The 57,671-nt window shown below is 41.9% G+C and carries 61 protein-coding genes and 1 riboswitch (1 of these 62 cut by a window edge); of the genes, 7 read left to right on the top strand and 54 right to left on the bottom strand.

Features of this window, described 5'->3' with window-relative positions; all coding sequences use genetic code 11:
* The 4 genes from MKY14_RS30395 to MKY14_RS30380 all read right to left on the bottom strand — a co-directional run.
* Positions 1-485: the 5' end (the start) of an alpha-amylase family glycosyl hydrolase gene (locus tag MKY14_RS30395; protein ID WP_340011413.1), read on the bottom strand. Its footprint begins 3,061 nt before the window's first position; 485 of the gene's 3,546 nt are visible here — the first part of the coding sequence; its start codon is at positions 483-485; its stop codon lies beyond the left edge, outside the window.
* 253 nt (positions 486-738) lie between these two features.
* On the bottom strand, positions 739-1,725 hold the full coding sequence (locus tag MKY14_RS30390) for a phosphotransferase (protein ID WP_076308995.1): 987 nt from the start codon (positions 1,723-1,725) through the stop codon (positions 739-741).
* Between the two features lie 85 nt (positions 1,726-1,810).
* Positions 1,811-3,553, bottom strand: a complete 1,743-nt coding sequence (gene thiC / locus MKY14_RS30385; RefSeq protein WP_076308996.1) for a phosphomethylpyrimidine synthase ThiC — start codon at positions 3,551-3,553, stop codon at positions 1,811-1,813.
* A gap of 103 nt (positions 3,554-3,656) precedes the next feature.
* Positions 3,657-3,766, bottom strand: a riboswitch (TPP riboswitch).
* 71 nt (positions 3,767-3,837) lie between these two features.
* A complete protein-coding gene (locus MKY14_RS30380) occupies positions 3,838-5,889 on the bottom strand; it encodes a beta-galactosidase (RefSeq protein WP_076310320.1) in 2,052 nt (683 codons plus the stop codon).
* Positions 5,890-6,059: 170 nt separating this feature from the next.
* Here MKY14_RS30380 and MKY14_RS30375 point away from each other — a divergent pair, with 170 nt between their 5' ends.
* Positions 6,060-6,893: a helix-turn-helix transcriptional regulator gene (locus MKY14_RS30375; protein ID WP_076308998.1), complete on the top strand. Its 834-nt coding sequence runs from the start codon at positions 6,060-6,062 to the stop codon at positions 6,891-6,893.
* Positions 6,894-6,948: 55 nt separating this feature from the next.
* Here the strand turns inward: MKY14_RS30375 and MKY14_RS30370 are convergent, their stop codons facing one another.
* The 6 genes from MKY14_RS30370 to MKY14_RS30345 all read right to left on the bottom strand — a co-directional run bounded on the left by MKY14_RS30370 (position 6,949) and on the right by MKY14_RS30345 (position 10,480).
* The gene (locus MKY14_RS30370) at positions 6,949-7,473 is read right to left on the bottom strand and encodes a hypothetical protein (protein WP_076308999.1); all 525 of its coding nucleotides are present in this window, start codon (positions 7,471-7,473) and stop codon (positions 6,949-6,951) included.
* Positions 7,474-7,503: 30 nt separating this feature from the next.
* A complete protein-coding gene (locus tag MKY14_RS30365; RefSeq protein WP_339188590.1) occupies positions 7,504-8,004 on the bottom strand; it encodes a hypothetical protein in 501 nt (166 codons plus the stop codon).
* Between the two features lie 41 nt (positions 8,005-8,045).
* Positions 8,046-8,909, bottom strand: a complete 864-nt coding sequence (locus MKY14_RS30360; protein WP_339188593.1) for a hypothetical protein — start codon at positions 8,907-8,909, stop codon at positions 8,046-8,048.
* A gap of 24 nt (positions 8,910-8,933) precedes the next feature.
* Complete coding sequence (locus tag MKY14_RS30355; protein ID WP_076186542.1) at positions 8,934-9,455, bottom strand: AAA family ATPase; 522 nt, start codon at positions 9,453-9,455, stop codon at positions 8,934-8,936.
* Between the two features lie 457 nt (positions 9,456-9,912).
* Positions 9,913-10,101 (bottom strand): hypothetical protein, encoded by a 189-nt coding sequence (locus MKY14_RS30350; protein ID WP_076219833.1) that lies wholly within the window; start codon positions 10,099-10,101, stop codon positions 9,913-9,915.
* A gap of 13 nt (positions 10,102-10,114) precedes the next feature.
* Entirely contained in the window at positions 10,115-10,480 is a 366-nt protein-coding gene (locus MKY14_RS30345; protein ID WP_076277820.1) for a hypothetical protein, read from the bottom strand.
* Positions 10,481-10,952: 472 nt separating this feature from the next.
* On the opposite strand from MKY14_RS30345, the gene MKY14_RS30340 reads away from it, so the two are divergent.
* On the top strand, positions 10,953-11,456 hold the full coding sequence (locus tag MKY14_RS30340; RefSeq protein WP_076220913.1) for a hypothetical protein: 504 nt from the start codon (positions 10,953-10,955) through the stop codon (positions 11,454-11,456).
* 72 nt (positions 11,457-11,528) lie between these two features.
* On the opposite strand, the gene MKY14_RS30335 is transcribed toward MKY14_RS30340, so the two are convergent.
* The 8 genes from MKY14_RS30335 to MKY14_RS30300 form a co-directional block, all read right to left on the bottom strand.
* Positions 11,529-11,888, bottom strand: a complete 360-nt coding sequence (locus MKY14_RS30335; RefSeq protein WP_076282697.1) for a hypothetical protein — start codon at positions 11,886-11,888, stop codon at positions 11,529-11,531.
* 828 nt (positions 11,889-12,716) lie between these two features.
* Entirely contained in the window at positions 12,717-12,911 is a 195-nt protein-coding gene (locus tag MKY14_RS30330; RefSeq protein ID WP_179086848.1) for a hypothetical protein, read from the bottom strand.
* 192 nt (positions 12,912-13,103) lie between these two features.
* Positions 13,104-13,475: an iron chaperone gene (locus tag MKY14_RS30325; protein ID WP_076309004.1), complete on the bottom strand. Its 372-nt coding sequence runs from the start codon at positions 13,473-13,475 to the stop codon at positions 13,104-13,106.
* 58 nt (positions 13,476-13,533) lie between these two features.
* Complete coding sequence (locus MKY14_RS30320) at positions 13,534-13,968, bottom strand: hypothetical protein (RefSeq protein WP_076129794.1); 435 nt, start codon at positions 13,966-13,968, stop codon at positions 13,534-13,536.
* Positions 13,952-14,170, bottom strand: coding sequence for a helix-turn-helix transcriptional regulator (locus MKY14_RS30315; RefSeq protein WP_036681352.1), 219 nt, complete (start codon positions 14,168-14,170; stop codon positions 13,952-13,954). The genes MKY14_RS30320 and MKY14_RS30315 overlap by 17 nt, the downstream gene beginning before the upstream one ends.
* 500 nt (positions 14,171-14,670) lie before the next feature.
* Complete coding sequence (locus MKY14_RS30310) at positions 14,671-15,159, bottom strand: DUF2199 domain-containing protein (RefSeq protein ID WP_340978030.1); 489 nt, start codon at positions 15,157-15,159, stop codon at positions 14,671-14,673.
* Positions 15,160-15,351: 192 nt separating this feature from the next.
* Positions 15,352-15,756, bottom strand: coding sequence for a GNAT family N-acetyltransferase (locus MKY14_RS30305; protein ID WP_038573410.1), 405 nt, complete (start codon positions 15,754-15,756; stop codon positions 15,352-15,354).
* A 475-nt stretch (positions 15,757-16,231) separates the two neighbouring features.
* Positions 16,232-17,026 carry a MerR family transcriptional regulator gene (locus MKY14_RS30300; RefSeq protein ID WP_076303164.1) on the bottom strand — a complete coding sequence of 265 codons (795 nt, stop codon included), beginning with the start codon at positions 17,024-17,026 and terminating at the stop codon, positions 16,232-16,234.
* Between the two features lie 255 nt (positions 17,027-17,281).
* Here MKY14_RS30300 and MKY14_RS30295 point away from each other — a divergent pair, with 255 nt between their 5' ends.
* A complete protein-coding gene (locus tag MKY14_RS30295) occupies positions 17,282-17,956 on the top strand; it encodes a DUF4097 family beta strand repeat-containing protein (protein WP_340978028.1) in 675 nt (224 codons plus the stop codon).
* A 400-nt stretch (positions 17,957-18,356) separates the two neighbouring features.
* On the opposite strand, the gene MKY14_RS30290 is transcribed toward MKY14_RS30295, so the two are convergent.
* The 12 genes from MKY14_RS30290 to MKY14_RS30240 all read right to left on the bottom strand — a co-directional run bounded on the left by MKY14_RS30290 (position 18,357) and on the right by MKY14_RS30240 (position 35,822).
* A complete protein-coding gene (locus MKY14_RS30290; protein ID WP_076282704.1) occupies positions 18,357-18,830 on the bottom strand; it encodes a hypothetical protein in 474 nt (157 codons plus the stop codon).
* Between the two features lie 934 nt (positions 18,831-19,764).
* On the bottom strand, positions 19,765-19,890 hold the full coding sequence (locus tag MKY14_RS30910) for a helix-turn-helix domain-containing protein (protein ID WP_081383471.1): 126 nt from the start codon (positions 19,888-19,890) through the stop codon (positions 19,765-19,767).
* Between the two features lie 838 nt (positions 19,891-20,728).
* A complete protein-coding gene (locus MKY14_RS30285) occupies positions 20,729-22,216 on the bottom strand; it encodes a hypothetical protein (RefSeq protein ID WP_218642822.1) in 1,488 nt (495 codons plus the stop codon).
* Positions 22,217-22,465: 249 nt separating this feature from the next.
* Positions 22,466-23,161, bottom strand: a complete 696-nt coding sequence (locus MKY14_RS30280) for a hypothetical protein (protein WP_076303161.1) — start codon at positions 23,159-23,161, stop codon at positions 22,466-22,468.
* 524 nt (positions 23,162-23,685) lie between these two features.
* The gene (gene glmS / locus MKY14_RS30275; RefSeq protein ID WP_076309009.1) at positions 23,686-25,518 is read right to left on the bottom strand and encodes a glutamine--fructose-6-phosphate transaminase (isomerizing); all 1,833 of its coding nucleotides are present in this window, start codon (positions 25,516-25,518) and stop codon (positions 23,686-23,688) included.
* A 640-nt stretch (positions 25,519-26,158) separates the two neighbouring features.
* A complete protein-coding gene (gene glmM, locus MKY14_RS30270; protein ID WP_076208470.1) occupies positions 26,159-27,499 on the bottom strand; it encodes a phosphoglucosamine mutase in 1,341 nt (446 codons plus the stop codon).
* Positions 27,500-27,587: 88 nt separating this feature from the next.
* Positions 27,588-29,048 carry a CdaR family protein gene (locus MKY14_RS30265; protein WP_081388384.1) on the bottom strand — a complete coding sequence of 487 codons (1,461 nt, stop codon included), beginning with the start codon at positions 29,046-29,048 and terminating at the stop codon, positions 27,588-27,590.
* Positions 29,041-29,871, bottom strand: a complete 831-nt coding sequence (cdaA, locus tag MKY14_RS30260) for a diadenylate cyclase CdaA (RefSeq protein WP_036681290.1) — start codon at positions 29,869-29,871, stop codon at positions 29,041-29,043. The genes MKY14_RS30265 and cdaA overlap by 8 nt, the downstream gene beginning before the upstream one ends.
* 214 nt (positions 29,872-30,085) lie before the next feature.
* Positions 30,086-30,700, bottom strand: coding sequence for a zf-HC2 domain-containing protein (locus tag MKY14_RS30255; RefSeq protein ID WP_036681404.1), 615 nt, complete (start codon positions 30,698-30,700; stop codon positions 30,086-30,088).
* Positions 30,701-30,821: 121 nt separating this feature from the next.
* Entirely contained in the window at positions 30,822-31,388 is a 567-nt protein-coding gene (sigW, locus tag MKY14_RS30250; RefSeq protein ID WP_036681288.1) for an RNA polymerase sigma factor SigW, read from the bottom strand.
* Positions 31,389-31,901: 513 nt separating this feature from the next.
* Positions 31,902-34,694: a phosphoenolpyruvate carboxylase gene (gene ppc / locus MKY14_RS30245; protein WP_038573414.1), complete on the bottom strand. Its 2,793-nt coding sequence runs from the start codon at positions 34,692-34,694 to the stop codon at positions 31,902-31,904.
* A gap of 234 nt (positions 34,695-34,928) precedes the next feature.
* A complete protein-coding gene (locus tag MKY14_RS30240; RefSeq protein WP_076129777.1) occupies positions 34,929-35,822 on the bottom strand; it encodes a LysR family transcriptional regulator in 894 nt (297 codons plus the stop codon).
* 165 nt (positions 35,823-35,987) lie between these two features.
* Between MKY14_RS30240 and MKY14_RS30235 the strand changes: the two genes are divergently transcribed.
* The 4 genes from MKY14_RS30235 to MKY14_RS30220 all read left to right on the top strand — a co-directional run bounded on the left by MKY14_RS30235 (position 35,988) and on the right by MKY14_RS30220 (position 41,118).
* Complete coding sequence (locus MKY14_RS30235; RefSeq protein WP_076282707.1) at positions 35,988-36,956, top strand: ABC transporter ATP-binding protein; 969 nt, start codon at positions 35,988-35,990, stop codon at positions 36,954-36,956.
* A 90-nt stretch (positions 36,957-37,046) separates the two neighbouring features.
* Positions 37,047-38,126: an ABC transporter substrate-binding protein gene (locus tag MKY14_RS30230; RefSeq protein WP_076307214.1), complete on the top strand. Its 1,080-nt coding sequence runs from the start codon at positions 37,047-37,049 to the stop codon at positions 38,124-38,126.
* Between the two features lie 5 nt (positions 38,127-38,131).
* Positions 38,132-39,811, top strand: coding sequence for an ABC transporter permease (locus MKY14_RS30225; protein WP_076193939.1), 1,680 nt, complete (start codon positions 38,132-38,134; stop codon positions 39,809-39,811).
* A complete protein-coding gene (locus tag MKY14_RS30220; protein ID WP_076307203.1) occupies positions 39,808-41,118 on the top strand; it encodes an MBL fold metallo-hydrolase in 1,311 nt (436 codons plus the stop codon). The genes MKY14_RS30225 and MKY14_RS30220 overlap by 4 nt, the downstream gene beginning before the upstream one ends.
* 103 nt (positions 41,119-41,221) lie before the next feature.
* Here the strand turns inward: MKY14_RS30220 and MKY14_RS30215 are convergent, their stop codons facing one another.
* From MKY14_RS30215 to MKY14_RS30100, 24 genes are all read right to left on the bottom strand, one after another.
* Entirely contained in the window at positions 41,222-41,503 is a 282-nt protein-coding gene (locus MKY14_RS30215) for a holin (protein WP_076280160.1), read from the bottom strand.
* Between the two features lie 12 nt (positions 41,504-41,515).
* Entirely contained in the window at positions 41,516-42,208 is a 693-nt protein-coding gene (locus MKY14_RS30210; RefSeq protein WP_076280159.1) for a M15 family metallopeptidase, read from the bottom strand.
* Positions 42,180-42,569: a hypothetical protein gene (locus tag MKY14_RS30205; protein ID WP_076304943.1), complete on the bottom strand. Its 390-nt coding sequence runs from the start codon at positions 42,567-42,569 to the stop codon at positions 42,180-42,182. Before MKY14_RS30205 ends, MKY14_RS30210 begins: the two co-directional genes overlap by 29 nt.
* The gene (locus MKY14_RS30200; protein ID WP_036681274.1) at positions 42,562-42,762 is read right to left on the bottom strand and encodes a hypothetical protein; all 201 of its coding nucleotides are present in this window, start codon (positions 42,760-42,762) and stop codon (positions 42,562-42,564) included. Before MKY14_RS30200 ends, MKY14_RS30205 begins: the two co-directional genes overlap by 8 nt.
* Before the next feature lie 2 nt (positions 42,763-42,764).
* Complete coding sequence (locus MKY14_RS30195) at positions 42,765-43,046, bottom strand: hypothetical protein (protein WP_036681272.1); 282 nt, start codon at positions 43,044-43,046, stop codon at positions 42,765-42,767.
* 94 nt (positions 43,047-43,140) lie between these two features.
* Complete coding sequence (locus tag MKY14_RS30190) at positions 43,141-43,359, bottom strand: hypothetical protein (protein ID WP_340978025.1); 219 nt, start codon at positions 43,357-43,359, stop codon at positions 43,141-43,143.
* 25 nt (positions 43,360-43,384) lie between these two features.
* Complete coding sequence (locus tag MKY14_RS30185) at positions 43,385-43,825, bottom strand: XkdW family protein (protein ID WP_340978024.1); 441 nt, start codon at positions 43,823-43,825, stop codon at positions 43,385-43,387.
* A gap of 21 nt (positions 43,826-43,846) precedes the next feature.
* Complete coding sequence (locus tag MKY14_RS30180; protein ID WP_076186579.1) at positions 43,847-45,370, bottom strand: hypothetical protein; 1,524 nt, start codon at positions 45,368-45,370, stop codon at positions 43,847-43,849.
* A gap of 11 nt (positions 45,371-45,381) precedes the next feature.
* Positions 45,382-45,993, bottom strand: coding sequence for a putative phage tail protein (locus MKY14_RS30175; protein ID WP_076129769.1), 612 nt, complete (start codon positions 45,991-45,993; stop codon positions 45,382-45,384).
* 3 nt (positions 45,994-45,996) lie between these two features.
* A complete protein-coding gene (locus MKY14_RS30170) occupies positions 45,997-46,332 on the bottom strand; it encodes a hyaluronate lyase N-terminal domain-containing protein (RefSeq protein ID WP_076129768.1) in 336 nt (111 codons plus the stop codon).
* An 11-nt stretch (positions 46,333-46,343) separates the two neighbouring features.
* Positions 46,344-47,366 (bottom strand): DUF2793 domain-containing protein, encoded by a 1,023-nt coding sequence (locus MKY14_RS30165; protein WP_340978022.1) that lies wholly within the window; start codon positions 47,364-47,366, stop codon positions 46,344-46,346.
* Between the two features lies 1 nt (position 47,367).
* Positions 47,368-47,781, bottom strand: a complete 414-nt coding sequence (locus MKY14_RS30160) for a phosphoglucomutase (RefSeq protein ID WP_076282712.1) — start codon at positions 47,779-47,781, stop codon at positions 47,368-47,370.
* A gap of 1 nt (position 47,782) precedes the next feature.
* Complete coding sequence (locus tag MKY14_RS30155) at positions 47,783-48,841, bottom strand: baseplate J/gp47 family protein (RefSeq protein ID WP_036681258.1); 1,059 nt, start codon at positions 48,839-48,841, stop codon at positions 47,783-47,785.
* On the bottom strand, positions 48,834-49,265 hold the full coding sequence (locus MKY14_RS30150; RefSeq protein ID WP_076186586.1) for a DUF2634 domain-containing protein: 432 nt from the start codon (positions 49,263-49,265) through the stop codon (positions 48,834-48,836). Before MKY14_RS30150 ends, MKY14_RS30155 begins: the two co-directional genes overlap by 8 nt.
* Positions 49,262-49,558, bottom strand: coding sequence for a DUF2577 domain-containing protein (locus tag MKY14_RS30145; RefSeq protein WP_076282718.1), 297 nt, complete (start codon positions 49,556-49,558; stop codon positions 49,262-49,264). Before MKY14_RS30145 ends, MKY14_RS30150 begins: the two co-directional genes overlap by 4 nt.
* 5 nt (positions 49,559-49,563) lie before the next feature.
* Entirely contained in the window at positions 49,564-50,526 is a 963-nt protein-coding gene (locus MKY14_RS30140; protein WP_076129764.1) for an XkdQ/YqbQ family protein, read from the bottom strand.
* Positions 50,527-50,535: 9 nt separating this feature from the next.
* Complete coding sequence (locus MKY14_RS30135) at positions 50,536-51,288, bottom strand: LysM peptidoglycan-binding domain-containing protein (protein ID WP_076304950.1); 753 nt, start codon at positions 51,286-51,288, stop codon at positions 50,536-50,538.
* A 1-nt stretch (position 51,289) separates the two neighbouring features.
* Entirely contained in the window at positions 51,290-53,233 is a 1,944-nt protein-coding gene (locus MKY14_RS30130; protein WP_340978020.1) for a hypothetical protein, read from the bottom strand.
* Between the two features lie 194 nt (positions 53,234-53,427).
* Positions 53,428-53,850, bottom strand: a complete 423-nt coding sequence (locus MKY14_RS30125; protein ID WP_076129761.1) for a phage tail assembly chaperone — start codon at positions 53,848-53,850, stop codon at positions 53,428-53,430.
* Positions 53,851-53,976: 126 nt separating this feature from the next.
* The gene (locus MKY14_RS30120) at positions 53,977-54,447 is read right to left on the bottom strand and encodes a phage tail tube protein (RefSeq protein WP_036681245.1); all 471 of its coding nucleotides are present in this window, start codon (positions 54,445-54,447) and stop codon (positions 53,977-53,979) included.
* 1 nt (position 54,448) lies between these two features.
* The gene (locus tag MKY14_RS30115; protein ID WP_076193913.1) at positions 54,449-55,771 is read right to left on the bottom strand and encodes a phage tail sheath family protein; all 1,323 of its coding nucleotides are present in this window, start codon (positions 55,769-55,771) and stop codon (positions 54,449-54,451) included.
* Complete coding sequence (locus tag MKY14_RS30110) at positions 55,771-55,950, bottom strand: hypothetical protein (RefSeq protein WP_036681241.1); 180 nt, start codon at positions 55,948-55,950, stop codon at positions 55,771-55,773. Before MKY14_RS30110 ends, MKY14_RS30115 begins: the two co-directional genes overlap by 1 nt.
* Entirely contained in the window at positions 55,947-56,360 is a 414-nt protein-coding gene (locus MKY14_RS30105; protein WP_038573440.1) for a phage tail terminator family protein, read from the bottom strand. Before MKY14_RS30105 ends, MKY14_RS30110 begins: the two co-directional genes overlap by 4 nt.
* A gap of 531 nt (positions 56,361-56,891) precedes the next feature.
* Positions 56,892-57,389, bottom strand: coding sequence for an ArpU family phage packaging/lysis transcriptional regulator (locus MKY14_RS30100; RefSeq protein ID WP_038574900.1), 498 nt, complete (start codon positions 57,387-57,389; stop codon positions 56,892-56,894).
* Positions 57,390-57,671: the final 282 nt, after the last annotated feature.

Raw genomic sequence — 57,671 nt, 5'->3', positions numbered from 1 at the left:
GACCCTGCTGCGGAAGCCTGGACGTTAAAAGTGGTGGCTGCTCCTGTAGTTGTATATCCATCAACAAAACCAGTGCCCGAATATCCGGTGTGATTCGTATTTACTTTTGCACCACCAGACAGGGATGCACTCTCTGCTTCGTATTTCCCGGCGACCGGAATAACAACCGTCCAGTTCTTCCCGCCGTTATTGTCCCAACTATCCGTTGGAGCCGTGATGTGATAACAATAAATTAGGGTGGCGCCTTCCTGAACATTGAGGTTGGCGATGAACGTGGTTCCATTTTTGGTCATCACCGTGTCCGTAGTATTAGCCCAGTTATTCGTAGTCCAATGTAAGGTCACAGCTGCCGCTGTAGGATTGGTATAGGTGACTGTATGATCCGTATTGCTGGCCGATGCTCCACCCGATAAACCAAATAAACTAAAAATGAGTGAAAAAATAATTAACCACGAAATATAACGCCTGGATTGTTTGGATACCAAGTAAATAACCTCCTCATAATTTTAAGTGCAGCTTACGATTTTAAGCCCATCGTGATGTGCAAACGTTTGCAAAAATGAGAAAAAAAGAAATACTTAATAGTTTTAATCTCCTCCTTCAATGAATAATAAGGAAAAAACTCATTGTATGCGTTTACAAACGGTTCAATATCTGATGAATTTTCCTTGTTAAGATTATAGGCGCCAAACTTTTGCTGGTCAATGCATCTTTTAGGCTATAATTCAATCGTTTTCACTATAAGTTCCCTAAGATAGCAGGTAAATTGTTCAGGTTCTTAGCCAGCCAATTCATTTCTTTTGCAAAACGTTTTGGAGGTACACTATGTTTGTCCATCGCGGCATTAATCCACCACGGGCTTTCCATATACCACAACAACTGCAATGATTTTGTTAAATACCCCTGCTCCACCGTTCGTTCCTCACGATATCCGTCAATAAATGCTGAAGCTAGTGCTCCATCTAAATCTTCATCTAAAGCACATGACATCACTGCTCGCGCTACATCAAGCTGCGGATAATCATATTTGAACCGATCAAAATCTAGAATTGCAGACAATTGGCTATCTTGAAATAAAAGATTATCAACCCATAAATCACGATGTGCCCATCCAGCTACAAGTCCTTCGAATATTTCCGGATCTATTTCTTCAGTCGCTCTCAGTTGTATCTCTAGGTCAGTGATGAGTGAAGTTTTGCCCATTTCCTTTGATTGTTGTAGGAGTACATTCCAATGTTCTAAACGTTCCTCAGGGCTTTGGGGAATAAATTGTGGGGTTCTTTTCAAACTAAGGGTCCCATCATTTAATAAACGATGCATTTTACCTGTGGCACGACCCAAATCAAACATTTGAAGGATGTTAATTTTGCCCGGCTCTATGACACGCCCTTCACAATATTCCATAACCATAAACGTCTCTCCCATATCTGATTCCAGTAAAACTTTATGGTTATAAGCCAACAATTCGGGACATGGGAGTCCCTGTAGATACAATCTTTTCTGTTGAGAAAAGGCGAAGCTCAGCTCTTCTGGGTTATACAATTTATATCTTTTTTTGTTGTATTGTTTAAGTAGAAATGGTCCTGAATCCGTTATGATTTTCCATTTAAGATTTAACCAGCCACGTTTTATTGGGGTAGCATGAAGGACTTTCAATCCAAAAAAATGATAGAAACTATTACTTAAATCCTCTAAAATGGCTTCCTCTGAACGAATCGCTTCCAATTCATCAACTCCTATCTATTCAAAGTATAAAAGAAGAAGCCGCCAATGACGACTTCTTTTAGATATTTCTTTTTAGCAGAAAAAGTTATCTATAAATAAGGCTCCCGCCTTGGAGAAACTCTTGCGCCTTCTCTTGCATTCCTGATTCAATTCTCGTCGTATTCCGGATATTATGAGAGATCTTCATACTGCAAAATTTCGGCCCGCACATGGAACAGAAATGAGCTGTTTTAGCGCCTTCCGCAGGCAATGTCTCATCATGATATTCGAGCGCTCGCTCAGGATCTAACGATAAATGAAATTGATCACGCCAACGAAATTCAAAACGGGCTTTCGAAAGAGCATTATCCCGGTCTTGTGCTCCTTTATGCCCTTTCGCCAAATCTGCGGCATGAGCCGCTATTTTATAAGTAATGACCCCTATACGTACATCTTCCTTATTAGGCAGGCCAAGATGTTCCTTCGGAGTTACGTAACATAACATAGCTGTACCGAACCAACCAATCATCGCTGCACCTATAGCAGAGGTAATATGATCATAACCAGGCGCAATATCTGTAGTCAGTGGACCTAATGTATAAAAAGGGGCTTCGTTACAAGTTTCAAGTTGCTTATCCATATTCTCTTTAATCAAGTGCATCGGCACATGTCCTGGACCCTCTACCATCACCTGTACATCATGACTCCAAGCTATAGCTGTTAATTCACCTAACGTCTCTAACTCGGCAAATTGTGCTTCATCATTCGCATCAGCAATCGAACCCGGACGTAATCCATCGCCTAGGGAAAAAGAAACATCGTACAGCTTCATGATTTCACATATCTCTTCAAAATGTGTATATAAAAAGTTCTCTTGATGATGCGCAAGACACCATGCCGCCATGATGGAGCCACCTCTTGAAACAATGCCTGTCATACGTTGTGCAGTCAACGGGATATAACGAAGCAGAACCCCCGCATGAATGGTAAAATAATCAACCCCTTGCTCCGCTTGCTCAATGAGCGTATCACGGTATACTTCCCACGTTAAATCTTCCGCTTTCCCATTCACTTTTTCCAACGCTTGATAGATAGGCACCGTTCCAATAGGAACAGGAGAATTACGGATGATCCACTCGCGTGTCGTATGAATGTTTTTACCTGTTGAGAGATCCATTATATTATCTGCACCCCAGCGGGTGGCCCATCTCATCTTCTCTACCTCTTCCTCTATGGATGAGGATACTGCGGAATTTCCTATATTGGCATTGATCTTCACTAAAAAATTGCGTCCAATAATCATTGGTTCACTCTCTGGATGATTGATATTCGCTGGAATGATGGCGCGGCCGCGGGCTACTTCATCTCTTACAAATTCCGGTGCCACATTCTCACGAATCGCAACGTATTCCATTTCCGAAGTAATAATCCCTTTGCGTGCATAATGCATTTGAGAGACATTACGCCCCTTTTTCGCTCGCAAAGGTTTTCTATGGAGCGCTGGAAACACTTCCGCCACAGCTTTTCCCGTTGCATTCCCGTTATCTTCAGGCTTCATGGTTCTTCCTTCGTACGCTTCCGCATCCCCTCGTTCCTCAATCCAGCTTAGACGATTGGGCTCTAACCCCTGACGAATATCAGTATGAATATTAGCATCCGTGTAAGCCCCGCTTGTGTCATAGACATGAATTGGGGCATTCTCCTCTTCGCCGTCTATGCCCGCAGTTGGACTAAGTGAGATCTCCCGCATAGGCACCTGAATATCAGGCCGTGAACCCTTTACATACACTTTTTGACTTGCTGGAAAAGCTGATAGATTGATTGGATCGTTGTTCAATTCGCTTGTCATCTCAATTCCTCCTATAAGGTGATTTGATCAAGCGGAGACGGTCTACTCCCCCACAAATAGAAAAGGCCACATCTGTATAAGATGCGGCCTTAGAGTAGACAAATAGAAATAGAACTCCATTTCCTCCGCTGGCATTATCCAGATCAGGTTTGACGGTCGATAGTTATAACTATCCTCTCAGCCTGGTCCCACCAAGCTCCCGTGACTATATAATTGCTACTTCAAAGTATAACCGAAAAGAGAAAATTATCCAAATCTACTCAAATGTGAGATCAATGTATACGTTAGTTTAACACCAATACCCCAAATCCTTCCAGAAGCACCTCGCCCGACAATGTTGTGCCGCTCAGTAAATCTGTTTTGGTCTCATGAAGATGGATCGTGACAGGAGTCTCACTATAATTAAGCAAAAAAGCATAACTGGAAGAAGCTCCGGTACGGACTTGCAGTTCTACCTCTTCTGGGAGCTCCAGCCAATCTGCTGGTGATTGTAGATCAATTAAATTTATGATCTCAGCCGCTGCCTGTTCATTAAATACGGCTCCGTAATACCAAACCTCACCCTTGCCGCGACGATTTCTAGTTACCGCCGGTTTTCCCGCATAATAATCAGAGGCGTAGACCGCCATCACTTCAACCGAAGCTTCCTCTATTTTGAGAATATCATTAAAGTCATCTGCTCCTGTAACGACTTCGGTCACGCCCGACCAGCTAATTGTTGTTGGCTGACGACTGCCCTTAACCATTGTGAATTCTTCAACTGTGATCCCGCATAGATCCTTAGCAGCACCTGGGAAAGGACGCATATAACATTGTCCGCGCTCATCCTTATAGCCGGTTCTACAGCCGAAGATCAGTTTGCCGCCTTGCTGAACATATTCATCCAGCAGTGCTGCTGTCTCATCTGTCATAATCGCTGGGTGAGGATAGATAAGCACGTCGTACCTTGCAAGCTCCTCCAGCGTTGTTTTTTTGCGTAAATAGAGTACGTCATTCGGGATATGCTTCCGCTGAAGCGCCTTGTACCACTCCTTATTGCTCTTCCACATAAACGGGCCATGCCAAACATCGTATTCTCCATCCCACTCATTGTCATAATCACGAACAATAGCAATGTTAGCCTGATTACGAGTACCGACAAACGCATGACCTGCTGCTGCCAGCTCCTGACCGATCTGCCCCGCTTCCCGCACTCTCCGGTTAGGCTGATTATGATAGTCATTGATTCCATGCCAATAAATTTCATTGCCCATCGTAGCTGTCCGCCAGCGGAAATATAACACCATATCTGCTCCATGAGCGATCGACTGATAGGTCCATAACCGCATCTGCCCGGGCTTTGGAGAAGGCATATCCATCCGGTTCACCCAGCCACCCGGGCCCGACTGCTGCTCCATAATGCAGAAATTCGGGGATATCGAACGAACAACAGATAACGACAGTCCCCAGCCTCTATCATTCAGCGGATTCCGCTCATTCGGGTCATAAAAAATAGTAGAGAACTGAGGATAGGAATCATAGCTGAAGAAATCCAACAGTTCATCCGTCATTTCATGGCTATCGAGATGCCCGAACAGACCGTTCGTGGTTACCCACTGCTTAGGGGCAAGTTTACGGATGATATCCGCTTGGTTTTTGGCAAAAGAATTTGTATTGTCCGAAATAAACCGTTTTTCATCCAATGCCTGATGAGGATTGGGTTGCTTCGGTACTGGAGTCGGACGTGGAAGATAGACCTGAGACCAGTCACTATAGCTTTGATTCCAAAAAACAGCTCCCCAAGCCTCGTTCAAATGCTCAAGTGTAACATATTTCTGCTGTAGCCATTCCCGGAAAGCCTTATGGTCACTCTCCGAATAAAATTCACTGATCTCACAGTTGAGCTCATTATCAATTTGCCAGCCAACTACACCCGGATGATTGCCGTAATGTTCAGCCATTTGTTCTGCAATACGTGCACACAGTTCCCGGTATTTAGGACTGCTGTAATTATAATGACGGCGCATGCCATGCTGAAGTGTAACACCTTCGTAGGTAACATTTAAAACTTCGGGATACTTATCAGTCAACCAAGCTGGAGGCGTCGCCGTCGGAGTACCAAGTACAACCTGAAGACCATATTTATGTGCTAGATCAATCGCCCGATCAAAGAGCCCGAACTGAAACTGCCCTTCTGCCGGTTCAAAAATAGACCAAGCAAACTCCCCCATCCGAATGATCGTAAAGCCGAGTTCACGCATCCGGCGATAATCGTCCTCCCACATGTTTTCTGGCCAGTGCTCCGGATAATAACAGACGCCAAGCTCGAATTTTTCAGTTGCGACAGGTTTCTTCATCATTACCTCCAAAGTATTAAAAATATGCTTTCAATATTTTATAATTCTATTGTAGTATCAATGATAAGAGGTCTTATATAACAAAATATTGCTATCATATAACAATCTTGCGTTCATTGCCTTAATCCAACTTGCGCTCTGTTGCGCTACAGAAACGGGTGCTGCCAAACATGAAGAAACAATGGTATTTGCCGACACCGGCTTTTTCGAAATATGTCTGTTATCCTGAATTTTTGGGACATTACACTCACTTTCCACAACATACAGAGAGAAGAAGCGAAGGTTTTCTGGGGAGTTATAACCTGCATTTGATCTTTGATGGGGAGGGTTATGTATTCCATGAGGGCGAACGTATTCCGATGAGTAGAGGACGAGGTTTTCTGTACCCTAAAGGGGCTTATCAGCAATACGGCTCTGACCCAGGCGAGCCTTGGGATGTCCGCTGGGTTCATTTTAACACTGAAATTGTCCTTCCCTTATTAGAAGAAGTGGACCAGTCTCGTGCATACCTGTTCACTTTTGATTTGGATGCTAAGCTGGACGAGCTATTCGAGGAAATGTACCTACTGAGTGCTTCCTACGTGACCCGTAGCGAGCCAAGACTATCTGCTCTGCTGTATGAGCTTCTAGTAAACTTGCTGCAGAACTCCGAGCCGCTTCACGGCTCAGTACCGCACGAGGTTAGGCAGTCCATCCGCAGTGCTGCAGATATCATTCATGTCGAATGTGCCAGCCCTTGGTCTCTTGAATCGATGGCAAGATTGACCGGTTACAGCAGCTATCATTTTCTAAGGCTGTTCCGGGTGGTTATGGGTAAAACTCCAAACCGTTATTTAACCGATTGTCGGCTGGCTAAAGCCAAGCTTTTACTGGTTTCCACAGGACTCTCCATTGCTCAGGTTGCGACTCAGTCCGGTTTTGCCCAGTCCAGCTATTTCATTAAAGTGTTCAGAAGGTTTGAAGGCATGTCTCCTGTGAAGTACCGGCAGGCTTTTGGGGCGTAGAGGATCTTCCTTCAGTCCGTAGAGATTCAATCTTAGTCTCTTGGATTTATCACTCTTAAAGATCATCCTTAAGAGAAATTTCACTCTCAATATCTAAACTTATTGTTTCGGAATGAAGCTCCCCTTCATTATCATTCCATGTAATAGATAAAGTGGTGTTTTCATAATTTTGTCTATTTTTATTTAATTCGTCATATAAATATGGACCAGTTATAGACCCGATATCAGTGTTACTTAATATTGAAACGGGTCCATCCGTTGACCTAGCTTCATTTACAAGAACTGTTTCATCCTTATTATTATTGTTTTTTTCATTAACTTCATACTTATAATAGCTACTATTCACTAAAGCGCTTGGGTCTCCCTTGAACACTAACTTCCCATGTCCCCGTAAAATTTTGCTAGATGAAATTATTATTTTGTAATCTAAAACATCCCATGTATCCCCTGTACCCATAAGCGTATATACTTGAACACCAGTGTTTAAATTTGTTTCGACCTCTTTATTGAAATATAAATAACTCCATATCGCATTCGAAATAATAACCACAGCTACAAGTACTAGGATTAGTTTTTTCATATCTGCTCCTTTATAAATACTCCCCAGCCATTATTTATATCTTAAATTCCACTCCTTAGACCATTTCGGGAAAGCTTCTCCGGTCAATTCTTCGAGTGTTTTTCCATCAATGGTGTAAACCCAGCCCATATGTAATTCATCGAAATCAGGAAAACTATAGCCTCCTATCACTTGATCGTCTGCTTCTAGCAGAAAAATCAGGGTTTGTTTTTTTGTATTATCCTTCTCATTATCTAAGGGGTGGTTTTTAACGATGAACTTACTTGTAGTTATTTCCTTGCCTATATAATCGATTGGATCAACACTTTGAACACTCCAATATTGTATGTATGGCATTTCCGTCAGCAGTTTTTTATCTAATAAATATTCAGAAACAATTCCTTCATTACTAATGATCAGATAGCCCATATCGGTAATAAATTGTTCAGCTTTGCTATATTCTTTTTTTGAATTATCGCTAATTTGCTCCTTACTACATCCCAATAAAAAGATTAAGAATAACGGAACTATGATTGCCCTTAATTTGTTCATAGGTTCCTCTCCTTGGAGTGTTTATTATCTCCTTAATAGTCTCATAGATTAATCTTATTGTATGAATTTAGTATCATCAAACTCTTTAGCGTCTTATAGGCTCTCCATTCCAACCTCGCTGTTTCACCGGGAGGCTCCCATGTTATCTGCCATCCTCCATCATCCTCCTGTTGGTGTTCTAATACTTTTAAGTGATCAAGAATGGTTTCATCAGAAAATATGCTGCTACAGTAAGAAGTGGGTGATGGCGAAAATTCTAGAGGAGAGAGTCCATAACTGTGGGATGCGGCATCCATACAAAAGAAGTTGGCAGTAATAAGCTCCTTAGATAATTTTTGAAATAATCCTTTGATATAATCCGATTGAGGTAGGCTTTCCAATAAATAAAATGCAGTCAAAATTGTATGCGCATCGTCATATGCTTGTGCGTGAATATCTTCCAAACAAATTTCTGTCGCTTTATCAAGCCAGGAATGTTCTATCCCTTGCCACTTAAGAAGCCCGACAAGACCAGTAAGTCTGCTAAATGATGGCTCTGTAGAAAGAGGGTTACTCCAATGTTCTGCTCTTGGATAGTTTGCTGATGAAGGAAATATTGTTGGAATCCCTTTTTTTAAATCAGCATGCTTTGAAATATAATCACATGCTTTTTGAGAAAGTTCTTCGTCTTTTATGTTACAGTCATATAAAAAACGTAGTGCAAATTCCATGAAAAGTGGCTGACTACCGGGTACCCGTAAATCCGGCTCTATTGCATTTCCAAACCCACCATCTTCGTTTTGGTAGGCTGTTAGTGAAGTCATAACATTGCTCATTGATCCACCGTGGAAAATATATTCAAAAACCCTTCTTTCTAATAATCTGCCATGTGTCCAAATGAAATGGGCTGCTTTCTCAAAATCCATCTGTTCCCCTCCTCAAAATTTAGGCTAAGTATTTAAGTATTCAATGACACTTTTAATATAGGATTCAATCGGTTCCTTTGTATTAACAATATGTATTCTGACATTAGATGGCTTTTTAGCATTTTCAATAGTTTTTAGCAATGTCTCTTCAGAAGGCACTCTTTCAATCTGGCTAATCATTCTTTTTCTATTTCGCAGTCTATTATTGAGCTCATCATAGTCATTTAATAGACATTCTACATATTTATATTCCACATTATATTTCCGGGTCAGATTCAATCCTCTCTCTATCATTTCAGAGTATAAACAAGGGCTATCGAGTATAACATTATGACCTTGAGATAAGTGGAAATCTATCAAAGCCCATTCAATGTCATACGAAATTTTTCCAACTTCCTTGAACCCAATGTTTGCTCCAAGTGATTCCATAAGAGAAGACTTTACAATGTCGTGATCAAGAATAACAGCAGAAGTATGCTGCGCTATTACTCTGGCTAATGAAGACTTCCCTGATCCGGGGTATCCAGACATCTGAAGAAAAAACAACGAGGGCCACTTCCTTCAGCATTAATGAATCTGCTAAGTATTTGATATATGTTGTCGGGATTCATTTTCTAAAATATTAGCTATTTGCTCCCTTAACATACGAACGTATGTTTGTTATAATGAACAAACTGGTTATGATTACATATAATAAACTAGAAAGGGGTTTAGTATCTTATGCTAATTTATGAGAACTTACGTCAACAGTTCCCGTTTACTTTCCTTGAACCACTAATTCCTGCGCATGTTCACGAGCATATCATAAGAATTATGAATGCAAGCTCAACATCTGAATTTTCTTGTAAGATTGAAGATACGACTCCAAATATCTACATTTATTTAATTGAGAGTAGTCTAAAAGAATCCTATAAAATAGGACACTTTTTTTTCTGTGATAGAATCGGAATTGATTACACCTATCAAAGTATGCCTTTAGAACAGATAGTGACTTTTGGCCAGTTTATTTCCCAACTATCGAATTTGTAGACGATGAATTTTTTTCTTTCTTAATACGTTCATACTCTTCTTCTATTGATCTTGATAGTAGTTCTGTTGCTGTCATTCCCATCTGTTTAGCCGCTTCTGCCAACTGTTGTTTAATGTAAGCTGGTACATCATAATGAAATTTCACCTTATTACCATAGGCCATTTTTGTATCTCTCCTATCCAATAATTTCTTGATATTTTTTTTCAATAATACGAATCAATAGTTGAGTAGCAGACATTTCTTGCAAGGAAGCAGCCTCGATTAGTTTTTCCTTGATTTCGGGTTGAAACTCATAAGGTAGCTTTAATTTAGGCTCGGCCATACGGCCCTCTAGCGTTTTTTCCGCATCTAAGGCAAGCTCCAGCAGTGTTTGTAATGAAGAAGCGCTAGAAACCTCTCTCCCATACTTAGGCAACACTCGAATTAGATATTGCTTCAAAGCCCGCTGATCATCTTCAAGAATGTTAATATGCAATCCTTCATTTCCCACGGTTAATTGACAATCAACGTTATAACCAAATAGATTTATGGTATATTTCATGGTTAACCTCCTTATTTATTTTGATCATTATATAGCGATTTGTTACGTCCTACCATATTCTTCACTTTTTCATTTGTTATATCCTTTAAAATTTAATTAATACTCATCAAATCATTACAATGATTTTTGGAATTTTGATAATTAAGTGAGATAAGCCTTCCTAATCAGAAATATTTATAGAGATAGGATTTAATAATATTTATAGTAACACAAAAAAATATTATAAAAAGATATAACGTATCGTGACAATACACTTTATTTTTATGTTCTTAAACCTTAGTAAAGAAAAGTTTCCTCATGAATGAAAAGTCTGTTTTTTCATAATTGGATATTTTTATTAATTAAATATTGCGTTACGTTACGCTATATGATATATTAATCTTTGAAAAGAATGTTTGTTCCTAGAAGAAGGGGATTCTTCTTGTGAACTTACATCCCCCATTCTTTCAATAAACTTTTTGGAGGAGTTAAAATGAACGAAAACAATCAATTTATCAAAGAATCATCGCTGGAAGAATTACTAAATATAGAACGGGCAGAAGCAAGAAATCAGCAAGTAATGGCAGGTGTTGGAAGTCCGGAAGTTCGTGCTACGGAAACCAATTATATTTCTAAGACCCAGCTTGTAGATATGATTAACTCTCACGTTGGGAGTAGTTATACCGGTCTCGGTCTCGCTGTTACTTCAGTAGGAATCGGGCTAGCTACTAACGCTATAAAAGCTAAGCTTCCACCCTTTATTGCAGGTGCTCTTGTTGCCGCAGCAACACTAATTACAGTTGGTCAACTTATTCAACAGGTTGATAGCTATACACCCGCTAATCAGTTGAAAGAAATTCTTAATACCCTCTTAAATGACTATAAAAATTTCACTAGAATTAAAGTTACAGTTACTACTTGGCAAAAACTTATTGTAAATCCAACCATGTCCTACTGGACGTATTACACAACTACAGAATATACAGCAGTAGCGTAAGTACATTGATATATAAAAATGAGAGGCGACCCAAATTGGGGATCGCCTCTCATTTTTATTTGCAGATTACTATTATTTAGTCAGTCTATTTTTTGATGTTCTTGCTTCAATTAACATTTTAATTTCCGCATAAGCAAACGCTCCTTGAGCAATTAATAGAAATATCTTATACCAAATAGGTACTTCAATAAAAAAGGCGATGATAAAACTTACAATACCAATTAACACTACTAGTCCACCTATAACGATTACACGTCTCTGATTCTTTTTAATTTGAATATTAGAAGAAGAAATGAGAATTACTTGGATAAGTAAAAGTAAAACGAATAACGATATATAAGTAATAAATCCAAAAATATATGACACACTAATCCACACTAGAATTAGGCCAATAATACTTATCCACTTTGAAGAATCTCTAAAGAATTTCATATTACACCTCCTATTGATCAAGAGTCCGCGATTGTCGAAAGATTCCTAGACCTCTAAATTATAGTTTAGTACCCATAATAATTCAAACAAACACATTTAGAATACTTCCTAATCTTAAATTCCTTATAAATAAATGAATCACTTTATCATCGATAGAAAACACCAGCATTAATTTAATATGAGATTACGATTGAGCGTGATGAAGTTATCAGCTGAATCAACCTGGGAATACACGCCAGTTAACGAATGGCGACAAAAGTAGAAATGTAGAGTTCATTTAAGCCACTGTTCATGGCATTCTAACAACAGCTGCAGAATGTACAAACGAGAATTTTAGCGAATTTTTTGAAGTACGTACTTTTTGTTGTATATAATACTTCTTATCTCAATACCTAATACAGTTATATCCCAATTATTCCACTTCAGCTTATACAATGTAACTAAATAATGGCTTGTTGACTTACAACTTGTTAGTGGTCTTTCAATCAAACCTAACTAAATCCTTATAAACATTTATCGACTTCCATATAAGCTCCTCATCCTTAATTCCATCATGGACAAATAACTTTATTGGAAAAAAGATTCCTTCCATAATCGATAATCTAACGTCCTCCACAAATTGTGTGTACGTGTATGCGCTCCTGATTTTATTGTTAATTGAATGAAAATACAGATCAAAAATACGTGTAGTCTCCTCACTGCCGTGAAACAAATCGTGGATAAATAACATAACGATATCCTCAGTACAAAGCCCAACCTTCACTGCTTCAAGATCAATGATGCACGGCCTTGAACTGCTGAACATCGGATATAATAAATTGACAACATTTAGATTACCATGGATGCATGTTGTATTTTGATATCTGGATATAATTTATCAGAATCAATAGGCACTTCCCAGTCCGCTAAATTGTTATGTGTCGGGGTCAGATCTTCCATCAACAATATTCCCTCTTGTCCGACTGTGTCATATTTATTAAAAAAGACTCTTTGAATGGAAGCAGCCATTTGTCTCACTTCCATTTTTCATCATTCAGCAGGTTGAACTAACGTGTATAAATTCGCTTCCAACATTCCGTCCACCTTCCAAAATATTGAATATTTCGTGCTGAGAATTCAAATAAAAAAGACAAATCACATATTAAAAGTGACTTGTCCTCCGGTGCTTCCACATATAAATTTGCTTAAAATGAATTGAACGCTAAATAATACATTTTATTTCCGCCAAAAAGTTGAACAGTCTGCCTTATCCAAAATATTAAACTCGATCATTTTTTTAAGTAATGAGAAATCAACGGGACTTTCCCACCGGATGCGTAACAACTGCTTGGTGTGATCATAACCTGCCTGCACTATTTCATCAGAAAAACGATTAATTCCTGCAATTTCAGGGGCAACCGCCAAATGATGTTTGGATACACTAAAACCAATAATAAAAGTCTCGTGATCGGTAAACATAGGCTGATTCCACGCAACTTTTGGCTTTAAATCAGTAAATTTTCCAGCTACCCAAGCCAAAACTTCTTCCATTCTTTCCCGATGTTGCGGGTTATCAATTTGCGCTAAATATTCTGAAAATACTTCCATGTCATTCTCTCCTAATAAAATATTTTCGAATGGTCTAATTGATGTTACGTCATTCCAATTACATTCTCTTAGCATAATAATTAAACAGGAAAATTCCTAAGGAGATTTGAAAAACAAAAACACCACATAACACAGTGACTACAGTTTGATCTACTCCCATTAAACTAAATACAACAGTTAGAGCCATTAGGATGTAAAAGTTAACAATATTAGTTTTCCAACCCGCTTTTTCTCTTATTCTTATTTTCCGTTCATCATTAGCCTCAATTTTACTCATTCTAACTTTCTCATCATTCTTTATTTTGTTCTGGGGCTTATTAAGCCATAACGAATACACCATATTTCCTACTCCAAGCACTGCAAGGACTGAACCCACACCAATGAGCAAACCGGAAATTCCTTTTAGCTTCTCGTCAGTTAAAATAAATCCACCCATATAAACCATAATAGCACCTGCAATTGTTAAGAGCACCCATTTACTTGCCGTTTTCATTACCCAGCTCCTCCTCGTAAATGAAAATATCTTCAATACTCATTTCAAAAAATCGCGCAATCTTAAATGCAAGAATGATGGATGGGTTATACCGGCCATTTTCAAGTGAACCAATCGTTTGCCTGGATACTTCCAATTTATCCGCTAGTTCTTCTTGTTTAATGCCCTTTTCTTTTCTAATCTCTTCAAGCCTGTTTTTCAATATCTTACCTCCTGAAGCAATTATGGAAAGTTAACTTTCCGTAAGAATAACATATTGGATTATACATGTAAAGCTAACTTTCCATCAGCTGAAGTTGATTGCAATTTAACCCGTGATCTTTATAGGTGTAATGATTTAGGGCACGCCTTGTTGATACTACATCTGTAGAATCGGGCATGAAAAAACGCCACTCGTTAACTCCCTAATAGGAGTACGGGTGACGTTGAGTGTTTCACGGGCGACAACTTATAAAAAAACACTTCAGTTAGCTTAGTCTGCCTCAAGAATATACCCTCCGAAAGTTTGCCTTTTGGATAAAAAAGTGTCATTGTCAGCAGAAAATAAAATATTAAGACTGTCTCTGTTTCATTGAACAAAAGTCTCCTGTTAGCTTAAACGACATTACGCACCGAGTTTAGCCTTGCAGGGGTGTCTGTTGGCGTAGATATGATTTAATAAGCTGTCGGCAGCTTCTTCGACTATAGATTCAAATTTTTCTCTTACTGACTATGATTTATTAAATGAGCAATTTCTTTAACTCTCTCCATTGTAATTCCTTCTCTTTGTTCAACTGCAAGTGGATGATTCGTTGGTTCTAATTCTATTAACGGAACAGCACCAACCTCTTGTGTATGCACCATTGTCTTTAACGATAATGTAGTTATTGGATATATTGAAAGTTCAGTCGATAACCAACCAAAATAAGGTTCTTCCGTCTCCCTTCCTTCTACGTGCAATAATTCATTAGACTTCAGAAAGTTTTCTTCACTAAGAGAAACCCACACACTCCATATAAATTTCTCTTTGCTATCGATTATTGGTATTTCAATATGGCCTCTAATAAAGAAATGCTGTTCATCAATTACACAAAAATCTCTAATTAATTCTGTTCTATTCTCTTCTGGTACAGTGTAAAAATAATATGGTGCTTCACTTCCGTAACATAAAGGAAGTTCACTTAATTCGTTGTTACAGTGAGGGCATTTCATGTTTTCTGCTCCTTATAGTTTCTCGCCGATTTCTTATAACGTCTTATTCGGGAACTTTGTGATAATTCCATCTTTTGAGTATTCGCGAAATTACTGAGTTATCCTGCCCCTCTACTTCAATAAAAACGGCAGCTGATCCTCTGATCGGCTGCCTTCTTGTTGCGATTAAACTATCGTGATCCGTTATTTTAATCATATCAACTCTGAGATAAACATTGGTGTAGCTCCATCCTCTGTATTAAAGCCAAACTTATTATAAAAATCCACTGCATGCGGATAAGAAATTAATACCTTTGTTTTACACCCTTTATATCTATCAAGCATTATATTCATCATTTCCTTACCTATACCTATACTCTGATAACTCGGATTAATAAGCATATAATGAAAATATACCGTTAAAACACCATCTGACAAAGCATTTATTAAACCGACAAGCTTTCCTCCTTCCCAAGCGGTAACAATTGAATGAGACCCTCCGATTGCTTGTAAAAGCTCGTTTGGATACTTGCCAGACTCCCATTCTACCGAAAGAAATAACTCTTGGAGTGCATCCTTAGTGATATCCTCTTTGCTTGAAGCGTAATAAATACTCACCCCTATACCTTCCTTTCATAAAACTAACTACGGCACACATCTGTTTTAAACTCCCATATTTCGATGGTTTTGCAATCCTTACGAAGCCATAAAATAATACCGACAAAGCAATTTCGGATTTATCAAAGTGAAAAAATCACTTTATTTACCTCAATATACTATTAAAAATATGTATAGAAAATGGATTAACTGCAGTGGAATTTGTATTTATTCACATTAGAGAATTCATTAGAATACTTTTTTCACTTAATCATACTATTCCTAAGAGGCTTATAGCGTTAATCTGCCAGTTAGCTAAATAGATAACATTGAACTATAGTTAAATGTTATCTATTTAGCTAATCGGCGAAGTATAACGTTCTTGTCCTCAGCCTGGGGCAAGAAACGTGATTGCTTAATCAAAAAAAAAGCCGCTAAATTAGCGACTTTTAATCAAACGATTTTCTCTTCCTAAACCTTTTCCTTTGTATTTAATCTAACATGTGCGTTTCTTAATGAACAGTTGTATCTGATAATCCCACTGCAATATTCCAGTCACAGTAATGTTATGAAGAACAAAATCTGGACACACATCGTATTCCGTCTTTGCCCTTTCAAGTAAATTTTGTAATACAGCATTCTTATTCTCTTCGGTACAGTTTGCACACAGATAGTCCCCTTCTGGTAGCACAGTCAACCCCTCTAAAGACGGATATTTTAAGCAAACAGCAAATAACCGTGTTATTCCTTCAGTCGTGAACATTCCCGCCATATCTTCAAATAGAAATTGTGAATGCAGAGAAGTCTCAATTTGTTGATAGAAATGTCTGTGATAGTCCCATAAATTCTTAAGTGTGGGGCTTTCCATTTTATTCGAAAGCATAATTACCCTTTCCTCTATGTTTCTGACAAAGTAATTTTCACTTTGACTATAACCGTTGTGGAACTTATTTTCATAATGTAGATAGGCACGTTTAATTTTCGATTTTGCATACTGCAGACGAGCAATTTTATCGTCTGCTCTTTTTTCTGCCTGTTTTAGAAATTCAATTACTTTAGAGAGATCATTCTGCTGCAATATATCTTTAATATCCATTAAAGTAAGATCCATTGCTTTGAGCAGTTCAATGGTTTGCAGCTTTACGAGCTCCTGCTCGGAATAGTATCGATATCCCGACAATTCATCTTTATGGCATGGCTTGACTAATCCAATACGATCATAGTGCCGCAAGGTCTCACTGGTCATCTCTACGATTTCTGCTGCTTGCTTAATTGTAAAATAGTTGTTCATATCTACCCTCTTGACCTTTTTGTAACACAAAAGTTTATGATGATTAAAACATATGCGACTGATAAACGCAACGAAATACAAAAATGATCCGATCCAACTCTTGCAACATATTTGGGTAGACTTTTCAAGATCATTATGTTCAACTCTAATACTTTGTTGCATATCGCAATTTTTTTTGCAGAGCAGCTTAGGATTGGTATTCGTAGGACTGGCTATATTAAAAAGAAAAATGATTTAACAAAGGAGCATTTTATAATGAAAAGTACTGCAAAAAAATTACTAACTACTATAGGCATATTGGTGACACTATTGATAGCATTGGCAGGATGCTCCTCCCACTCCACTTCCATGGAGGAAAAAAATTACATCATCCCTGCCCAAAAGATTGATACCTTAACAATTGATGTAAAGGACAAAAAAGTAACTATCCTCCAATCTAAAGATGAACAAATTCATATTGTTTACTATGAAAGTGAGAAAGATTTTTACAAGATTGATCTATCTGACGATAAAGAACTGTCAATGGTAAGTGACAGTAATAAGGAATGGAACGACTATATCGGAGGAAAAGGTTCGCAAGTAACCAGAACTATTCAGGTATCGATACCTGATGCAACTTTAAAAAATTTGACTTTAAAAACATCAAATGAAAGTATTGTATTACCAACAATCGTGTTTTTAGGGACAGTGGAAGTAAACATAAATAACGGAAATATCCAACTGGACAAATTGAATGTAGGGACGGCTATAACCCTTGAAACAAAAAACGGAAATATTAGCGGTTCAATTCTAGGGTCATATGATGATTTCGCGATCTTAAGCAAGGTAAAGAAAGGAGATAGCAATTTGCCTGCCAATAAAGAGAATGGTTCAAAAAAATTATCTACTTATACAAATAACGGCGATATTACTTTACAATTTTCTGAGTAGCCAGTAGTTAAATATTAGCTCGTATGAAGTCAGATACAATATTAAAAGGGATAACCCCTGTTTCACTTTTGAAACTTCTGGTCCTACCTCTTCGACTATTCCATCGGCCTATGACCGATACAATATCCCTCCCTCTTGTAATGGAAAAGCACCTTGATAAAGTTGTTAATCCGACCGTAAATCGATTATCTTATGATGTACCCGAAGGCCAAATTTAAGCTTCATCGTGAATTCCATCAAAATAAGGTATAAGCCGCATTATAGCGGCTTGTACCTTCATGATTTTGTTTGACTGTTTTGAACCATCCTTTGGAACTGAATGTATCCGATGCAGATAAAAGGTACTACTATCGATATAATTAAAATAATACCGTATATTTAAACTATCCTGCCAGTTAGCTTAATGAAGCATCGTCAGTCTAATCGGGTTATCATCTGTTTCATTTAAGGTTTCATTTAAGATCAACGAATTGGGATACGATTTAAGAAATGTTGATTCATCTACTTTTAAAAAAAACTCGCCTTCAAAAATTAGTTGATTCGTATTAGGCCCGATTTGATCTAAATTTCTTGCTATCTCCGATTCCTTAAAGATACTTTGTTTATCTGCTCGCAAGAACATGCCATGAGGTGTATATAGTTGACTATAATACCCTTTTGCGATTTTTGATTCTACGGATTCTACGTTTTTTACTGATTCTACGGATTCTACGGATTTTACGTTATTTGTTGAAAAATTAGTGTTAACAGGATTTTCAACTGTCTTATTTACGGTTTCCATTTCTGGATAGGTGTCTGCTTTTGAATTTGATATTAATGCCACTCCTGAAATAATAGTCACTGCAAAGGCTATTAAATATATTTTTTTAAACATATTATCCCGCCCTTTCTATACCAATAAATTATTTCCTACTTTAAAATATTATATTCACTTAAATGTTGAACGAATGGATAAGGTCCGTAAAGGGAAATATTAAACTATAAAATGTATTATTTTCCTTATTTTATTATACTACCTTTTAAAGTGCATGTGAACATCAGTTTACTATAATATTAATTTCCTTACGCAATAATCTCCAATTCTCATCTATGTAATATTATGTTCTAATAAGTCTTTTAATGTGTAGTCTACATGGACACAGATCAATCCACTTACAAAGAGTAGCCGAAGTATGGTGAAATTATTGAAGAGCAGGTGCTTCGGTATCCTGTCCTTTGTTAAACTATTCTCCCTCTATGAGGAATCACTTTTCTCTTGAATGCTCGTATTATCTTAGGTTTCTGATTTTATTCGTTCAGTGCAGACGACTTCATGGTGGAATCAAGTTGAAATCGAAGAAAATGTTGGGACGAGGAAAAGCGCAAAAGAACATCTCCTTAACTACAGTCTGAAGAAAGTGGTTACCTAGGAAAAGTATGGTTGCACTTATGGATCTCCACATTCCTCATGGAGGTCAACCCTCCCAAGTCTCACAGTCCACGCCCCCACATTCCTTCATTCAACCTGTCCATGAGGTGGAGGTCAGATATGCTGCCCGACAGGATCTTCGTCCGTATGATAGTTTCGTTCCGACTCATCCGTGCTTTCAGTTGTCTGTATCTCACTGTTTTGGTTCGAACGCTAATGAACTACTATTTCGTTATGCTGCCGTACTTAAAACATTGAATTGAGGGATATCCTCCCGTTAGTTTAATAAAAAGAACGCTCCCGCGCCTTCGCTTGGGCTGCGTCCTCCTCATTATATTCCATTTCCAATTACCTATTAAAGAACGTACGCGGGTAGCACACCATCAACATATTAACAAAATTAAATATCCTCGTCGAATAACCAGTTTAAATCAACATTAATTTCTTTCCTTAATTCTTTTAGAGTTTCGGCAGAGGGTTTAGTCTTTCCCTGCTCAATTTCACTAAGTCGGCCTTGTGAGATCATCTTCCCCCATATAAAAAAAAGATAAAGCCGCCCTGTATTTTCAGGACGGCTCTAGATGTCAGTGTTGCTGTTCCACACTCATTTTTTTCTTAAGCTTTTCAAAACACAACTTTATTGCAATTTTGTTACTCAAAACAATACTTTAATGTTCAGAACGACACATTAATGTAATTAGTCAATGTTCAGTGACATTATAGTTGGTGTCTGAAAAAACCAGTAAAATTAAGTGATTTTCTTATTTTACCTCTAATTAATTTCACAATATAGTTGGTGTCTAAGAAAAACACATAAAATACTTGATGACATTAAAGTTTGTGTCTGATTTTTACATTAGAGTTGGTTCCTAATACTTATTTGCAACTACCAATTTTACTTTTCCGTGGTTGCATAATGTTTTGAAATATTGCAAACTCTTGTTGGCAGTAGGTGTTTCCTTTTTACATCATAAGATACTTTCTCTTAATAAATATCCATGTATAGAACCTCGTTCAATCATGAAATCAAGAATCGGAATAATCTTGTTTTTCAATCTTATTTCTTCTTTAATTTTTTGTCTATTAATGAAAATATATTTTCTCAAAAACATTTCCAAATAGTATAAGGTATTTGATTCTAAATCATCAAGGTTTAAAAACTTGTTATTCGATACAATTGTATGAAGCCACTCAATACCTTCATCTTTAAAATTGCTTCCGATTGAATTCGAAATTTTGACAATAGAATACAATACAGATGGAATATTTCCAATTTCTTTAGAAGCGCTAGTATAGAGAGTCAAATTTTCCTTCTTTAAGCTATGCCACTCTTCAATTCCTTCACGCCACCAACGCCATGCGAATTAGTAATTTATTATGATTTCTGTTAAATGATAGCCACGTGGATTTGAACATAGTTCTTTTATTTTAGGATACAGGTTATCCCAAATATGCCAAAATTGTTCATGACGGTTTAGGTTATCTTCCGCCAATACTAATTCTTCAATAATTGAAGCCGTTTCTTCTGTTGAAGAAAACGAATCAACAAATGGTTTTAGAAACACATCAATTTCACTTTTTTCTCTTTGTAAAATGAAATAAGCAAATTTTTTGAAAATATGATTGCGTAACAAGTATATGTTAGAGTTGTCCCCCGAATCATCTTTGTAACTTCTTCTGTCTTTTAATAACTGTGAAGCTAATGAAGGCAACGATTTCGTATAAATGTCTAAGTGTATTTTATCTTTCGTCTCCGAAGGAATTAATTGAAGAACTATTTCCAAGTCATGAATATCAAGTGAGGCAATATCATTTATATCAAATGATATATTTTCAAAAGTGAAATCGTCATCTATCTTGCCTAACCTTTCAAAAATTGAACTTTTAGAAATTTGTCCCCAACCTTTTTCTTTCCTTATTTCAGCAATGATATTTTTATAAATAGGTTTGAATTTTATATAACCAAACAAAATTGATTGTGCAACTTTTGAATCCCGTTCCCATAAATTTGATTTGTGAATTGATTCAATAACGTAGTCACATATTCTCTTGTAATGCCCAATTGGTGTTTCATCTAAAAGTGCCAAAACCATTATCGAAACATAATCTTCTGTTTCTTCTGGATTTTCAATTACTAATGCTGGAATTGCATGGACAGCTGCTTCAACTCCGTCACTTATTTGATAACCGTAATCATCTGCAAAAAGATTAGATATTGTTGCAAGAACTATTTCTTTGCAAAAAGCCTTATCTTCTTTTGATAGTTTGTCACTGTGCTCACGTAATAATTTAGAACACGAAAACGCAGGTATGGAATATTCAAACATACCCATTCCGTCTCGTCCCTCTTTCAATTCTTCAACAAGTTGTTTTGTCTCGGATAATGCTAAAAGAGGATTGTTGTCATATTCCTCTTGTTTTGTGGTTTTAGTTTGATTTCTTGCACCAGCCAAAAAATCTGCCCACACTCTTAGCGAAGAATATTTAAAAACATCTTGGTATTGATTTAAGGCTTCTTCACTTTCCTTTTTAAGTTCATCAGAAAGCTCTATGGGACTAAATTCTATTTGTAAATGGTCGTCGTCATGTTGTGATACTTTTGGTTCTAAATTTCGTCTGTCCATTCTTGCCATCAAAATTCCGTAAGATTTACTTGCTAAGGTGTTTGATTTGTGTTGGTCAATTATCCCATACAATTTTTTGATGAATTCAGTATTTTGTTCCTCTGTAAAACCTTTTACGCCAAAAAGCTGATAATTTAAAAACAGTGATTCTAAATTTGAGTTTCTATGTTTATCCTCGCAAGTTTTCAATCTTTCATCTGTGTATAAAATATCTTTAATTTTATCCATTCCATATCCTATTGAATATAGCGATTTTGCTTGAAATTCATTTGTGCACCTGAAAGTGTCCAAATGAAAGAATTCTATTGTTTTGAATAAAATTAAAGCGACATCATAAAACTTATCAGGATTTGCAAGCACAACGCTACATACTAGCGTGGGTTATTGCAGATATTAATCCCCAAACTTTACTATCAGTTGCACGTGTTTCACGCATATTTTGTTTCCTGGTTACTATCAAAATAAAACATGAACTGCTTATTTTTTGCGTGATAATACATCTATTGTTTTTTCAACTTCTTTCACGCCTTCTTCATCCATACAACATTTTAAGACTATCGTTCCATCATTATTCCAACGTAAAGGTATTACATCGGTATCTATATTTACCTCGCCGTCCATATCATAGGAATTATATATTTCTTTAAGTGGAATTTTTGTCGGTTGGGAAAAGTCGAAAAAGAATGTACTTGAAGGGCAAGCCCAATAGCATCCATCAACTGCCAGAATATTATTTTGAGCACAGTATAAAACACTCGTCCAAATAAATGTTTCTTTATGTTCCTTAAAACTCTCGGCTGGGATGAAATGATGTGTACTTAAATCAGACAAATCTAAAACACTATAGCCATATAGCTCAGTCGAAAACAACAGATAATTCTTACCGTTGGAATGTTCAACCATTGAAAAAAAATCAACATGGTAGTCTATATTCTTTAACTCTGTTATTATATTTCCCCTTAGGTCCAACACGTCAGTTTTTGAAGCTCTTACATTGTATTCTGATACTTGGTGGCTATCATCATAGTAATAATATGTCTTAAGTATATGCTTCCCATCCGGCAACAGTCTTTCATTGATATCTTTGGACATAAACTTTTTATTAAAAATATATTCGAACTTTTTCTTATGCTCCTGATATTCATTTGTATAAGCAACATTAATTTCTGACATAATTTTCAACTCCAAATTTATTGTGTGTATTTATGTTCAGCGTATTTCAAAGAACTAATAATTATACGAACAGTTAGACCCCTAATTAATTTTCACAGGTATTCCGAGGTTCCCCGCATAACGTATTATTTACGAATTTCGTGAATATTCTACAATTAAATTATTCGCGAAGTGATTGAACTATCCTGCCCGTTAGCTTAATGAAGTGTCGTCAGTCCAATACTTTATTTTCTCAGTCTACAACTTTGTTTGCTGCTTCAACATAGAACTTTATTTTCATTTGACGGTTTATACATAAGTGAATTTTGAAATAGGATAAAGTTTCATTAATTAACCTATCATAAAAAAGCCCGATGATGTAAGACATCATCGGGACTTTTTTATGATATTTAATGGGCCTATTCAACTTCTAAGACCAACTATTTTGTAAAGGTACTGACATTATTGTCTGAACACTTTCATTAATGTCTGTTCACCAACTTTAATGTCACCAGACAAACAACTGTACTTTTACATCACCAAACCTACTCCACAGTAACACTCTTCGCCAAGTTACGTGGTTTATCCACATCATGACCCAGCGCAAGAGAAGCATAATAGGACAATAATTGCAGAGGCACTACGGACAAAGCTGCTGTCAGCATTGGAAGTGTTTTAGGAATCACGAACACTTGATCAACTGATCTAAGCAGGTCAGTTAAATGCTCTTGGTGCGTGATTGCCAGCACATCTGCGCCCCGAGCTTTCACTTCTTTGATGTTGCTGACGGTCTTCTCAAGTACAGCTTCCTGAGTTGCCAGGGCAATAACTGGAACGCCTTCTTCGATCAGAGCCAATGTACCGTGTTTCAATTCACCTGCAGCATAAGCTTCGGAGTGAATATAAGAAATTTCTTTCAGCTTCAAGGATCCTTCTTGAGCAACAGCGTAGTCTACGCCACGGCCGATGAAGAACAAGTTTTTGTGCTCAGAAATTTGTTCAGCATAACCTTTGATCGCTTCTTTTTGAGCTAGGATCTCTTCTACTTGCTCTGGTAGAGATTGCATAGCTGCAAGAATCTTAGTAACTTGTGCTTCGGTTTGTGTACCACGAACTTCAGCCAAGTAAAGAGCAAACAATCCAAATGCGATCAATTGTGAAGTGTAAGCTTTGGTCGAAGCTACTGCAATTTCTGGACCTGCCAAGGTTACAAACACATCATTTGCTTCGCGAGCGATAGAACTGCCCACAACGTTAGTGATCGCCAATACATGTGCCCCGTTAGCTTGTGCTTCACGCAGAGCTGCCAAAGTATCTGCAGTCTCACCGGATTGGCTGACTACGATAACCAAAGTTTCTGGAGTCACGATTGGTGAACGGTAACGATATTCCGAAGCGATATCATTCTCAACCGGAATACGAACCAAAGATTCGATCATAGTACGTCCTACCACACCAGCGTTGTATGCCGTTCCGCAAGCAACGACTTGAATGTTACGAATGTTCTTGATTTGTTCTTCAGTCATGTTCAGTTCAGGCAATACAACCTTGTTACCTTCGGCATTGATACGACCACGCATGGTGTCGCGGTAAGCCTTAGGTTGCTCGTGTATTTCTTTCAGCATGAAATGCTCGTAGCCGCCTTTTTCTGCGGTAACTGCATCCCAATCGACAGTAATCATTTCCCGAGAAATAAAATTGCCTTCAATCGTCATCAATTCGACAGCATCTCTTGTCAGCACAGCCATTTCGCCGTCGTTCAAAATATATACGTTACGGGTATATTCAAGCAGTGCCGGAATATCTGACCCGATAAAGTTTTCTCCTTCGCCAAGACCGATAATGAGCGGGCTAGCTTGACGCACAGCCACCAGTTTATCTGGTTCATATTCAGTCAGGACGCCTAATGCAAACGCACCGCGCATGAACGTAATCGCTTTTTGTACAGCCTTCACGATATCTCCGTCATATTCGCGAGCAATCAGATGTGAAATAACTTCTGTATCGGTTTCAGAGACAAAGTGGCATCCGCCAGCGATCAGCTCTTCTTTCAGATCCAGATAGTTTTCGACAATACCGTTGTGAACTACCGAGAACTTCATGCTGTTATCCGTATGTGGATGTGAATTCTCATCGGATGGTTTACCGTGAGTCGCCCAGCGTGTGTGTCCGATACCTGCGCTACCTGCCAGCGGGCTGTCTTCGAGCTTCGACTGCAGATTCGCCAAACGGCCTTGAGCTTTCACTACTTGCAGTCCTTCTTGGGTGAATACAGCAATACCAGCGGAATCATATCCACGATATTCCAATTTCTTCAAACCCTCAACCAAGATCCCCTGCGAATTCTGATTACCAATATATCCTACAATACCACACATTATAATTTCCCCCGTCCGAGTTATCGTAATGTGGCGGCATAAGGAAAGAAACGTGCCGTGCGGCATGTTTTTGAGAAAAAGCAAATATTCTGTTGTATTTTAGGATCAACAAAATAAACTGTCACTTACATTCTAATGTTCATGAAATGCACAGCCTTCTCCTCTGCCGTGGCAGAAATAACGTGTTTCCTTCTGATGCGCGCACACATGAATAATATAATTTGTTGCACCCATGAAAACGTTGTGTGAAAGGTCGCCCTTTCATTTTCCGTATCCATTTACGGCTCTGGTGCATCACCGGGAGGTCCCCGCCGAACATTTCGAACACCTCCACCTCGTCAGCTTACGTCTGCCGTGATCCGTTCAAGCCATAGCCTACATAACAAGTAAGCAGCTTTCCCTTCTCCCCCGCGCTAGACCAAGCTCTGGCGCTTGCTATTGCTAACCTCACAATCCCCGCTTTCCTTCTAGAATGACACTTAATCTATTATATGCACCTTGTTGTACTTTGGCAATGGCGCATCAACCTAAATTTTACAAAAGCAGTTCAAACGATCCAATCCTAAAATAAAATAACACTGGTGCAACGAGTCCGAATCGCTCTCGCTCACTGCACCAGCCTTATAGTTAAGGTAATGGATTATACCAATTCGCGTTGAACTACTTCCACAATTTGATTCACATAAAGATCTAAATCTGCCTTATCCGGTCCCTCTGCCATAACGCGGATTAGAGATTCCGTACCTGACGGACGTACAAGCACACGGCCATTGTCACCTAGCTTACCTTCAACTTCAGCGATAGCCGCTTCTATAGCCGGGTTATTAGGGTAATTAGTCTTATCCTGTACACGAACATTAACCAGCACCTGCGGGTATTTAGTCATCATACTCTTAACTTCGCTAAGCTGTTTGCCTGTAGCCTTAAGCGTATCTACCAGCTGAATAGCTGTAAGAATACCATCACCAGTTGTATTGTAATCCAGGAAAATAACATGTCCAGACTGTTCTCCGCCTAGATTAAAGCCCCCACGACGCATTTCTTCCATAACATAACGATCCCCTACAGCTGTCTTAGCAGTATTCAGGGATAATTTCTCGGTAGCTTTATAGAATCCGATGTTACTCATAACAGTTGATACAATCGTGCTATCCTTCAGCTTACCTGCACGGTTCATGGCATCACCACAAATACAAAGGATAAAGTCGCCATCGACTTCATCACCGTTATTATCAATAGCGATCAGGCGGTCAGCATCTCCGTCAAAAGCAAGTCCCAAATCGGCTCCATGACGCAAGACTTCTTCACGCAAAGTCTCTGGATGTGTCGAACCAAATCCATCATTAATATTCAATCCATCTGGCTCAGCCCCGATAGAAATAACCTCAGCGCCAAGCTCTCTGAACAGTCTTGGAGCAAGCTCATACGCTGCGCCATGCGCACAGTCCAGTACAACCTTGATTCCCTTAAAGTCCTGAGAAATGGTAGTTTTCAAATACTCCAGATAAAGATACTTAGCATCATTATCTACGGTAACCATACCTAAACCCGAACCGATAGGACGTGGCAATTCATCTACCTCAGCATCCATAAGCTCTTCAATGCGCAGTTCAGTTTCATCTGTAAGCTTGAAGCCATCCCCACCAAAGAACTTAATGCCGTTATCCTCTACAGGATTGTGAGAAGCTGAAATCATGACGCCTGCGTCTGCTTTTAACAATCTCGTAATATAAGCAACAGCAGGGGTACTCACTACGCCTATACGGATTACATCGGCTCCAATAGACAATAAGCCCGCTATCAGCGCGGATTCCAATAAAGGACCGGAAATACGTGTATCCATTCCGATAACAACCTTCGGTTTATCCAAGTTACCCGCTAGTACATATCCTCCACAACGGCCAATACTATAAGCCATTTCTGCAGTCAATTCACGGTTTGCTACTCCCCGCACACCGTCAGTTCCAAAATACTTCCCCATTATTTTTCTCCTTTGAATACGCTACGTTAGCTTAATGTACTATCATATGAATTGCATACTATTTTGGTGTACCTCTGGGCTCAAAAGATTACGTCCCGCCTGTACCTACAGGATTCTCGGAATTCGTACTTGTGTTAGCTGTGCCGTTATTCTCCGGATTGCTATCCGTCGGGACAGGCGTTGGTGTTGCTCCACCAGCCTCTCCACTATGCGTGGGCTTCTCCGTAGGTTCCACATCGCCTATAACAGGTTCAGAACTCGGCTCAGGAGTAGTCACACCCCCCGTATCTGGATGAGGCGTAGGGACTGGTGCTGCAGGCGATAGCAGCTGCACGGTCACAGTAAGTGGCACCCCTGCATTGGCTAGTGCGATGAACTTGGGTAATGATACCCGCAAAGAAACCTCGTGAGTTCCAGCTGAAAGTCCGCTAACATCAGCCACAACCCCTATATTTTTCTTATCTAGTTGATCAAGTAAAGCAGGTGCACCCTTTAAGGTAAGCGCAATTTCCTTGCTTGAAGGATCAACAATACTTCCTTCCAAATCATCCCCCACGCCTTGGAGCTTGATGGGTACCGCCTCAATGGTCCGCTCAGCAATTTCTGAGATGGTTAATGAAACATTCACAGCTTCTGGCATAACTTTCTCCGTTCCAGCCGGTGCCTTCAGATCCACCTTTACTTGTTTCGTCCCCGCAGAATCTATTGCACTAAGGTCGACTGTAGCTTCATAAGCAGATAAAGCTTTTAAAGCCTCTGCTTGTCCATACACTACGACCGTTTCTTGCTCAGGGGTCACTTTGGATAATACGAGTGAATCTGGAAGTTGCCCAGTAAAGCCAATCTCCAGCGGCACACTCTTAAAAGGTAAAGTAATCGGCAATTCCACAGATACAGTAGAAGGCTCAATTACAGCATTTTTAATTTCATTTCCATTATTATCATAAGCGTGTAGCTTCAGCTTTTTTTCTACAAAGGTTTCGTTCTCACCGTTAAGCTCAATAGTCCCTTGTATCTTGGCTACCTTGCTTAGTTCATTATCCGCAAGTGTCACTTTTACAGTATCTGTAGGCTGCAAGACAGGCGTGCCTATTTGATAGCCCGCTGCAGGTTTTCCCTTTGTAACCAATGTTATGGGAAAAGACTTCGTGTTTCGCGGTTCTACATGTACAGTAACCTCTTTAGGATTCATTCTTACCAGAGATACACCTTTGGGTAATTTATAGTAAAGTGGCAACGTGGTATCCCCAGGTTCAACCTTACTCAGATCAAGCATCACTTTATAGTCATCCGAGAACTGAAAGGAGATATCGGAATTTTTACCCGCTACCTCCAGACTGACACTATCGACAGCCAAGGGTTCAAGGACATATTTGTCCTCGTCAAGGCCGGTCACTTCAATCTTCACATTCTCAATAGTTTTTGTTTTAATATCCACTGTTGTCTGTCCAGAAGGCGCAGTATCGACATGAACCATCGTAAACAAAATGATCCCAAACACAAGGGCCAGAATCTTATTGAAATTGTTATTATTCATCCACTTATCCATGATTCTTGTCCCCCTTCCGTTTCCAGAAAGTTGAACCCTTCTCCTTCAGCGATGAACTTACACTAAGCTCTTGATGGAGCTTCGATATCATGGATTCTTCCTTAATGTCTCTAACGATCTGGCCATTGATGGCAAGGGAAATCTGCCCTGTCTCCTCCGAGACAATGACAGACACCGAGTCTGCAACCTCACTTATTCCTATAGCAGCCCGATGCCGGGTTCCCAGTTCTTTGCTGATAAAAGGATTCTCGGACAAAGGCAAGTAACAAGCAGCCGCAGCAATCTGATTTCCCTGCATAATAAGGGCTCCGTCATGCAAAGGTGTATTGGGAATGAAGATGTTAATAAGCAATTCGGAGCTGACCAGGGAACGCATGGGTATACCTGACTCTGTATATTCGTTTAGCCCCGTCTCCCGCTCAAAAACGATTAACGCCCCTATTTTTCTGCGAGATAAATAATTCACGGCTTTAATCACTTCGCCGATTAACTTACTGATCTCTTCGTCACTTTCTCCAGCTCGTCCGAAAAATCTGCCCCGTCCAAGCTGCTCCAGTCCCCTTCGTAGTTCCGGCTGAAAAATGATAAAGACAGCTAGGACCCCGAAAGTAAACATTTGATTCATTAGCCATTTAAGTGTATACAAGTCCAAGATTGTGCTTACCGCCCAAATCAAGACCAGAACCAGTATCCCTTTTAAAAGCTGAATCGCCCGCGTCCCGCGTACCATATTAAGCACTTTATAAATAATGTAACTGACGATTAGGATATCAATTATATCTTTAATGGAATCTTTCCATGTTAGCTCAGTAAAATAACTCATTGCCTAAAACCCCCGTCATTTCAAATTAGCTGGGTTTATGTAAAATGTCTGTTAGCTCTGTATCATATCTAGGTTATAACGTTCGGGCTTCAGTTGCAAGTTTAGTCCCTCAATCCTTTCCGAAACCACCCAATTTAAGGAAACAAAAAAGCGCCATCTTTCCGGAAAAAGAGGCGCTAATTAATATTCCTGCTCAAGGTAACCACTGCCCGCATTAACGGTAGGCAACTTCAGAGAACATGTTCGTCACTTTATACCAGAACCAGCTTACTGCCTGGTCTATGCTTTTGACTTGCCCAGAAATATGAGCTGTTGAAGCCTGATATAGAGATCCGTCAATGACTGTCACGTTGCCGTTCACTTCTCCATATACCTGTGCTTTACCGTTCTCTATGGTAAGGTCCCCGGTAATTATTTTGCCGGAAGGTACAATTACAGTATCCCCTTTGATGACCACTTGATCCAAATCAACACCTCTAACTACAAGTTGTCTGTCTGGACTCCAAAAAGTTACGGTGCTCATCAGCATAACGACAAGGAATAGAGATGCCGCTGTAAGTGCAGGGTGCCTCTTGATCCAGGTAATAAAGGCTTTTTCTTTCTTAGTCTTTGGCAATGAACTCATTATCCGGCTCACAAGATCATCTGAAGCTACAGGATTCTGATGCATTAGGGAGAACATCAACATATCTGTCTGTTCCAATTCTTTAAACTTTGCACGGCAATCTGGACAGGATAGAAGATGCTCCTTCAATTCCCTCTGCTGCTGTTCGGGCAAGTCGTCATCCAAGTAGTCATGCATCATAGAGACGGCCAGTTTGCATTCCATAGGAGCCAATCCTTTCATGAGTGCTATTTAATTATCCTAAGACAAAGGGTCAGGACACATAAGACTTGCTTAACTTACATACGTCGCTCTCGAAAAGATGTTTCATAAATAAAATCTATTTTTACATTTTTGGGCCTAATTTTTTACGCAAAAATTCACGGCCTCGGTGTACACGCGTCTTAATCGTGGTCACGGGCATATCCAGGACATCACTAATCTCCTGAAGGGACAGATCCTGCAGGTATCTCAGAATCATCACCGACCTGTATTTCACAGGCAAACTGTCAATCGCTTCATAGATTAGCCCCTGCGTCTCAGAGAGCAATAGTTCGGTCTCAGGTGTCACATTGTCGCTCGGAATCAACGAATAGCCATCAAGGCCCTCCTGATCGTTCATTTCAGCATCCAGCGAATAGGTTGGTTTTCGTTTACGCAATCTATCAATACAGAGGTTCGTTCCAATCCGGTAAATCCATGTGGAGAACTTCTGTTTATCATCATAACGATCCAAATTCCTATACACACGCAAAAAGGTCTCCTGAACAATATCCTCCGCCTCATGGCGATTGTTCAACATCCTGTAAGCTAAATGATATATTTTGTCTTTATATAGTTCCACAAGCTCGGCAAATGCCCTTTGGTCGCCCTTCAAGGCGAGCTTTGTCAATCTGCCTTCCAAATTCTCCACCTGTTAACTCCCCCAGACTTGCCGCCCTTGGTATTTCTTCGCAAATATCCACGGTACAAGCAATTAAATCGTAATTCAAGTTTGTGTAAAAATCAAGGATTGTATTGTAACCTTCTATGTAAACTGAGTTAAAAACTGGACAAGTTGGTATAGGCGATTAAGTGCAGCTCCGAGAAATATTTGGACTTCCGGTCGCTGTTATCCTCACATTTCCTGATTATAAACCGCATATAGCGGTCGAAATCTGAGGATAAAGGCGAACGCTGGCGCTCCTACAGTTCCAAATATCCTCTACGCTGCTCCATCACCGAAGTAATAAGTGCCACGTTAATTACCTCCGATTACATCTCGGTTACTTGGGTAGGGTAATAAAGAAATATCGGGTATGACTCTCCAATATTTAGGAACAAATAAAGTTCACAGCAGCAATATACAGTTTATGATCACAACAACTTGTATTAGGCAAAAAAAGTCCGCCCCAAATAGGGCGGACTTTTTGTTGTTAAGACTATATCAGCCGGTATTCCGAAGACCGGCGGCAATGCCGTTGATGGTAAGCAATACTTCGCGAAGCAGCTCGCTATCATCTCCATCAATTTCACGGAGCGCTCTAAGCTCAGATAGCAATTGAACCTGCAGGTAGCTAAGCGGATCAACGTATGGATTGCGGAGTCTGATCGACTCTTGAATCACAGGAACGTTATCCAGAATATCCTGCTGGCCTGTAATCTTCAGGATTAGCTCAGAGGTCAAATTAAACTCATCTTCAATCTGGCCAAAGATCCGTTGACGTGCTTCCTCGTTCTTGCCCATGCTGGCGTATTCCTTAGCAATGATCAAGTCCGCTTTTGAAATAGCCATTTGCAGCGTATCTATCAGTGTAGTAAAGAATGAGAAGTTCTCATACATATGTTGCATTATCTTCAGATTCTCTTCCTTACCCTCATAGAAACTCTGCAGTCCGGTTCCAGCAGCGTACCAGGCTGGGAGCAAATAACGGCTTTGTGTCCATGCAAATACCCAAGGAATTGCGCGCAGATCTTCAAAACGATCGCTGTTCTTCCGTTTGGAAGGACGGGAACCGATATTAAGCTCTCCTACCTCAGGCAGAGGTGTTGATTCTTTGAAATAAGTCAGGAAATCCGGATCACGGAAGATCAAATCCTGATATTTGTTCAGCGAGACCTCAGAAATACGGGCAACAATCTCTTCCCATTTCTCTTCATAAAGATCGGCTTGTGGCACTCTCGCACTAATTGCTGCTGTTACAAGCGCAGATGTCGCTTGCTCCAGACTGCGGTAAGCAATTCCTTGCATGGAGTAACGGGAGGAGATTACTTCTCCCTGCTCGGTAATCTTAATCCCGCCGCCAATTGTCGAAGCAGGCTGAGCAAGAATACTGCGGTTAAGTGGCATACCCCCGCGGCCGAGCGCTCCACCACGACCATGGAAGAACTTCAGCTTGATTCCGAACTTATCCGCTGTCGCTGTAATTTCTTTTAGGGCAACACGCAGTTCCCAGTTAGCAGTAACCACGCCGCCATCTTTATTACTATCTGAATATCCAAGCATGATTTCCTGCAAATCATTCATTGCTCTTACCGCATCACGGTAGATCGGCATATTGAGCAGTGTGTTCATAATTTGCGGTGCTTCATGCAAGTCATCAATCGTTTCAAAAAGTGGCACAGCTTGCAGGGTACATACAACTGTACCGTCGTTATCCTTGCGGAATAGTCCTACCTCTTTGGCGAAGACCATAACCTCCAGAATGTCACTCGCAGCTTCAGCCATACTGATCAGATAACTGGTGATACATTGTTTGCCGTACTCTTCCTGCGATGCGAAGATCGTCCGGTAAACAGCCAGACACTCCTCTGTACTTTCAGTATACGTCTGGTAAGAAGAGGTCAACGGACGTGGATCATTCAGCAATTTCTCCAGCAGATCAATCTTCTCAATCTCCGTCAATTTAGAGTAATCCGGCGAAATGTTCATCTTCGCCAAAATTTCTGTCATGGCATTCTCATGTTCTTGACTGTGTTGACGCACGTCAAGAGTTGCCGTATGGAATCCGAACAGCTCCACTTGGCGGATTAGCTTTTTAATATAAGTATCGGCCACATAGTCGGCGTAGTGATGCCGTAGACTGCGGTCAATGACATTCAAATCATCTATGAACTCCTCAGGTGTAGCATAACGCTCAGGAGTATCTTTTTTCTCATCATCCAAAACATTTTGTGTCTTAGAGATCATGTAGCTAAGTTTAATACGGTAAGGTTCATTGTCATTGCGCCATTCTTCCATCTTGCCTAGGTTAATGATCTGACGATCAGCTTCGATGGATTCTACGAGCTCAGGCGTCACTTTAACAATACTTGTGCTAAAGCTTAGATATTTCATGAGTTCACGCATAATACGCTGATATTCACGAATGGCCAGCTTGCGCTGCATGCGTAAAGTCTGCGCAGTGACTGTTGAGGTTACCGATGGATTACCATCACGGTCTCCGCCAATCCATGATCCAAAACGCAAGTAGGTTGGCACATGCCAATTCTGTCCTGGATAATATTTGCTCAGACAGCGTTCAAGCTCTTGATACACGTCGGGCAATACATGGAAAATCGTCTCATGGAAATAATACATTCCATTACGCACTTCATCGAGTACTGTAGGCTTGCGGTCACGCAGCTCATCCGTTTGCCAAAGCGTAATCACTTCATTCAATAACTTCTCGCGAAGCTGTTCACGTTCACGGAAAGTTAAGGTAGGGTTATCAAGACCCATAACATCATCGGATATCCGTTTATGAATATCGAGAATCGCACGGCGCATAGCTTCCGTTGGATGTGCCGTCATTACAAGTTCCAGAGACAATCCTTCAATAATCTCGTTGACTTCCTCATGAGAGAAATCACGTTCACGAAGCTCTTGAATAGCGCTTTCTATAGAACCGGGTTGTACTGTCTCCCCAGCTGAACGTTCATAGTCACGTTTACGGCGAATCCGGTGGTTCTGTTCGGCAATATTCACCAATTGAAAATAAATGGCGAACGCTCTTATTACCTGATGACGGTTCTCCGGATCCAAAGAATTGATTAACTCCTTAAATTCACTATGCAGTTCAGGTAAAAATAGTGAGCGTAGCGATTTACTGGTCTCGCGGATCTTCTCCACGATCTCTAGCAGTTCGTTACCGCCTTGGTGAACCAAGACCTCTCCTAAAATGTTCCCCAAGAACCGTACGTCCCGTCGCAGCAGATTGTTAGAGTTGCTTTTGCTGACGGTAGTCGTAAGTTCGGTCATGCTGCTCCCCCCATTCTCTTCCGGATCAATGTGTTAAGTTTGTCTGTCTAAATATCGTCTATTAAAGCTTCCTCATATCATACAATAAAACCGTTTGAAAATCTGCAACTTTTTTGTGCTGTAAAGCGACACAGCACCTAAGATTATACACCAATTTCTGAATTTATACAGTCCTTATATTTTATGTATTCTTTCATATATATAATGGCTCTATCGTATATTCTCTATGTATGCTTATATTCGGATTGTACGGAGCTGATCTATGAACAGTCCAATTAAAGGAGAATAATGGCGATCACGGTTATACGAATAATAAATATGTCTTTCAAAATTATAATCCGGAATGGCTCGCATTAGCAATCTTCCTCTGGCTACCTCGTCCTCCACAGCAAGTCGTGAAATAAATGAAACATGTTGTCCACTCATGAGCGATTGCTTAATTGCCTCCAGTGAATCGAGTAAAATATGCGGTTTTGATTCTTTTCCCTCTCGTTCAAACCATTTATCCGTCAACTGGCGTGTGCTTGATTCCTTGTCATGTAAAATAAAGCTGGCTGAAGCAATCATCGCCGAGTTTAAATTAGAAAATCCGGCAAAATCATGTGTAGGTGCAAAAACAAGGACAAGCTCATCCTCACATAAGGCTTGAGTATGCAGATCAGGCAGATAAAAAGATTCCGTAGACAAGATACCAAGATCAATCTCATGGCTGGCAAGCATTTCTTTGATCACCGGTGAAGGCTTAACCGATAAAGAAATGGTAATCCCCGGATGCTGTTCGCCAAACTGCCCCAATATTTGTGGAAGAATATAAGTAGCTGGAACATAACTGGCGCCAATTTTCAGCGTCCCCCGACCTGCCTGACTGAACTCTTTTACCACCCGCTCCGCTTCCGCAGCAAGCGCATTGATTTTGATCGCATAATGAAGAAAAGCTTTGCCACTCTCCGTAAGAATCATTTTATCCATTCTGGATTCAAATAACTTCTCCCCCAATTGCTGCTCTAAATTCTTCAAATGATACGTAACGGTGGGCTGCTTTAGTCCGAGTTTATCTGCTACCGTGGTAATTTTTTTATGTTTATTCAGCAGTTCTACAATTTCCAGCTTCATTAGATTAAGGTTCATTCTCTTCCACTCCCTCGCCTTTTCCTAAACGGTAACATAGAAGAATTCTATGAATGTTAAAATAAATCGGCAAAAAAGTTAATATCACAGTTACATTCAGCAAATATAGCGGGAATTCTTTACCTTTACACTAAGAACAAGCTTAAGAACAGGCAGGTAGATAGAATGAAGGAAATTACAATCCACAGATTGGAAAAGAAATTCGGAGATGTGCATGCCTTGAAGGCTGCAGATCTGAAGATTCCCGCTGGAAGCTTTACGACATTACTCGGTCCTTCAGGTTGTGGAAAGACGACACTACTCCGTCTGATTGCTGGGCTGGAAACACCGGATGCAGGAGAAATTCTGATCGATGATGAGTTTATTTTTTCAGGCAACAAAAGAATTAGCCACCCCATTCATCGCCGTAACTTTGGCATGGTTTTTCAAGATTTCGCCCTCTGGCCGCATCTGACTGTGTTCGAGAATGTAGCCTTCGGCCTTCGAGCTTCCAAACAAAAAAAGAATTTACGGGTTCGGGTGCAGGAGGCGCTTCGATCGGTCAAGCTGGAGGGGCTGGAGCTGCGTTTTCCACATCAGTTGTCTGGTGGACAACAGCAGCGGGTTGCTTTTGCCAGAGCCGTAGTCATGCGCCCTCAGCTTGTATTATTCGATGAGCCCTTAAGTGCGCTGGATGCGGTCTTGCGAGATGAAATGAGGCTGGAGTTAATCTCCTTGGTAAAAAACATGGGCATTACAGCCCTGTATGTGACGCATGATCAAACCGAAGCGATGTCTATGTCAGATGAAGTAGTTGTAATGCAAGGTGGTACTATTTTACAAAGTGGATCTCCTGAGGACATTTATCGTAAACCGAGTCATCCTTTTGTAGCCCACTTTATTGGTAAATCCAACTGGATCGTTCCGGATAAACAGATGCTGCGTCCAGAACATTTACGCTGGTCTCAGGAGAATGCTTCCTCTCTTCTTTTTACAGGGACTATTCAGCATGTGAGTTATATGGGGGATCGCTATGAGATCATTCTGGACATGGAGCACAATGGGACTTGGACCGCTTATCATGAGCGGCGCCTACCTGTAGGGGAAAAGATTCAGCTGTACGCTTCAGAGCACCAAATCCATCATCTGAATTAAGCGTCCACTGCATGGAATGGCTCTATATGATGCTGTTCCATGCAGCAAGATGCACACAACAATATTAGGGAGGCAATAACATTGAATCAAATGAAAAAGACAAAAGGGTTAAGTTCACTTCTTCTAACAACTGCACTTGGTATTACTTTAGTGGGCTGCGGCTCCTCGAACACCCCTGCGGCTAACGCAAGCAACAACCAAACCGATACTGCGGCGGCGACGCAAACTGAAGCCCCACAACCAACAGAAAAGACACTAAGCGGCAATCTTGTCGTTTACAGTGCAGGCCCTGAAGGCTTAGCTAATAAAATCAAAGACGGCTTTGAAGCCAAAACTGGCGTTAAGGTTGAAATGTTCCAAGGCACTACAGGAAAAATACTTGCCCGCATGGAAGCAGAAAAATCCAATCCGGTCGTTGATGTTGTTGTCCTCGCCTCTCTTCCGTCCATGCAAGGAATGAAAAACGACGGATTATTACTTCCATATAAAGAAGCGATTAACGCAGACAAGCTGGTTAGCGATTGGTCAGATATAGATGAAGGTAACTATTTCAGTTACAGTGCATCCGCACTCGGTATTGTCTACAATACTAAAAAAGTAAGCTCACCGCCGACCTCCTGGGATGACCTCAGCAAAGCGGAATGGAAGGGTGCAGTCAATATCCCTGATCCTTCACTTTCCGGCTCGGCTCTTGATTTCATGACTGGGTATTTAAGTGCTAAGGGGGACAGTGGCTGGGAACTTTTTAAACAATATAAAAGCAATGAAGTAGCTATGGCAGGCGCCAATCAAGAGGCACTTGATCCGGTGATTACCGGTGCTAAATCCGTCGTTGCTGCTGGCGTAGATTACATGGCTTATAAAGCAAAAGCTGACGGAGAACCTGTGGATATCGTCTATCCTGCTGAAGGAACTGTAATCAGCCCTCGTCCGGCTGCGATCATTAAGACAAGCCCAAATGTAGATAACGCTAAGGCTTTTATCGACTACCTGCTCTCCGATGAAGCACAAGCCCTTGTTGCCAAAGCCTATTTGCTGCCAGGCAGAACTGACGTGAAGGCAGAAAATCGTGCCAATCTTGAAGAAATCAAAACATTTGATGTGAATTGGGAATGGATGAATGAGCACAGCGATGAAGTTTCCTCGACCTTCACACAAATTTTTAAATAAGCGTAATGAATACTAACTCTTTGCGCTCATTTAAATGGGTGAGCGGTGGACTGGCTTTATTTATACTAACCGTGATCGTGCTGCTGCCACTCCTGCTCATTTTCTGGACCAGTATTTATCCAGAGGAGCATCTCGACATAGCCGCACCACTACGAACCATTATGGGGAGCAATGACCTAGTAGAGGTGCTGCTGAATTCTATCGGGCTTGGGGTAAGCGTCATTCTGCTAACTACTTTGTTTGCGCTACCTCTAGCCTGGATTATGGCAAAAACCGACTTAGGGCGCCACAACTGGCTGGATGTCGTGCTGTTAATTCCATTTATGACGCCGCCTTACATTGGTTCTATGGGCTGGATGTTGTTTATGCAGACGGGTGGGTATATGGAGCAGTTTCTGCCCTCCTCCTCCGTGTTGACACCATATTTCTTTAGCTATGGGGGTATGGTGCTGATCATGAGCCTTCACCTGTTTCCCTTCCTGTACCTGCTGCTGCGCAATGCGCTTTTGCAGATCGGGGGCAATCTGGAGGAAGCAGCCTCTGTTCACGGCGCCCCCTTCTTTTACAGATTTAAAAGAGTGATTATTCCTTTACTGCTCTCTAGCTATGGGCTTGGAGCACTGCTCATCTTCGTCAAAACCATTGCTGAATTCGGTACCCCTGCGACCTTTGGCCGCAGGATCGGCTTTTACGTGCTGACCTCTGAGATCCATAAATATATCTCCAGTTGGCCGATTGATTTTGGTAAGGCTACTTCACTAGCCTCCTTGCTGCTCGGAGTTTGTCTTGTCATGTGGTACATCCAAACTATAATTAGCAGCCGCTACTCTTACCGTCTGATCGGTGGAAAAGGAACTCGTACTAAACGTTATAAGAGTACAGGAATCGTAGGGTTTCTTAGCTGGGGTTATGTTCTTCTATTGCTTCTGGCATCCATCGGCATTCCTTATTTCTCTATCATAACAGCCTCATTATTGAAGCTTCGGGGAGAAGGTGTATCCTGGAGCAATCTAACCTTAAAACATTATGCAGAGCTGTTATCCCCGGGTTCGCAAGGACTAGAGGCCTTATTAAATAGCTTTACATTAGCTATCGTTGCTTCCAGTATCGCTGTTATTCTCGGGACTTGGTTTGCCTTAACGGTAGGAAAAGGGGCTACATTCAAGCAGAAAATTACAGATTTATTCAGCTTGCTTCCAAATACAGTCCCTGGAATTGTAATTGTAGTAGGGCTAATTCTGCTGTGGAATGCCCGCTGGATGCCTATCCCGCTCTATAATACCTACTGGATGGTTGTACTGACTTATGTCGTACTTTTCCTTCCTTATACTGTTCAGTATGTAAAAGCAAGCTATGGGCAAATCGATTCCTCTCTGATGCAAGCGGGACAAGTATTCGGAGGTAGTAAGCTGTATGTGTTCCGCCGTATCCTGCTTCCCCTCATCCTTCCGGGGATGGTGGCTGGCTGGATGATGACTTTCACCATTTCTAATCGGGAACTGGTAGCCTCATTACTCATTCTGCCACCTTCAATGCAGACCTCGGCAACCTATATTTTTGCCCAGTTTGAACAAGGTGCGGTAGCCATGGGGATGGCCATGGCTGTAATCTCTGTAGGCATCACTACCTTATTACTATTAGTCTTAGAATATTTAAGCCCAGATAGAAAGCGGAGACAACAATGAGCACACTAACGATTTGGGGAGGGGCCGGAGAGCATGGCCGTTCCTCCTATCTTTTGCAGGGCAAGGATTCACGAAATGGCATCCTGCTCGATTGTGGCGTAAAAAAAGAAGGCCCCGGTGAATACCCCCTACTTGATACGGATATTATTCCACATTTGCAGGCAGTATTTCTGTCTCATGCGCATGAGGATCATTCCATAGCGCTGCCCTTACTTTATAAACACGGATACAGAGGTAAGGTATGGACTACTAGATCTACCTCATTACAGCTTCCTGATTATTTCGAGGCCTGGGATAAATATGTGGCGGCTCAATCCGCCCCGCTCCCCTATGAGGAAACGGATAAAAAAGCTATTCAATTCATGTATTTAGAGGAGTATGTCTCCCCTCACACTTGGCTGACGCTTGCGCCTAACCTTCGAGTTCAATGGGGACGTAGCGGGCATTTAGCAGGTTCGGTTTGGTTGGCCCTAGAATGGGAGGGCAAGACTGTATTTTTCTCGGGGGATTATTCGGAGGAATCGCAGCTGCTCACGGCAGACACCCCAGCAATTATGGAAGCCGAAGCTAAAAATGTGGCTGATCTGTCCATTATCGATGCCGCTTATGGGGCAGATCCTGATGAGCAGCTTGTAAAATTACAGCAATTAGAGATAGCCATCCACAACACCTTGCAAAAAGGGGGTTCTGTTCTCCTTCCCGTGCCTATCCATGGCAGAAGCCAGGAATTGATCGTATGGGCAAATGAATGTTTTCCAGATCATCAATTGATCGTTGAAGAAGCACTCGTCGCTCCTTTACGAGCATTAAGCGACAAGGTGGAATGGCTGAAAGAGGACGCTATTCAGCGCGTAAATGCACTTTTTAACAGAAAAAACTTGTGTGTTGTATCTAATTCGGACGAACGCGCGAAGGCAATGCTGAATCTTAAGGGCGCTATCGTATTTACCAATGACGGGATGATGCAGTCAGCAAAAGCACAAGAATACTTTCAGCAACTCTCTGTTTCTCCTGACAACCATGTGATTTTTACGGGACATTTAGCGGCGGGAAGCTTTGGACATCGTCTTGTTGAGCAAGCTATGATCGGAGAATCTAGCAGCGTACGCTGTACAGTCTCACTTATCCGCTATAAAGTCCATCAAGGCTTGCCGGACATTCGCAAAATGCTCCAAACGATTCCCAGCCACCGGACAGTGCTTGTCCATGCTCCCAAACCACATATCGACCAAGTAGCTTCTATATTAAAAGGAGAAGGTTTCACAGGACTATATTCTTTACAACCCGGCAGCACGCTTTCGTTCTGAAACTTATTTATGTAATATCATGAGAAAAACAATGGGGCTCTTCCTTAGGTCTTTTTCAGACTTTTTGGAACAGCCCTTTTTATAATTCGTACCTATTATCCACTTACCCTTTCGTCGTGCCCGGGCGATCCTTAAAAGCTAGCTCAAACAACCCCGTCGCAGATAAACCTGCAAGGCCCCCAGCCCAAAGGCGAAGCACTAAATCTAGTTCGGTAAAAGGATACGCTACTACGCCGATGAACAAACCTATCAATAGTCCGATAATCGGTACTGCATTACGCGGGATGTTGATACTATTTTTGACCAACTGAACCAGTGCCAGTACGAATACTGCTAATATAGAGGCGAATGCCACAACATTATCTAAAATTGTTCCAGTTTCCATCCTTTTCCCTCCTTAGCGGGTACTTATAATCTCAACCGTTCGAGTCGCAGAATCATAACCTACCTGAGCACCCAGCGCTTCTGCAATAACACGTACAGGGACGTAGGTGATGCCTTTTTCAAGCACTCCATCTGCAACCTTAACCCCGTTAACCTTTACGACAGCAATAACATCACTCTTCAATTCTTCCTCCTCCTTCCGATTGATGACCTTATACGCTGACTCCACCGCAGATGTTGAGGGCTTTGTCCCTGCTCGTAACTGTGTGAGTGTTAACCCAAACGCCATTTGAAAATGGGGGTAATCCTTGAAGCTTGTCCAGTCGCCACCCCACTCGAAGCCCAGCCCTTTTGCCTCCTTCACAACCTCCTGCCAATCTGCGATCTGGTTGTTATTGCCGTCCCGGCACATATCCCATGACACACTCGATCCATTCGGCAGCAAAAGAGCAAAATCTACGGCCAATCCAAAATTGTGATAGCTATACCCGCCTCGCGCATTGGTTACAATCGCTCCGGGCTTGGTGCGGCCTTGTGCATAAAGAGCATCCTGCTCGGCAATTGTGCGAAGTCCCTGCGTAATGAGAATGGGGATGTTGAGTTTGTAACACCGCTCGATAAGCGCAGTAGCAGCGGAACGAACTACGGGATGTAGGCCTGTTAGGCGTTGGGCTGATTTATTTTTCACCTGAGTTAATGTCAGCATGATGTTCCTCTTTTCTGTCTATCTTTTTCAGATAAATAAATTGGTCGTATTTCCCGGAACGTGTCAGTATCGCTAATATGATAATTCCACCAGTTGTACCGAATTGGGCAATAGCCCAGCTATAATGAAGCCAAGTCAGCCATGTTGTCATGTCCACTCCTAGTAATTCTGCCAAACGGAATAGTAGAACGATAAGCATATTGAATGTATAAGCCAATAAGAAAAAAAGCATAGCCAGCATAAACACGCTGACCACACCTTTATGAAATCTTTCGTAAAAATATTGCCTGTGGCAATGAATAATGTATATTCCGCAGGCCGTAGTAGTGCCATATAGCACCAATAATAAAAAATCAATCATGTGCATCATGATCCCCTCGATCATAAACTAAATATTTGGCGAACCGGTTGCGATCAATCTCCTCCTGAATTTCCTGCGAGACATTTTTATAATGACTTATGGTCAGTGTGACGCTGGTAGAGGCTCTGCGGAGCTCCATCTCTTTATCAACATGCCGGGGAAGAAGCAGCCGCCGAATCCATTGTGACAGCATTCCTAACTCCCCCTGTCTTCCGTATGGTCAATCTTCAGTTTCTTTAAGACGTCCAGTGTGGGCTGCATAAACTCCGAGCGCTCCTTATCCAAAATCGCTTGCAGACGATCCCGATCCTCCTCTGCCCGATCCAGCATTTCTCGCGGTACAAGGTTCCCTTTGACAATCGCACGCAATAACACCATCAGCACGATCATCAAAATGAAAGCAACAATATAAGCCAGCCCATACTTATCTGCCAGCGGCAGCAGCTTCTCCAATTGCGCAATATCCCCTTCGCCCATTCGTCCGCTCCTTTCTATAATGATGTTGATGCGTAATAGCCCCCGGCACCACCGAGGGCACAAAAAAACACGCTCCTGTGTGGATGCGTGCTAATTATTTGGCTGATGAAGCTTGCTCAGTCGAATCGTTTTCAGCAAAATGAATATCTGATCGTTTCTCGATAATCTGATCCTTAACCAAAGTCTCATTATCCGGCTGCATGTTATAGGAAGAAATGATATTCTCTATCGAACCCTCCTCACGATCAAAACGAGTGATGCAGGCATTAGCCATCAACCGAATTTTGGCGGCTGTTAATGAATTCATTGTCATGATTACAACTCACCTCCCTTTGGGTTTATATGCTGAGTAATTCAGCCATAATGACTTCGACATCTTGAAGCCTGTCTTGCAAAGCAGTATTTTCAGCACGGAGTTGCTCGACTTCGCTTAATTCTGGTGGTTTGTTAGCTTCTGCTTCTAGATATGCTTCCCACGCGGCTTCGAGTTCTTCTTCCGTTGGTTGCGGGGCGTCTAGGTTCCAAGCTGCGATGTATGGGCCTCGTTCTACAATGTCATAGTCTTCACCCTTTTTCAATCGGTTAAAATCCACGGCATAGTAATAGTGTACTCCCTCTCTATATTCGGTCTCAGCTTCGTCTAATGGGCGGATCTCGTGCCGTGTCCGTCCATCTATGCCCTCGCGTAATACTGGCTCGGGTCCGTTATCTTGCACCATAAAGTCCTTCATTGGATTAGCATTTGGGTACAGATACATAATTGCTTGTGCGATATTCATCATTTATCCCCTTTCTTAAATTTATGCTACCTGTACAATATCAACATACTTCCATGAGCTCCCGGCCGCCGCTGTCACATTCATATTAGTGTGAGCGTATATTTCAACAAACATTCCTGCATCCAATTTCAACATAACACTTCCTTGGTAAGATGTGTTGTTAGTGCCTGCGGTTTGAGAATATCCAAAATCCTTGCCTCTTGCACCATTAACATATGCGCACATAGTACATGTTGAGTTAGCACCGGGAGTAATCAAACTGATTGCGGCTGATACTAAATACACCCCAGCTTTTAAGGCTGTGAACCTGTGAGTACTAGTTGAAAACTCGTTCAAGTGATCGAAAACTTCATTCCCAAACGTTATCTTTGTCCATGTATTAGCTACTATTGTATCGTTAACATTCCCCCATGCAGATATAAAACTTCTAGAACTCATTGTGTTATCTCCCCATGGATTAAGTACACCCCAAGTTATGATACCTGCGTCAATCTGTTCATTTATTGCGCCCGCGGGCTGACCGTCTTTTTTTGTTATTGTGCCACCGTCGTATGCTGAAAGCCCAATAGTATTTGAGGTCCCAAAACTATTTCTGGATATTACCGTTGACCCTTGGTTACTGACAATGCCTTCATTACGATTAGCAGCTTCACAGCCGTAAAGTCGCAATCCAGAATGGTTACTGGCCTCGAATCCTCCAACGGAATTTGCCTTACCATCTGCAGATATACGGCAAAATAACATTTGAATAAATATCGAGTTATTAATAAAAAATCCGACTCTCGTTGTAGAAGTTGCTGTGAATCCAGTTACAACTACTTGATTACTAACACCATAAAAGGTCATACTTTTAACCTTGAAGTTTGCGGCCGTCTCGTAGCTTGTCCCGCCGTTAAGCCATACTTCGGTGCCACCACTCACATCTGCGAAAGAGATATCTTCGGCGTACGTACCGGCAGCGACATTGATAGTAGCAATATGAAGAATATGTTTAGGAATACTGTTAATCGCCTTTTGTATAGTCCTAAACGCCCCACCCGCCGTATTCACCAATCCCGTATTATTATCATTCCCATCCGTCCGCACATAGTAAGTAATATCCGCTGTCGTCTGCTGAGGCGTAGTAACCAACGGCGCCTTACCATTCAGCTGCCCCTGAATCCCACTAGTCACCCCATCCAAGTACCCAAACTCTGCATTAGAGACCACTCCCGTTCCAATCTTCGAAGCCTCAATTCCGGCTGAAGCATTAACATCGGCGTTTACAATCACCCCAGCCGCAATTGCGGTCCCCCCGTCACCAGTACTTATAACATCCCCCGTGTGATTAGGATGCACATAATTATTCGCTCCCGTCGCAATCCCCGCCAGCTTTGTTTTCTCAGCTGCGGTGTAGTCATTCGAAGATAGCTGTTTGCCTGTTACTTTATCGACCTTGCCATTCACTGCATTGTCCAAAATGTCCATATTCCCGTTCAGATCGGCAATATCAACGATATCTGTTCCCTCTGGCTTCTTTAAGCCCAAATTTCCTGTGGTTTGCATATGTCACTCTCCTATCTATAAGTTCTTAATTCGTTCCATGTTTTACTGTGAGCACTCTCCCAAGTCAAGGCTTTAACAGAGTCCCACCAGGTATAGCTGAACACAAATTCATAAGCTAAATGCGCAGGTTTAATCTCTTCGATGATTTGAATCAACCCTGCCATATTTGGAGGAATGCCCAGTGTACTCACAAAATGAATCTCAAAACGGTACTCCTCAGGCACTTCCTTTACTTCAACCACTCCACCTGAAAAAGCTGACGCCGTCCGCTGAATCATCTCCGGTGTGGTCGTCCCATTTCCACGCAGCTTTGCCTTAATCATCTCTCGGCGTGTGGCATATGACTTGGATGAACCGATATTTAGTCCAAGCTCAGCTTCCCATCGTCCAAGGCTCACCGTTGCCGTTTCAACAAAAGCCTGATCCAGTACGTCTATAGTGCCCAGCTTCAGTCCACCAATTTCTAGCCCGATGGTCTCCTGAAGCTTCTCCATTTCGCGGACATCCTTATAATAGTCCGGCAAATACTGCATTAGATCAGGCGCCTCGACTTCACCCGGATGGCTCGAATCTTTATCTGCGGAATATTGCAATTCGCTGTATAAAGAGCTGCCGTAACTCATCCTCTACACCCCCTTCAGTTGATTCCAGGTTAGGGGGCCTTTGGGCAAATAATCATGTGTATGCGCCGCCGGAGGAAATACCACTGGTTTACCTGCTACCCCCGCCCAAGCTACACTATCCGCTTGTTGCGCAAAATCCACCTTGCCATTGTTATTCGTATCGTAAATGCTTTTCAGCATATCCCCAGTACTCTGCGCGGCTACCAGCAAGACATTACCAGCGGCAGAACCAATGTACAGCTTGCCACTGTCTGTACAATACCCAAGCTCACCAATAGCCAGCGTTCCAATGGCGCTTTCCAAGCCGCGGCGTATTTGAATCAATGTTTTTAGAGCCATTGTCCCGCCCCCTAGAATGTTCCGCCATCAATACTGGCTACGGTAAGTCTATTGCCATTCGCAGCATCATAAACGATACTGCTTCCATCCACACTTACAGCTACACCGGCTGCATCTACGGTGATTCCTTTTCCAGCGGTAACCGCAATCGCGTCTGCAGTGACCGTGATACCAATACCCGCACCAATGTTCAGCGTCACAGCATCGGCTTGACCACCACCAATCAGCCCGCTCCCGGCTGTAATGGTCTGTAGTGCACCACCGGTACGTACCCATGCGCTGCCGTTCCAGCTATAAATCTTCTGCTCATCATCGACGTAAGCGGTCCAACCGACGGCAGGAACATAAAATACCCAAGCGGCAGATTGGTATTCAACAATTTGATTCGTTTTGCCCGCCCATGCCCCGGTTGCCCCTGCTGGAATAATATATCGATCCCCCTCAACCGGACTGGCAGGTGGAGCCAGCAGGTTCTGGTCTTTTACCGACGCTTGCGGTTCGATGTTATGCTTAGCCAGCTCAATTTCATTTTTAATCTTTTGTGCAGACCACAAGTCTGTAATCGTAGTCCCTGTATCATTGATTGTCCGGTGCTTGGCCACATCATCAATGTGAGTCTTGATCTCAGCGGCAGTCTTTACGCTTGTGCCATCCGATACTTTATTGATATGTCCCGCACTAATATCCGCTTTAAGCACCTTCGCATAGGTTGCTCCATCAGCGATATCATCAATTGTACCTGTCAGATCGGTAAGCTTCTGCGCATTCACCCGCCGCCAAGCTGCCCCATCATCAAAATATAAATATCCGCTATTCGAACCCGTAGTCACGTAATACAAACGACCAACGGATCCTGCAACCGGACGCGAAGCTTCTGGCCCTGACAGCGCCCTGCCGACCATGGAATTGGACGTGCCGTCACCAATATAAACTTCCTTAGTATCACTGCAAAAACCAAGCTCGCCTGCCTTCAACACGCCATAACTCGTTAGCTCAGCCTTTGTACCCCGCTTTATTTGTATGGTCTGTGCCATTTTACACCTCTCTTCTAAATGATCCTCCGTCAATCTGGCCCTTGTTCTTATAACGCTCTATTTCAGTCTGGACAGCAGTAAGACTCACCTGCAAACCGTTAATATCCTCTGCTTCAACCGTATCGCCGGGAGTTTCGTAAGTCACATATACCTCAGGCACATCGGCAAAAATCTTAATCAACCGCCGCCAGGGCACCTCATCCGGAAAAGACACAGTGAAATTGCGTAGCTCGATCCCGGAATACTGTGACCCTGTGTACACCGCAATGGTCTGATTATTAATATTGTCATGCGCTAGAAGACCACTATAAACGCCATTTACAAGCGGTAATCTCTCTTCGATAACATAACTGCTACCGTTTGCTTTTTTATTAAGTTTTTCTTGAAAAATATCAATTTGCTCTGGATAACCCATGCTACACCTCCAGTAGAACGTTGCCGAACAACGGTACTTCTTCTTCGTTCAACATCACATTGCCCGCTCCACTGTTCAACTTCAGCTCTGTGTAATCCGCAACTCCTTCAGTAGCAAGCAATAATGCCCCGATGACAGACTGACTGATATAGGTTGCTGAAAAAGCCTTCTCCTTGCGATATTTCTCAAGCATCACCTGAAAGCCTTGGTTTACAGCTTGCAGTGCATAGCCAGAAGCAAGGGTTACCTTGGCGCTTATACTGATGTTTTTGCCCGCAGCCGGTGCCACGGTCACAACAGCCCCTACCGGTGCTTGTCCCTCACCCGCTCCTGAGACCGGATCAATGTATTGCTGCACCTGAGCCGCCAACAGCTCGGATGCTGGTTTTTTTTCGGCGTCCACAATAATCACCTTCACAGTTTTAGGACCTTTCCATAATGGAAAAACACGTGCGCCTCCCACACCCGGAACTTGTAGTGCCCACTCCATATAGTGATATTTATTTCCGCTAGTAGCTGGGCGTCTGGCTGAATCCAAATAACGCTGGCGTAGTGCATCATCCGTTTCAATGTCCTCCCCAGGGATCAGAAGAGAAGCTATTTCTCCGCGCGCTAGGTCTGAGATATAATCCACTGGCAGTAAAGAGCCAAAATATCGATTTCCTTCTTCTCCAGCGGTTTCACTTTCCAAGCGATACACTCCAGGAGATAACTTCTCCACAGCCGTATAATTCAGCATTTCGAGTGAGAAGCGGCTGCCGAGTGGAACATCTAACAATCCTCCATCCGCCTTATAAAAAATCCCTTTCAGCTGCGCCTTGCTAGCTTCACGCCTTACAATGCCTGACCAGGAGATACTTCGCTCTAAGTACTCTCCGGTAGCCGTATCTGCAAAATACAGATTATTATTCACATCCAGCTCAATATACATCTGTGCCAACTCAGCGGCTGCTGGAGCCAACGCGTCATAAATGATGCTGCCCTCGCGTTTATCCAATCCTGATGGAATCCGGTCCAACATCCGCTCCAAAAGAGCCTCATACGTCTGATCCTCATACATCCTCATTCCACTCCTTTCTCAGCTGAAAATTTCCGTAACGTGTGACGACCTTACAGTCAAAAGTTAGATTATCTCCGGTAAACGAAACAACAATATTCTCTAAACTAAGGATTCGTTCATCCTGAAGTAGTGCCTCACTAACGATACGTCTGATTTCAGCTCTAACCAGCAGCCGGTCCCTACCAAGCACCAACCGCCACTCTGTTCCGTAATCAGAACTGTAAATCAGATGTTCAAACCGATCGGTTCGCAATATTTTAGCCGCCGCCTGTTGAACAGCTTCTAGTCCATCCGTTTGGCCTGTAATCCTTTTTCTCTCCCAATCCATCCGGTACGTAAGACTAGGACTTTCCCCACGCTCAAGGTTGACCTCCCCCTCAAGCAGGGCCGTTATCGGTCCAGCTTTTCCAATCGCAGGGATCATATCGGGCTCACCAGCCGATCCAGAACAATGTAGCTTTGTCCGCCCTGCATTCGAACCATTAATACGCGGTCCCCACTCGCTAGTCCTCGCCGAAGTATTACTTCTTTGCCCTCGATGTCGATCTTGCTTTCTATTACCGATTCAGGCAGCACTAACGCATTCCCCGATAAAATAAACCGCTGATCCACCTGGATCTGCAAAGGAGCTGCCTCCGTTACCGTTCCATAAGAAAAAGCCACGGGATTTGTACTTCCCACGGCTCCTAGACTTGCTTTTTTAATAATATCTAACATCATTTCTACACCACCTTAATATCGAGGGACATGGTATGCTCCCCTCCAGAAATCTTATGGCTGCATTGGTCCACCAGAAACAATTGAGTCTCGAATTCATCCAATAGGACATAAATGAAATTACCTGCTCTTACACGCATATCACCAATCGCCTGTACGGAGAGACTGAGCTTTTCACGGTTGTGCATTTTCAGTAAATTGTTTGCCTTCTCCTGAATTTGGGCAGCATTCGCTTTGTCATCAGCCTTCTGATACAAGTGCAGGATACCCCAGCGTTTCACATTGTCCTTGTCACTAACCGGATAGAAATCGCGTTTGCCCGATGCCTCGTTATCCTTGTACAGAAAAATCGTGTTGTACGTATCGTCATCAATACTTTTTTTGAGCGAATAATCGTACAGATAATGACCCGCTCCGAGCACCAGGTTAAGCAGCATAGAACCCGGTTTACGCAGCGTCAGCTTCCCAAAATCATCGTAAAAAGCCATCAACCGCCCCTTATACTGAAGCTCACTGCCGATGGCTCCCATAATGATGTCCAACAGCTTTTTGTCATCTTCAATTAAAGAAGGAATCCGGTACTCTGTCTCCTCCAGCACACCTGTCTTTAATCCGTAGTCCGTTGTTATTTTCTTGATCACATCACTAGCCGTAACATCCTGCAAAACATAACTACCATTGCCCAGCAAATAACGAATCTGATCATAGGCAGTCAGCTTAATCTCCTGATCCGAGCCCGTATCAATGCTGAACACAAATCCGTAAAATACATCTACATTATCTTTACTGAACTGAATAATATCACCATTGCTGATCCCAAACTTGGGAAGCTGATAGATTCCGCTATCCACAAGCGTTAACTCTAGCGTTGACGGTTTACCTGACCGTGCGGTTTTCCAAGAAATATCTGAGACGATGCCAGAAATATCCCATAGATTCCCTTCTTTATTCTTCACTAGCAGTTCCATAACATCCTCCTACGGCAGCTTGATGACTTTACCGATGGGCAGCTTTTTCAGCTCACTATCCGGAATGCCATTAAGCTTCTGAATGGCTTTGTACTTCGAGCCATCTCCTAGGTTTTTTTGAGCGATACTCCATAGACTGTCTCCAGCTTTTAAGGTATAGGTAGTAGGCTTTGCTTTTTCATTGGCCCGCTTCTGTTCCGCCTTCACTTCACCTTTGACAACCTTCACAGCTACCGCCTGATAGAATACGTATTTTTTGAGAGATAACGAATATTCAATATCCCCTGACGTACCCGCACTAAGCTTCCAAGTGAAACCTTCAATGCTCATAGCCATATTCACAGCAAAATCAATTTCTAAAGATCTATCCTCACTAATTGAAGATTCCTCTAGCCATTTCTGCGGTTTGTTTAACTTCTTTTCATCTTTTTTTGTATCATCGGGATACCTCACACCGGAGAACACAAACCGAATAGGCCGACGACTCGTCATCCATTTCTTAATAAGCTCCACATATTCAAAAGGCCTTTTCAGTCCATCCTCTTGCACCAATACGAACGGATACCTTTGTGCCGGGAAAATACTTTCAATTGTGATCTCCGTAAGCTTTGGATAAGCAATCGTATTGATCTCACCCAGATCGATAATGGTATAGCTTTTTCCATCCCCACTCTCCTTGATTTCCAAGGTCTCTGGATTGACTGGCAGCCGAATTGCATCCTCCTGATTATTAAAACCCAAAAAAATTCCGTACTCTTCCACGTTACGTATACACCCCCTGCGCCGTAGAGACAAACTCCTCGTTCAGCTTTTGCCCGATCTTGTTGATAATCGTATCAATGTCTCCGGCATTGTTAATATTCCCGGTCGTCACCTGCACCGTCGGCGTAAGCTCCACAAAATTCTGGATCGCCTGAATCTCGGCCAGCTCGCGCAGCATTTTCAGATCATCACTGGAGATGTCTACGGTGTCGTTGATGGAGCCGAGCTCGTTCACACGGTTGACGGTGCTCAGATTATTGCCCTGAGTAGCTAGTAGACCTGTTGAATCCAGTGCTTTTGTACTGCTGATCGGATTCAACATATCCTTCACTTTTTCAGTAGCATCGCGCCCTTTGTCCATCAACTTGTTCGTGGCATTCTTTCCTTTTTGACTGGCGCTATTAAAACTATCTTCAAGATTAACGTACTCGATCTTAGCAGTCTTTTGCTCTGGAAAATTATCAGCGGTAGGAGCAAACGCCTTAAAATTTTGCCGGTATTTATCGATCATATCGCTTGCCGCATGAGGAATTTCCGGCTCCTTCCTCTCAACTTTTAGTTCACTTATCCCCAATTCGTCGAAGAATGGAATATGACTTAAAGCCTCAATCATGGAATTGAATTTGTCTAGTACCCAATTGATTGCTTTTGCCATTACCTTCATGAATCCCCCGGCAAAGCCCTCTGCTCCAACTGTCATATTGTAAAGAACATTAAGGGCACCCATACCCAAATCATATAGCAGCTGCTTCATAAAATTGACCGCTTCATGAAATTTATTCACTATATAATCCCATGCAGAGATAGCTGCATTCTGTATAAAAATCCAAATGTTATCCATCACTGCGCTTAACCATCCAAATGCTCCCACTATAGCTCCAACGACATCCCCCGCAGAAATACCTAACATTTGAAAAATATAAATAAGAACAGCTATAACAGCGATAACCACTAAAATAGGCCAGTTTACTACCAACCATGCTGCTGCAAGCTGATAAGCGGCTGCTACAAGTAGAGCCACTTGTACGATCATAGCTACGAGATAGACAATGGCTATCGCTTCAAGAATCGGTTTAATCCAAGACCAGTTCTCCTGCAACACTCCAACCAACCATAATAAGCCATCCACTACCATGCCAATCACATTAGCAATGATCAGAAAGCCGTTAGCCATAGCATCTATAATCGGCATAAATTGGTTTGAAGTCAGCGCCTCGTTCAAAGTATCCATCACTGGCCTCAAGGCTCCCATTGCTTTCTCACCGATTTTCCCAAGTGCAGCATCTGTATTGTCATTCAGCTTATTCCAGTCAGCGATATCTCCTGGTTGTGCCGCAGCTTTTACAGCTTTCTCCCCAAAAGACTTCACGGCATTAAATGGCTTTACCACATCAACTGTCTTGAGAAACTTCATAATTCTCGAGTCAGGAGTTGGTGGGGATGGTGGAACCGGAGGTTCCTTTTTCAGATTAATTTTGGGCTTGGGGACCGGATCAGCCTTAACCTCCGGCTTTTTCTCCTCTTCTTTCTTTTTCTCCTTCGCTTTTAGCCCTTTCCACCACTCTACCTTTTTCGCCTCTTCTTCTTCAGCCTTACCTTTTTGCACACTTGGGGAGCTATTTAATGTTCGAAGCGCTAACTGTTGTGATTGCCCTGCTTGTTGGCTTTGCTCGATAACTATATCTCTAGAAACTATGACCTTAGGAGGAAGTCTCTTAAAGCCTTCAAGTAGCGTATCATTGATATCCTGCAAAGATTGGTTCACTAGATTCAGAGAACGGCTCATCTCATCGCTTGACCGCTTAACAACTACCTGCACTCCCTTGACCAATCGATTAACGATATCCAGATTGCTGTTCACACGAACACATTGTTTATTAACACTCTTCCAAATTGCCAGAGATTTCATCGGTAGCATTACGGCTTTAGATGCGTCTATCTTCATTCTCTCACCCCCTAACTATCTCTTCCTCGCCTTACTCCGTGCCTGATCCCGCTTCTCCTTCTCCACACGAACAGCAATCATCGCATATATTGCGGCGCGTTCGCGGGAAGACAGCTTCATCAGCTCATGGGGTAAAATGTGCAGCTCATGGAGGGCGTAATAAGCAAAATTGGCTTCACTATCGCCCTCGTTGATTAGTTTTTTACTTCATCCACCAGCTCGTTCATGTCCGTGCCAAAACCATTTAAGGCCTGCACCCGCTCACCCAACGCCGCGAATTCACCTGGTAGCAGCATTTTACGCAGCAGTGTCTCAGCGCCAAGTACGCCATAAGAACGCTGCAATTCAGCATTTTTCAGATCCGGATGCACTACACTTGAGGTCATCAGCTTCGCCATATAATCGTTAGGCTCAATTTCGGAGGTATACACTCCGTTTTTACCTTTGACTTTACGGGTTGCGGCCTTGCGGCATTCCTGATTCTCATCCTCAGTCATACTGCGCAGCTTCCAAGCTACCGCATTTCCTTCCTTATCCTTAAAACGCTGGGATACTACAAACTCCTCGGTCGTGTCACATGCTACATTTTGGGCAAAAAATAAACTTAATTCGCTCATTGTCTTCCTCCTAGAATTATTTATTTAGATACTTCTCCTGCTACTAGCTGCCAATAGACAGAGAAGAGACCCGCCGCTCATTCTACGTTCGGGTCTTGCTTGCTCCAATCTATCTAGTTGTCTTAATTAAAGCCCGGAACCTGCCGGAGCACCAAAAGCTTGCACAATCTGCACATCTTCAAAGGTAAAGCTAACTTCTTCTTCTAGAGCGTCTGACTCTGTATCGAGTGAGGCCATGATGACACTATCAAGGTTCACGCCTTTTAAAATAATACGCTGTGCTCCCACGCTGGACGATGGATCTTCGTTCGTAACCTCAATATCGAAGTACTGATCAACACCCGTATTCATATAATCGAGCATCATCTGGCGGAAACGACTAGTCATATAAAAAATCGTCATCGAACCGCTGCCCGACCATCCAGTCGCTTTATGCTGAACACCCCGGCGGCCCAGTGTTTTCACCTCTGCCTTTGTTTTTTCTACTGTAGCTTCAAGAGTTTTCACATAGAACATCTCTTCGGTTTGCGTACCAATCACAGCATAAGCACGGCCCTCCTGGCCGGAAATCGTATCACTAGCTTTTAAAAATGCCATCTTAAACCACCTTCACTTTCATATATACTTTTTCTACGGAATCTACCGGTTTCACAGCCACATCCAGCACGATACTATCACTATCTGCACCAGCCACAACTACAACATCTGTCTGCGCGTTAAAGCCCTCAATCGCACCCATATCCTGCAAATCATTCATATAAGTCGCACACTGTGACCAGAAAAGAGCACGGCCATCTTCATTATTCGCGACCTTACCGATATAGTAGTTCTCAAAAATACGCTTCATATCATTTGCAATTCCATCCAGCACGCGCAGTACACGATTTTTGGAGAATGCTTTGCCTTTGTCCGGTGAAAACGCGGTAAATGTATTGATATCCTGTTCCACCACAGCCCGTCCGCCACTGTAAGTAAAGATAAGCTCTCCTTTTAGCAACGCAGCTGTAGTCTCAGAATGGCTAAGTCTTACATCAGCATCCACCGAATCATCATAACCCTGATAAGTCAGCGATTCATTAACAGCAGCTGCTGCTGTAGCACCAGCTACCCAAGCAACGGCATTGACGTTATCAATCGTAGTTCCGTCGCTCAGTACTACCCCATTATTCACGCTAATCACACCTTCATGACCTGCAGCCGCATAATCGGATAGTACAGCCTGTACCTTTTTCCCTTCTGTATCCCGAAGCCGTCTCACAAAAGAACTGTAGAGTGCCTTCAGAGCACTATCCTGCGATACTAGACCCACTGTTTGGAATTCCTGCACCTCAAGAGCAGACAGGAAGTCACTATGTGCTCCATTCGTCACGGTTCCGTTAGCCCCCCCTGTAAGCGGCATGCCTGCAATTAGCTTCAAGCCTTCTGCACCATTTTTCTGGAATTGAACATAATCGTTCGCGACCAACTCTTCAGCCGTTCCGACCGTTTGCTTGTTCAGTTCGGTTCCATTAAGCAACGTCTTTACATCAAAAAGAGCAGCATTCTCTATATTTTTCTCAATCACAATCAAAAGATCATTTCCGCGTACACCGCCATATTTAGCTGTTACCTGAAGGCCGTTATTCGTGACTGCCGCTTTAACGCCTTCATTCAATCGATAGAGCAGCAAGGTTCCCGCCCGTTTCAGCGCTTCACGCACTGGCAGTAGAGTTGGATGTTCCAAATCCACTCCTAGCAGCTTATTCACATCATCCTGCGGGGTAATCTTCATGATTACTCCCGGCTCTCCCCAAGATAGGGCAAGCGCCAATGCCGTAATCCCGCGTTCTCCCATTTTGCCGATGGCACCTTGATTTGATGCTACATTTACGTACACCCCAGGGCGCACCTTATTTTGCGTTGTCCATGTTCCGCCTGCCATTAGTTCATTACCTCCTTATTTTTGAACAATCCCATAGATTGCTTTGCTTCTTCGAGCGTATAGTTCTTGCCATCCTGCAAAATAACGTTCAATATATCCTTTTCCCTCGGCGTAAAAAGTGAGGAATTCACAATCTGTTCCTTACTGAACCCATTCCCGTTACTCCCTTTAGTACTCATTTCAATCGTTCTCCTCCAATCATTTGTCCCATCTTAATGCTGTCAGGCTTGTCGTTTTGCAAATACAACATATAGTCAACTGTAAACAGCGGCCCATGCCCTTCAGTTCCAGCTTCCCAAGCTTGCCTAACTACACGAAAAGCTCCACCATCCTGCTCCATTCCTGCCATCGCCTCACTCAGCTTATCTGCCATTCTCTCAGCTTCCAGCAAATTGCCTTGCTCATAACGGATGCCAAAACGGTAGACCGCTAAATATCTGCCCTCCCGCTGCCGATCCAGTGTTGCTGAGATCAATCCGGGATGAAAATAAGCGGTTTGAGGTTTTTCTCCTTCTACATATACAGGCACATCAGGAAAATACCGTTCAAGTGTACTTGTAATGTGTTCTCGCAATTGTTGTACCGACATCACTCCATTCCTTTCTGATCTGCGACCGTTCGTCGATCCTTGATGGTGTTAACCTTCAACTGCATGAACATTAAGCAGACCCCCCCTCAACTAGATTTAAGAAAAAAGGATACTATCCGAGGTTGGATAATATCCCTTCTTCATTAGGCAAATGCGAGAAGAATCTTTCACCGCTAGGTTGTTCTCATCACCCTTAGGGCGGAACTATTAGCAGAGCATTCATGCTCTTGCGGTGTTCTTTTGCTTCATTTGCCATGTTATAATCATACCCCCATATTATCCTTGCGGAGAGGGTAAACGGACGAGGTTTTGGCTAGCTTTGGGATGGTATAGAGCGTTTTTTTGGTGGTACACAATTGAAGACAAGCTAAAGAGCCTTCGACCCTCCTTTTATGGACGGCAAGCATTTGTGCGAGGATTATAAGGATAAAGTACACCCTGAAACTTATACTTTCTTATAATTCAAAAAAAGACCGCATCATCCGCTCGGACGATACAGTCTTCTTTACTAATCAAACTATTCTACTTCTATTAAGTAATACTCATTTTCTCTTTCTTTACCCTAGGCGCTGTTGTTACTAAAGTTTGCAGAGACAGTAAGCCGAGATCCGTTAACGCTAATGCCATCTTGTAAAAAGCCTTCGAGCGTATCTTCACGTAAGTGTCCTTACTTACCGGTGGATCAAACACATGATTGTAAATCGTATAATCGTACATCTCGTCTCTTCTCATATACCTTTCCCGTACCAGCTGCTGTTCTCTCGTATCGAGTCTCTCTACCACAGAGTCTATTGCGGAACAATAAGCTCTCCTTGCGGCGGGGATGTCCACATTATAAGAAGCTATCGCAGCAGTCTGATCAGTTACAGTGTTAGTAGGACCATGAAATCTTTCTGTGTATGAATAAGTTGTGCTTGCTTCCTTAGCTTCAAATGTAACGGTCTTAAAAATACGGTATTTCTCCAACATGCTCTCTATAGCGACCTGGGTTCGGCGACGGTCCAACTCTGGTAAAGTTGATATGTTCATCATTTATGCACTCCTTTTGGGTTTAACTGAATGAGATTTAATTTGCGGAATTTTCCAGCCCAATGTGATAAAATAAATCTTGTTCGTATTCTGTTCGTATTTTTCTATAATATACCACTTCTTTACCAATCTCGTAAAACCCCGTTTTAGGCTGTTTTTATCGAAAAAGAGCGTATATCCCTCCATTATCTTGCCTTTTGGCAATTATATACGCTTTGTTGTTTACCTATTGGCAAAAATGGCTTATATTATTATCATAAGGTTACAGCCAATAAGGAGTGA

Source organism: Paenibacillus sp. FSL R5-0887, assembly GCF_038002305.1.
In the GTDB taxonomy this organism is placed as follows: Bacteria; Bacillota; Bacilli; order Paenibacillales; family Paenibacillaceae; genus Paenibacillus_AQ; species Paenibacillus_AQ odorifer.
The sequence above is the reverse complement of the archived record's forward strand: the minus strand, read 5'-3'. Positions and strand labels throughout refer to the sequence as shown.

Bases quoted from the DNA above. Each gene is read 5' to 3' on its own strand.
- thiC (WP_076308996.1), bottom strand. From the start codon at position 3,553: ATGACAAGCGAATTGAACAACGATCCAATCAATCTATCAGCTTTTCCA.
- MKY14_RS30380 (WP_076310320.1), bottom strand. From the start codon at position 5,889: ATGAAGAAACCTGTCGCAACTGAAAAATTCGAGCTTGGCGTCTGTTAT.
- MKY14_RS30375 (WP_076308998.1), top strand. From the start codon at position 6,060: ATGAAGAAACAATGGTATTTGCCGACACCGGCTTTTTCGAAATATGTC.
- MKY14_RS30370 (WP_076308999.1), bottom strand. From the start codon at position 7,473: ATGAAAAAACTAATCCTAGTACTTGTAGCTGTGGTTATTATTTCGAAT.
- MKY14_RS30365 (WP_339188590.1), bottom strand. From the start codon at position 8,004: ATGAACAAATTAAGGGCAATCATAGTTCCGTTATTCTTAATCTTTTTA.
- MKY14_RS30360 (WP_339188593.1), bottom strand. From the start codon at position 8,909: ATGGATTTTGAGAAAGCAGCCCATTTCATTTGGACACATGGCAGATTA.
- MKY14_RS30350 (WP_076219833.1), bottom strand. From the start codon at position 10,101: ATGGCCTATGGTAATAAGGTGAAATTTCATTATGATGTACCAGCTTAC.
- MKY14_RS30345 (WP_076277820.1), bottom strand. From the start codon at position 10,480: ATGAAATATACCATAAATCTATTTGGTTATAACGTTGATTGTCAATTA.
- MKY14_RS30340 (WP_076220913.1), top strand. From the start codon at position 10,953: ATGAACGAAAACAATCAATTTATCAAAGAATCATCGCTGGAAGAATTA.
- MKY14_RS30335 (WP_076282697.1), bottom strand. From the start codon at position 11,888: ATGAAATTCTTTAGAGATTCTTCAAAGTGGATAAGTATTATTGGCCTA.
- MKY14_RS30330 (WP_179086848.1), bottom strand. From the start codon at position 12,911: ATGGAAGTGAGACAAATGGCTGCTTCCATTCAAAGAGTCTTTTTTAAT.
- MKY14_RS30325 (WP_076309004.1), bottom strand. From the start codon at position 13,475: ATGGAAGTATTTTCAGAATATTTAGCGCAAATTGATAACCCGCAACAT.
- MKY14_RS30320 (WP_076129794.1), bottom strand. From the start codon at position 13,968: ATGAAAACGGCAAGTAAATGGGTGCTCTTAACAATTGCAGGTGCTATT.
- MKY14_RS30310 (WP_340978030.1), bottom strand. From the start codon at position 15,159: ATGAAATGCCCTCACTGTAACAACGAATTAAGTGAACTTCCTTTATGT.
- MKY14_RS30300 (WP_076303164.1), bottom strand. From the start codon at position 17,026: ATGAACAACTATTTTACAATTAAGCAAGCAGCAGAAATCGTAGAGATG.
- MKY14_RS30295 (WP_340978028.1), top strand. From the start codon at position 17,282: ATGAAAAGTACTGCAAAAAAATTACTAACTACTATAGGCATATTGGTG.
- MKY14_RS30290 (WP_076282704.1), bottom strand. From the start codon at position 18,830: ATGTTTAAAAAAATATATTTAATAGCCTTTGCAGTGACTATTATTTCA.
- MKY14_RS30910 (WP_081383471.1), bottom strand. From the start codon at position 19,890: ATGATCTCACAAGGCCGACTTAGTGAAATTGAGCAGGGAAAGACTAAA.
- MKY14_RS30285 (WP_218642822.1), bottom strand. From the start codon at position 22,216: ATGGATAAAATTAAAGATATTTTATACACAGATGAAAGATTGAAAACT.
- MKY14_RS30280 (WP_076303161.1), bottom strand. From the start codon at position 23,161: ATGTCAGAAATTAATGTTGCTTATACAAATGAATATCAGGAGCATAAG.
- glmS (WP_076309009.1), bottom strand. From the start codon at position 25,518: ATGTGTGGTATTGTAGGATATATTGGTAATCAGAATTCGCAGGGGATC.
- glmM (WP_076208470.1), bottom strand. From the start codon at position 27,499: ATGGGGAAGTATTTTGGAACTGACGGTGTGCGGGGAGTAGCAAACCGT.
- MKY14_RS30265 (WP_081388384.1), bottom strand. From the start codon at position 29,048: ATGGATAAGTGGATGAATAATAACAATTTCAATAAGATTCTGGCCCTT.
- cdaA (WP_036681290.1), bottom strand. From the start codon at position 29,871: ATGAGTTATTTTACTGAGCTAACATGGAAAGATTCCATTAAAGATATA.
- MKY14_RS30255 (WP_036681404.1), bottom strand. From the start codon at position 30,700: ATGGAATGCAAACTGGCCGTCTCTATGATGCATGACTACTTGGATGAC.
- ppc (WP_038573414.1), bottom strand. From the start codon at position 34,694: ATGACCGAACTTACGACTACCGTCAGCAAAAGCAACTCTAACAATCTG.
- MKY14_RS30240 (WP_076129777.1), bottom strand. From the start codon at position 35,822: ATGAACCTTAATCTAATGAAGCTGGAAATTGTAGAACTGCTGAATAAA.
- MKY14_RS30235 (WP_076282707.1), top strand. From the start codon at position 35,988: ATGAAGGAAATTACAATCCACAGATTGGAAAAGAAATTCGGAGATGTG.
- MKY14_RS30230 (WP_076307214.1), top strand. From the start codon at position 37,047: ATGAAAAAGACAAAAGGGTTAAGTTCACTTCTTCTAACAACTGCACTT.
- MKY14_RS30225 (WP_076193939.1), top strand. From the start codon at position 38,132: ATGAATACTAACTCTTTGCGCTCATTTAAATGGGTGAGCGGTGGACTG.
- MKY14_RS30220 (WP_076307203.1), top strand. From the start codon at position 39,808: ATGAGCACACTAACGATTTGGGGAGGGGCCGGAGAGCATGGCCGTTCC.
- MKY14_RS30215 (WP_076280160.1), bottom strand. From the start codon at position 41,503: ATGGAAACTGGAACAATTTTAGATAATGTTGTGGCATTCGCCTCTATA.
- MKY14_RS30210 (WP_076280159.1), bottom strand. From the start codon at position 42,208: ATGCTGACATTAACTCAGGTGAAAAATAAATCAGCCCAACGCCTAACA.
- MKY14_RS30205 (WP_076304943.1), bottom strand. From the start codon at position 42,569: ATGATTGATTTTTTATTATTGGTGCTATATGGCACTACTACGGCCTGC.
- MKY14_RS30200 (WP_036681274.1), bottom strand. From the start codon at position 42,762: ATGCTGTCACAATGGATTCGGCGGCTGCTTCTTCCCCGGCATGTTGAT.
- MKY14_RS30195 (WP_036681272.1), bottom strand. From the start codon at position 43,046: ATGGGCGAAGGGGATATTGCGCAATTGGAGAAGCTGCTGCCGCTGGCA.
- MKY14_RS30190 (WP_340978025.1), bottom strand. From the start codon at position 43,359: ATGACAATGAATTCATTAACAGCCGCCAAAATTCGGTTGATGGCTAAT.
- MKY14_RS30185 (WP_340978024.1), bottom strand. From the start codon at position 43,825: ATGAATATCGCACAAGCAATTATGTATCTGTACCCAAATGCTAATCCA.
- MKY14_RS30180 (WP_076186579.1), bottom strand. From the start codon at position 45,370: ATGCAAACCACAGGAAATTTGGGCTTAAAGAAGCCAGAGGGAACAGAT.
- MKY14_RS30175 (WP_076129769.1), bottom strand. From the start codon at position 45,993: ATGAGTTACGGCAGCTCTTTATACAGCGAATTGCAATATTCCGCAGAT.
- MKY14_RS30170 (WP_076129768.1), bottom strand. From the start codon at position 46,332: ATGGCTCTAAAAACATTGATTCAAATACGCCGCGGCTTGGAAAGCGCC.
- MKY14_RS30165 (WP_340978022.1), bottom strand. From the start codon at position 47,366: ATGGCACAGACCATACAAATAAAGCGGGGTACAAAGGCTGAGCTAACG.
- MKY14_RS30160 (WP_076282712.1), bottom strand. From the start codon at position 47,781: ATGGGTTATCCAGAGCAAATTGATATTTTTCAAGAAAAACTTAATAAA.
- MKY14_RS30155 (WP_036681258.1), bottom strand. From the start codon at position 48,841: ATGTATGAGGATCAGACGTATGAGGCTCTTTTGGAGCGGATGTTGGAC.
- MKY14_RS30150 (WP_076186586.1), bottom strand. From the start codon at position 49,265: ATGATCCCTGCGATTGGAAAAGCTGGACCGATAACGGCCCTGCTTGAG.
- MKY14_RS30145 (WP_076282718.1), bottom strand. From the start codon at position 49,558: ATGTTAGATATTATTAAAAAAGCAAGTCTAGGAGCCGTGGGAAGTACA.
- MKY14_RS30140 (WP_076129764.1), bottom strand. From the start codon at position 50,526: ATGGAACTGCTAGTGAAGAATAAAGAAGGGAATCTATGGGATATTTCT.
- MKY14_RS30130 (WP_340978020.1), bottom strand. From the start codon at position 53,233: ATGAAGATAGACGCATCTAAAGCCGTAATGCTACCGATGAAATCTCTG.
- MKY14_RS30125 (WP_076129761.1), bottom strand. From the start codon at position 53,850: ATGAGCGAATTAAGTTTATTTTTTGCCCAAAATGTAGCATGTGACACG.
- MKY14_RS30120 (WP_036681245.1), bottom strand. From the start codon at position 54,447: ATGGCATTTTTAAAAGCTAGTGATACGATTTCCGGCCAGGAGGGCCGT.
- MKY14_RS30115 (WP_076193913.1), bottom strand. From the start codon at position 55,771: ATGGCAGGCGGAACATGGACAACGCAAAATAAGGTGCGCCCTGGGGTG.
- MKY14_RS30110 (WP_036681241.1), bottom strand. From the start codon at position 55,950: ATGAGTACTAAAGGGAGTAACGGGAATGGGTTCAGTAAGGAACAGATT.
- MKY14_RS30105 (WP_038573440.1), bottom strand. From the start codon at position 56,360: ATGTCGGTACAACAATTGCGAGAACACATTACAAGTACACTTGAACGG.
- MKY14_RS30100 (WP_038574900.1), bottom strand. From the start codon at position 57,389: ATGAACATATCAACTTTACCAGAGTTGGACCGTCGCCGAACCCAGGTC.